The organism is Streptomyces sp. NPDC005706 (genome assembly GCF_040631045.1).
Taxonomy (GTDB): domain Bacteria; phylum Actinomycetota; class Actinomycetes; order Streptomycetales; family Streptomycetaceae; genus Streptomyces.
In genome coordinates this window covers 57,672-112,428 of record NZ_JBEXYS010000019.1, presented here as the reverse complement: position 1 = coordinate 112,428, position 54,757 = coordinate 57,672, and the positions used below count along the sequence as shown (strand labels likewise).

Below are 54,757 nucleotides of genomic sequence, written 5' to 3'. Positions count from 1 at the left end.
GGAGGTAGTAGGCGTGCGAGGAGACGCCGGAACCGGCGTGCACCTCGGTGTAGTACGTGTCCGCCGACCAGTAGTCGATGGTGCCCTCGAGCTTGTCGAGCGAGGGGTGGTCGAGGCGGCGCAGGAACTTCTGGTCCAGGCCCAGCTTCTCGCCGACCAGGTAGTCCGGCGTGTCCTTCGTGTTGTTGGCGTAGAACTCGACGTTGGAGCCGAAGATGTCGGCGAGCGACTCGTTCAGCGAACCGGGCTCGCCGTACTGGTTGCCGCTGCTGTCGACGAAGGTGGGCTGCAGGTCGGCGGTCGCCTCCACCACGCCGTGGGTCAGCTCGTGACCGGTGACGTCGAGGACGACGAGCGGCTTCTTGAAGACCTGGCCGTCACCGTCGCCGTAGAGCATGCAGTTGCAGGTCGGGTCCCAGAAGGCGTTGGCGACCTTGTTTCCCCAGTGGACCATTCCGCGGGCGGCCTTGGAGTTGTTGGCTATGCCCTTGCGGTTGAAGGTCTTCTTGTAGAAGTCCAGCGTCTTGGTGATGCCGTACTGCGCGTCGGCGGCGGCGCTGGCCCGGCTGGAGGTCTTGCCGTTGCCCCACACGTTGGTGGTGTTGGTGAACTTCGAGCCCGCGCCGAAGGACTCGGTCTCGCTGCCCTTGGCGTCCCGGGTCTCGGTGCCGTACCGGTTCGGGTCCTTGAGCTGGTAGTGGCCGCGCGAGGTGGCCGTGGTGGTCAGACCGACGCTGCCCACGAAGAGGGTCTTGCCGGTGCCCTTGGCGGTCGCCGGGTAGTGCGTGACGCCGGAGACGCCCGAGCCGAGCAGGCCGGAACCGGTGGCGGAGCCGGCGCCGGTGGCCGGGTCGGCCGTCTGGCCGCTCCTGCGCAGCGCGGCGAGCAGCTTCGGCGACAGGAACTCGTCGGCGACGGGGGTGTTGCTGCGCACCTTGCCGGTGACGGCGTCGACGACGACGGTGTTGGAGGTGCCGTTGTCGGTCACCGTGACCTGGTAGGCGAGGGCGGCGGAGCCGGCGCGGGCGTCCACCACCAACTCGGCGTCGCCCGCCTCGCCCTTGGCGGCGCGGGCGGCCTTGGCCGCGGCCTGTGCGGCCGTCAGCTCGGGCTTGGCGGCGGCGGGCTTGACGGCGTGTGTGGCCGCGCTGGTGACCCCCGTGTAGGCCAGCCGCCGGTCCAGGTGGACGACGAGGTCGCCGCCGAGCACCGGCATCCCGTCGTGGGTGCGGACGAAACGCACGTGGCGCGCGCCCTCGGGGTCGACGAGCACGTCCTGGGCGTGCAGTTCGTCGCCCTGCGCGACCCCCGTCGCCGCGGTGTGGGCGAAGGCCGCGGCCTGCGCCGCCTTCACCACCGCCGTGGCGGTCGTGGTGGTGGACGCGGCGGAGCGCTCCCCACCGGTGGAGGGACCCGCGAAGGCCGTACCGGCCAGACCCGTGGCAGCGGTCGCCACCGCGACGGCGATCGCCGCGGTGCGTATGTGCGGTCTACGCAATCTGATCAGGGTTCCTTCGTTCGAAGGCGGCAGGTGTCCCAACCGCCCTGAGACGTGGCGGAGTTGAGCGCCACGGGGGCTGGTCGGGCCCCGGAAGCAACCCTTATGGATCAGTCATGTCCACGTAAAGGCGGAATGATCCATTTCGCGCTCTTCTATGGCAATCCTTTGCAAATGCCTGCCACAGGGTGATCGCGAGATGACCAACTGTGTGTCGACTGTGGAGACGTCGCCGCCATCCCCTAGGTTCCAGGCCGGAATGTGACCGATGTCGCATCGTGAACCGCCAGGACGGGAGTGGAACCGGATGGTCTCAGCAAGGGTCGGCAGGGGTGCGGTACTCGGAGCGGCGGTCCTGTCGCTGCTCACGGTCCCGGCGCGGGCCGCGACCCCGGAGGCGGACGCCCGGACGGCGGCGACGGCGCTGCCCGCACCCGATGTCGGCGGCCTGGACGCGGTGCTGCGCTCGGCGGTGGACCAGGGCGCCCCGGGCGCGCTGGCGCGCGTCGACGACGGCGACGACTCGTACCTGGTGACCCGGGGCTTCGCCGACCGGAGCACCCGTCAGGGCATCAGCGTCGCGGACCGGTTCCGCATCGGCAGCGTCACCAAGTCCTTCTCCGCCGTCGTCCTGCTGCAACTGGCCGACGAGCACAAGCTGGACTTGGACGCCCCGGTCAACCGGTACCTGCCGAAGCTGCTGCCGGACGACCGCATCACGGTCCGGCACGTGCTGAGCCACCGCAGCGGCCTGTACGACTACAGCAACGACATGTTCGCCAAGAGCGTGTCCGGCTTCGAAGCGGTCCGCGACAAGGTCTTCGGCTACCGCGACCTGGTCGCCCTGTCCCTGAACAAGCCCCGCACCAACGCGCCCGGCGCCGCCTACTCCTACTCGAACACCAACTACGTCGTCGCCGGTCTCCTCATCGAGAAGCTCACCGGCACGTCCGTGCGCGACGCCTACGAGAAGCGGCTGATCACCCCGCTCGGGCTGCGTGACACGTTCTACGTGCACCCGGACACCAAGATCCCGGGCCGGCACGCCCACGGCTACCTCACCCCGGACACCGCCGGCGCGAAACTCGTCGACGCGACCGACCAGACGGTGTCCTGGGCCCAGAGCGCGGGCGCGCTCATCTCCAGCGCCAGGGACCTGAACACCTTCTACTCCGCGCTGCTGCGCGGCAAGCTGCTCTCCACCGCCCGGCTCGCGGAGATGGAGCGCTTCAACCGGGTCGACGCCACCACGTCGTACGGACTCGGGCTGCGCCGGCGCGACCTGTCCTGCGGCGTCTCGGTGTACGGGCACACGGGTGCCGTCCAGGGCTTCTACACCTACGCGTTCGCCTCGAAGGACGGCGAGCGGGCGCTCACGGCCGCCGTCAACACCTCCAACAACGCCAGGGTGCTCGGCACACTGGCCGGCACGCTGGAGTCGGCGTTCTGCGGCAGGAGCACCGGGAAGGGCACGGGCAAGGCCCTGCGCGTCCCGGCCGCCGGGGAGCGGGATCTGAGGCAGTGACAGGAACCGGGACCGGGACCGGCGAGGGAACCCGGTGGCCGGGCGGTCACGTGCCGTGATCTTGGCGGAACGAGTGCGTCCGGGACACCATGCACCGCATGAAGGGTTCCCTCTTTTCCAGTGAGCACGTGGTGCGGCCGGCCGTCGAGGCCGGCATGACCGTCGAGAACGCCAAGTGCATCAAGTACGCGGTGAACGGCGAGATGCACGCCCGTCAGGGCGCGATGATCGCCCACCGGGGCAGCCTGCAGTTCGAGCGCAAGGGCCAGGGCGTCGGCGGGATGCTCAAGCGCGCCGTCACCGGCGAGGGGCTGCCCCTGATGGCCGTGCGCGGCCAGGGCGAGGTCTGGTTCGCGCACGAGGCGCAGAACTGTTTCATCGTCGAGGTCGAGCCGGGCGACCTGTTCACCGTCAACGGCCGCAACGTGCTGTGCTTCGACGCCTCGCTGTCCTACGAGATCAAGACCGTGAAGGGCTCGGGCATCGCCGGCGGCGGCCTGTTCAACAGCGTGTTCAGCGGACAGGGCCGGCTCGGTTTGGTCTGCGAGGGCAACCCGCTGGTGATACCCGTCTCGGCACAGCAGCCGGTGTACGTCGACACCGACGCGGTGGTCGGCTGGACCGCGCACCTGCAGACCTCGCTGCACCGCTCGCAGTCCCTCGGCTCGATGCTGCGCGGCGGTTCGGGCGAGGCGGTGCAACTGATGCTCCAGGGCGAGGGGTTCGTCGTGGTGCGGCCCAGCGAGGCGACGCCGCAGAAGGCGCAGCAGCACTGACGCCCCGTGAAGTGATCTGCGCCGCACGGGCAACCCCGCCCCGCGTACCGGCGTCTTGACCCACGACAGACCGTGCCCCGGCCTGCGGGCCGGGGCACCTTTTCGGCGTGCTATACACACTGTGTATACACTTCGTGTATAGAAGGGCATGCATGTACGGCAAGGCTTTCGCCCCGGAGTACCAGGGCGCCCTGACCACCCTGTCCGTGAACTCCTCGCTGGTCGACGTACTGGCCGAGGGCACCGAGCGGCTGCGCGAGGCCGAGCGGTCCGGTCTGCCGGGCGAGGCGGCCCGCTGCGGGCTCGCCGTCGCCGAGGCGCACCGGCGGCTCGGCCGGGTGCGGGACGCCGACCGGGCCTGGAAGGCGAGCTACCGCGCCGCCCGGGACGCGGGTGACACGGCCGCGATGGCGTGGGCGCTGTGGAGCGGCGGCACCCTGGCCCGGCAGCGCGGGGCGTTCCCACTGGCGTGGCGGCTGCTGGGGCTCGCCGCCGAACTCGGTGAGCGGGGCGGCGACGTCGTGGTCCGCGGCTACTCGCTGGCGGGTCTCGCGGAGACCGGGCGCATCCAGGGCGACTACGAGGCGGTCGGCCGGCTGCACGAGCAGCTGCTCGCCGAGGCCCGCAGGCGCGGGGAGGCCCGGCACACCGTGTGGGCGCTGGAGGGCATCGCGCAGATGCACCGCAACACCGGCGACCACGACCGGGCGTACACGCTGTTCGAGGAGGCGGCGGAGATAGCCGAGCGGGCCGAAGACCGGCGCGGCCACGCCTGGGCGCTGCGCGGCCTGGCCGACATCGTCTCGGTCCGCGACGGCGACACCGAGCGGGCCCTGGAGCTGCTCTCCCGGGCGGAGACCACCTGCCGGGCGATGAACCTCACCAGCGCGCTCGCCTACAACCACAAGATGCGCGGCAACGTCTTCTACCGCGCCGGCCGTTACGCCGAGGCACGGGAGCTGTACGAGCTGGCCCTGGAGGAGTTCCGGGCGATGAGCGAGCCCCGCGGCGAGGCGCTGTCCCGGCTCGGGCTCGCCAAGTCGCTGGCACGCCTGGGCCGCGACCGCGCCGGGACGGCGGCCGAACTCGCCGACCTGGCCCGGGTGCTGGAGCGCGCCGGGCTGCGGCACGCGCGGGAGATGGTGGCCCGGGCGCAGCGGGAGTTCGGCCTGGACACGGAGGCCGTACGGTGAGCGGCCCCTCTCCGGCGGTGCAGGCACCGCCCTCGGCCGTGGGCACCCTCGACCGCTGCCGGGCGCTGGTGCGCCCGGCCCTGGCGGAGGCGGTGGAGCGGCTGCACCCCTGGGTGGCCGAGATGGCCGCGTACTCCTTCGGCTGGTGCGAGGTGGGCGGCGCGCCCGCCGCCGCGCCCGGCGGCAAGGGGGTGCGCCAGGCGCTCGCGGTGCTCGGAGCCGAGGCGGCGGGTGCCGACGGACGGGCCGGGATCCCGGCGGCGGTCGCGGTGGAGCTGGTGCACGCCTTCTCGCTGCTGCACGACGACATCATGGACGGCGACGCGACCCGGCGGCGCCGCCCCGCGGTGTGGAAGGCGTACGGCACGGGTCCGGCGGTGCTCGCCGGGGACGCCCTGTTCGCGCTGGCCGTGGAGACGCTGGCCGCCGCGCCCGGCGGCCCGGGCGGCGTACGGCTGCTCTCCGCCGCCCTGGCCGACCTGGTGCGCGGGCAGGCCGACGACCTGTTGTTCGCCACGCGGCCCTGCGCCGGCCCCGAGCGGGTGACACCTGGGGAGTACCGGGCGATGGCGGAGCACAAGACGGGCGCGCTGCTCGGCTGCGCCGCCGCGCTGGGCGCCGCGCTCGGCGGGGCCGGGGAGCAGGCCGTCACCGCGCTGGACCGGGCCGGACGGCACCTGGGCGTCGCCTTCCAGCTCGTGGACGACGTACTGGGCATCTGGGGCGACCCGGAGGTCACCGGCAAGCCCGTGGGCGGCGATCTGCGGGAGGGCAAGAAGACCTTCCCCGTGCTGTTCGCCCTCGGCTCCCCCGCCGCCCGTCACCTGCCCGCGCTGCTGGGTCCGGCGGGGCGGGCCGGGGAGGCGGCCGCGCTGATCGAGGAGGCGGGCGGCCGGGCGGCGGCGCTGGCCGAGGCCCGCGCGCACACGGCCGTCGCCCGGGAGCTGGTCCGCGGACTGCCGGCGGCCACGGGCGCCGCCGGGGAGCTGCTCGGCCTGCTGGACCACCTGGTGGACCGCGACCTCTGAGAGTTGACCTCGCGCGTGTCCGCGGGTCAGGGTGCCGACGGCGCGGTTCCCAAGCCCGCGCCGGGAAGGTGAACGACCTTGACCAGCCTGACCGGCCTCCCGGACATCGAAGCCGCCGCACGGCGGATCGCCGGCCACGTCGTACGGACGCCGACCGTGCCGAGCCCCGGACTCACGGACCTGCTCGGCGTCCCGGTCACCGCCAAGCTCGAACTGCTGCAGCGCACCGGCTCGTTCAAGGCGCGTGGCGCGACGGCCAAGCTGCTGTCGCTGAGCGGGGCCGAGCGCGCGGCCGGCGTGGTGGCGGTCAGCGGCGGCAACCACGGGATCGCGGTCGCGGAGATGGCGGCGGCCCTGGACGTGAAGGCGACCGTGGTCATGCCGCGCACCGCACCCGCGCGGTCCATCGGGCTGGTTGAGGCTGCCGGGGCGTCGGTGCGGCTGACCGACGGCATGGACAGCGCCTTCGAGCTGGTGATGGACCTGCGGGACGAGGGGCTGACCCTGGTCCACCCGTTCGACGATCCGGTCGTGATCGCCGGGCAGGGCACGGTGGGACTGGAGCTGGCCGAGGACACCGCCGGCTCCGACGGGCCGACGGACGTCCTGGTCAGCGTGGGCGGCGGCGGTCTGATCGCCGGTGTGGCGGCCGCGCTGCGCGCCCGCTGCCCGGGGGTACGGGTGTGGGGCGTGGAGACGGAGGGCGCCGAGGCCATGTCCGGTGCGCTCCGGGCGGGCGGTCCCCGGCAGGGGCCGGTGTCCTCGCTCGTCACCACGCTGAGCGCGCCCTCCGTGTCGCGGCTGACGTACGACCATGTGTCGGCGCTGGTCGAGGAGGTCCTGGTGGTCCCGGACCGGGATGCGGTGCGGGGCTGCCTGGACCTCGCCGACCGGGCCAAGCTCTGGACCGAACCGGCCGCCGGCTGTCTGCTTCCGGCGGCGCGGCTGGTGCTGGACCGCGTCGGCGACGGAGCCCGGCTCGGGCTCGTGGTGTGCGGGGGCAACGCGGCGCCCGGGGAGCTCTTCGGCTGGGCGGACCGCTTCGGACTGCTCTGAACTCGTCGCCGGCTCGGGGCGGACCCCCCCGCCGCGGCCGGCGAACGCGCTGTACAGCCGGGCGTCTACCGTCGGTAACCCACAGGTCGATGCCCGGCCGCGCGCCGCCTTCGTAAACCGCCCGCCCCTGTCGACGCGTTGAATAAAAGGCAGGAACGGGGCCGGAGTCGCGGTTCCTTTGAACGCACCCCGGCGCACCCCGCGTACCTCTGGGCAAGTCGAGTCAGGGGTCTCAGCGAGGGATGACCATGGTCAAGGCGCACGTCTCCGCACACGGGCTGATCGCCGGCCGGTACCGGCTGCTGGAGGTCTCCGCCCGCGAGACGAACCGGCTGTGGTGGCACGCCGAGGACGTGACGTCCGGCCGGCCCCGGCTGATGGCGCGGACCGAGCTGCCGGACACCGCCGACGCGGACACCGTACGGCGCGCCACGGCCCGGGTGATGCGGACCTCCGAGATCATGCGGCTGCTGTGCCCCGGGCGGGTCGCCCCGGTGGTCGACGCCGTCGTGGAGGCGGGCACCCTGTGGACGGTCACGGACCGGATCGAGGGCACGCCGCTCGGCGAACTCCTCGACCGGGAGGGCCCGTTCCACCCGGTCCGGGCGGCACGGCTCGGCCTGGACATCCTCGACGTCCTCCAGGCGGCGCACGACGAGGGCATCACCCACGGCGAGCTGAGCCCCGGCCAGGTCTTCGTCCGGGACGGCGGACCGGTCCTGGTGGCCGGGTTCGGGCTGGCGGGCACGACACTGGCCCCGCGGCTCACGGCGCCGTCGTACGCCTCGCCGGAACAGGCCCGCGACGAGCGCGTCGGACCGGCCGCCGACCTGTGGGCGCTGGGCGCGATCCTCTACACGACGGTCGAGGGGCGTCCGCCCTTCCGCGACCGCGGCCGGCCCGACGCCACCCTGCGGGCCGTGGACCGGCTGCCGCTGCGCACTCCGCTGCGCACCGGCCCCCTCACCCAGGCCGTCCAGGGCCTGCTGCGCAAGGACTCCCGTGAGCGGCTCATCCGGGGCGTCGTCCGGGACGCCCTGGTCCGGGCCCTCGACGAGGACTCCGACGCGGACCGGTGTCCCGCGCCCGCGCCCCGGCTGCGCGACGCCTACGCGGCCGTACGGCACGCCGCACCGGCTCCGGGCAGGCGGCTGCTGGTGGCCGGGACCGCCCTGGCCGTCGTCACCGTCGCGGCCGCCGTGCTGGCCGTGACCCACCTGCTGCCGGGCACCACCACCGCGTCCGCCCCGGCCCGGACCACCGCCACGGCCGTCCCGCCGCCCGGCCGCACCGGCGACGGCGGCGCCGGCCCCGGTGCGAGCCCGGGCCCGAGCAGCTCCCCCGCCCTGCCGGCCGGCTACCGGCGCTACACCGCTCCGGAAGGCTTCTCCGTGGCTCTGCCGGCGGGCTGGAAGCGCCTGGCCACCTCGCGCGCGGCCGACCACGCCTACCGCGTCACCTTCGGCACCGGCGGCGCCTCCCCCACGCTCGCCGTCACCTACAGCGAGCGGGTCGGCCCGGACCCGGTCGCCGTCTGGCGCGACGAGGTCGAACCGGCGCTGGCACGGCTCCCCGGCTATCACCGGATCGGCACCGTGCGGGCCCTCACCTACCGCACGCACCGGGCGGCGGACCTGGAATGGGTGGCCGGCTCCGGCGCCGCCCGTACGCACACCCTCGGGCGGGGCTTCCTCCTGGGCGGCGGACGCGGCTTCTCGCTGCGGTACACCACACCGGCCGCGGACTGGGGCGACTCCGCCGGCACCATCGCGCTGAAGACCTTCCTGCGGACCTTCCGCGCGCCGGGGGACTGACCGGCGGCACCGGCCGTTTTCGCTCCGGCAGCCCGGGGACTCGCGTCGTATGGTGCAAATCGGATACACGATGATGACCGAGCAGGCCGGCCCCAGGGACCTGGTGGACCACCTGGTGCGGGCCGAGGAGGCCGGCTTCGACTTCTCGGTGACCTCGGACCACTACTTCCCGTGGCTGCGTTCCCAGGGCCACGCCCCGTACGCGTGGAGCGTGCTAGGCGCAGCGGCGCAGGCCACTTCGCGGATCCCGCTGATGACCTACGTGACCTGTCCGCTGATCCGTTACCACCCCGCCGTGGTGGCGCAGAAGGCGGCGACGATGCAGTTGCTGTCCGAGGGCAGGTTCCGGCTCGGGCTGGGCGCGGGCGAGAACCTCAACGAGCACGTGGTGGGCGGCGGCTGGCCCCCGGTGGACGTGCGCCACGAGATGCTGGAGGAGGCGGTGGAGATCATCCGCGCGCTGCTGGAGGGCGGCCACGTCACCCACCACGGCACGCACTACGACGTGGAGTCGGCCCGGCTGTGGGACCTGCCGGACCAGACGCCGCCGATCGGCCTCGCCGTCTCCGGCGAACAGTCCTGCAAGCTCGCCGGGCACCTCGCCGACCTGGTCATCGCCACCGAGCCGAAGAAGGGGCTGCTGGAGGCCTTCGACCGGCACGGCGGCACCGGCAAGCCCCGGGTGGGCCAGTTGCCGGTGTGCTACGACCCCGACCGGGAGGCCGCGGTGAAGCGGGCGCACGCCCAGTTCCGCTGGTTCGGCCTGGGCTGGAAGGTGAACGCCGAGCTGCCGCACCCCGACGCCTTCGAGGCCGCGACCCAGTTCGTGACCACCGACGACGTCTCCTCCGCCATCCCCTGCGGTGACGACCCGGACGCGTTCGTCGAGGCCGTACGGCCGTACGCCGAGGCCGGGTTCGGGGAGGTCGCCCTGGTGCAGATCGGTGGCGACTCGCAGCCGGAGTTCCTGGACTGGTCGGCGAAGACCCTGCTGCCCGCCCTGCGCGAGGAGTTCGGCTGACTCGGGAGGGCGAAAGCGGGAGGGCGAGAACGGAGGCGGTACGGATTGAGCCGTAAGGGTGAGCATTTCAGGCCTGTACGGGGTACTAGAGGTCCCTACGCCGATTGCTTCCGGAGGACCTTGGTGAACCGCTTCGTGCACAAGACCCTGGTGGTGCAGCTCCAGGCGGAGGGCACCGCCCGGTGTCCGGTGCTCGCCCATCTGAGCTATGACGCCGAGGACCCGTTCGCCGTCACCGCCGCGTTCGGCCACGACGGCCGGGTGCTGGCCCGGTGGCGGCTGGACCGGGAGATGCTCTCCGACGGGCTGACCGGCCCGGTCGGCGTCGGCGACGTCCGGCTGCGCCCGGTCTCCGCCGGGCGGTGGCGGGAGCTGCGCATGGAGTTCCTCGGCGACTACCGGCCCGACGGCGGCCGCCACCACGCGGTGGTGTACGCCTGGGCACCGGCGGTCGCCGCGTTCCTGCACGAGACCCGGGAAGTGGTCCCGCCCGGGCAGGAGGAGGTCCAGGTGGACGAGCTGCTGGCGGAGATCCTCTCCACGGGCTGAGCGGCGGCCGGGCCGGGTGGCCGAGCGGGCGGACGGCCGCCGGCTGAGTCATGGGCGGGGCGCCCCTGAGTAGCCGTACTCATGTCCGCGCCGGCGCGCCGGCCGCACGATGGGGCTCCTTCGTCGTCCACGACTCCTCCGGCAAGGAGCCCCGCCATGACCGCAGTGCGCCCCGCCCCGCTTCCCGCCCCGCGCCGTGTGCCGCCCGCCCTGTTCGCGGGCGTGGTGGCCGTGGGCCTCGCCGTGTCGGCGTGGGACGTGCGCGACCGCACCACCTGGTTCCTGGAGACGTTCTGGGCGCTGGCCGGGCTGCCCCTGGTGGTGCTGGCCCGGCGGCGCTTCCCGCTGACCGGGCTGCTGTACGGGCTGCTCACGGCGCACGCGCTGGTGCTCGCCGTCGGCGGCCACTACACGTACGCGCAGGTGCCGCTGGGCGACTGGGTGCGGGACGTCTTCGGCCTCTCCCGCAACCCCTACGACCGTTTCGGGCACCTGATGCAGGGCTTCGTCCCGGCCGTCCTGGTGCGCGAACTGCTCGTACGCACCTCTCCGCTGCGCGGCAGCCGCTGGCTCGCCCCGCTGACCGTGTGCGCCTGTCTCGCCTTCAGCGCCTGCTTCGAGCTGCTGGAGTGGACGGCCGCCGAGATCGGCGGGCACGGCGCGGACGCGTTCCTCGCCACCCAGGGCGATGTCTGGGACACCCAGTGGGACATGTTCTGCGCGCTGATCGGGGCGGTCATGTCGCTGCTGCTGCTCAGCCGGGCGCACGACCGCCAGCTGGCGGCCCTGGCGGCGCGGACCGCCGGTTGACCGGTCAGTCGTCGCTGCGGCCGGTGTGCCGGCGGCGCGCCCACAGGGGCAGCCCGTACCAGCACACCAGGTACCAGACGACCACGGCGGTGACCAGATAGGGGACGTAGCCGTCGTGCGTGGCGACCCGCAGGATCAGCAGCAGCGAGGAGGTCATCGTGGCGAGCAGCAGGACGAGCCCGACGAAGGTCAGCCGGGAGGCGATGCGCACCGCCTGCGGCTTGACCCGCCGCCCGGAGACCAGGCGGTGCAGGGACACCGGGCCGATGAGGGCGCCGGTCGCGCAGGCGCCCAGGACGACGGTCACGATGTAGATGAGCTGATCGGTCCGGGCCAGCGTCGCGTACTTCGGCTGGAAGACGACCGTCAGCAGGAAACCGAACAGGATCTGCACGCCCGTCTGGGCGACGCGGACCTCCTGGATGAGTTCACCCCACATCCGGTCGGCCCGCTCTTCTTCGGTCTCGTCGCGGCCCGTGCGCCGCCCCTCCTGCGTCATGCGATCCGTTTAACCGGGTGAAGGTTCGTTCAAACGGACGGTTTCGCGGTGGCTACCAGCGGTGTTCGACCTGCTCCCGGACACGGCTTTCGTACAGCTCGCGGATCGCCGCGTGCGTCTCGGCGGACAGCGCGGGCAGCTTGGCCGCGGCCGCGTTGGCGCGGGCCTGCTCCGGGTTGCGGGCGCCGGGGATGACCGTGGTCACGCCGGGCTGCTCGATGATCCAGCGCAGGGCGAGCTGGGCCGGGGTGAAGCCCTCGGGAACGAGCGCGGCGAACTCGGCGGCCGCCTCGACGCCGGTGGCGTACTCGACGCCGGAGAAGGTCTCGCCCTGGTCGAAGGCCTCGCCGTGCCGGTTGTAGGTGCGGTGGTCATCGGCGGCGAAGACCGTGTCCTTGGTGTACTTGCCGGACAGCAGGCCGGAGGCGAGCGGCACGCGCGCGATGATGCCGACGCCCGCCTCGCGGGCCGCCGGGAGCACCTCGAGGAGAGGCTTCATGCGGAACGGGTTGAGGATGATCTGCACGCTCGCCACGTTCGGCCGGGCGATCGCGGTCAGCGCCTCGGCGCAGGTCTCCACGCTCACGCCGTACGCCGCGACGCGCTCCTCGGCCACCAGGGTGTCGAGGGCGTCGAACACCTCGCCGGAGGAGTACACGGGGGTCGGCGGGCAGTGGAGCTGCACCAGGTCGATGCGGTCGACGCCGAGGTTGCGGCGGGACCGGTCGTTCCAGGCACGGAAGTTGTCCAGGACGTAGTTCTCCGGCAGCTGCTCGGCCCGGCGGCCCATCTTGGTGGCCACGAGCACGTGCAGGTCGGGCCGGCTGCGCAGGAAGGTGGCGATGGTCTCCTCGCTGCGCCCGTCGCCGTACACGTCGGCCGTGTCGAGGAAGGTGACGCCGGACTCGGCCGCCGCCTCCAGGACGGACAGGGCCTCCTTGTCGTCGACCTCGCCCCAGTCCGCGCCGAGCTGCCAGGTGCCGAGCCCGACGACCGACGCCCACTGTCCCGACCTGTCCATCACGCGTTCGTCCATACCGCCCAGTCTGTCATCCGGCCTCCCGGACCGCCGGACCGGGTGGTTCCGGGGAGGCACGGCGCCGGACACCGGGACCGCGGGGGGTCAGGCCCGGGGCGTCAACTGTGCCTGGACGAGAGGGCCGTAACGGTCGGCGATGACGTCGAGGTCGGTCCCGCGCAGATGCGGACCGCGGGCGACGCCGTACATCACGCCCAGGCCGAGCAGGCCCGCGACGGCGAGCTCGGCACGCAGTCCCCGGTCGGGGCCGGTGAGCCGGGCGGCGAGGCGTTCGGTCACCTGGGCGCGGAAGTTGGCGCGCAGGACCTCGCCGTGGTCACCGTGCAGGGGGGCGAAGGCGATCCGCACCAGGGGGTCGGCGCCACGGTCGCGCTGGCTGGCCAGGACGTGCCGGACCATGTGCCGGCCCAGCGCCTCCACCGGCGCGTCGAGCAGGTCGTCGGCGTCGGTGTCGAAGGACATCACGCGGGCGAAGAGGGCGTCCTTGTTGCCGAAGTACTTCAGGATCAGCGGCGGGCTGACCCCGGCCCGTTCGGCGACCGCCCTGAGGGTGATGTCGGCGTGGGCGTGCCGGGCCAGGAGATACCGGGCGGCCTTGAGGATGGCCGTCCTGGTGGCCTCGGCGTCGCGCCGTGCGGGGGCGGTGTCGTGGGGGGGCGCGGGGGTGGTTCCGCGGGGCGCCGGTGCGGCTGCGCGGCGGCCGGATGGGGTGCTCACGGCACTCATGCTCCCTCCATCGCCTCGTCGCGGGCGCCCCGGGCGGCACCGCGGGCGCGCCGGGTGCCGCCCGAGGGCCCGTCGCCGGGTATGGACAGGGCCGCGGCGCAGGCGACCAGGGCGATGGCGCCGGCCATCGTGAACGCCAGCAGGTAGCCGTGCAGGGTGGGCACCGGGAGACCGCCGACGAGGCTGGTGTGGTGGACGAGGACGGCGGTGACGGCGGCGCTGGAGGTGGCCTGGCCGATGGTGCGCATCAGGACGTTGACGCCGTTGGCGGAGGCCGTCTGGGCGGCCGGCACGGCGCGCAGGATGAGGGTCGGCAGCGCGGAGTAGGCGAGGGTGGTGCCGGTCGCCACCACCGTGGCGCCGAGGATGATCATCCACAGGTCGCGGCTGTCGGCGATGCGCAGCGCGTAGCCGCAGGCGATGACGGCGGCGCCGAGGGCGAGGGTGACGCGCGGGCCGCGGGAGGCGGAGATACGGGCGGACAGCGGCGAGAAGAGCAGCATGGTGACGCCGCCGGGCAGCAGGCACAGACCGGTGGCGACGATCGACAGGCCGAGGCCGTACCCGGTGGCCTTAGGCGCCTGCACGAGCTGGGCGGTCACCAGCGAGTTGGCGTAGAAGGCGAATCCGGTCAGCATGGCCGCCACATGGGACAGGCCCACCCGGGGGCGGGTGACCAGGCGCAGGTCCACCAGGGGCCGCTCGGTGCGCAGCTGGTGCCACCACCACAGGGCGAGGATCACGGCGGCGGCGAGGAACAGCGCGAGGACGCGTGGGCTGCCCCAGCCCCACTGGCCGCCCTGCGACACGCCGAGCAGCAGGCTCACGAGGGCGGCGGCCAGACCGACCGCGCCCAGGACGTCGAAGCGGCCGGGCTCGCGCACCGGCGACTCCCTGACCGCCCACCAGGTCGCCGTCACACCGAGCGCGCCGAGGAGGCTGGTGAGCCAGAACATGGTGTGCCAGTCGGCGTACTGCACCACCAGCGAGGCCAGTGGCAGGCCGAGGGCGGCGCCGATGCCGACGGTGGAGCTCATCAGCGCCACCGCCGAGCCGCGGCGCTCCGGCGGCAGTTCGTCACGCAGGATGCTGATGGACAGCGGGACGACCGAGGCGGCGGCGCCCTGGAGGGCGCGGGCCGCGATGAGCACGCGGATGTCGGAGGACAGGGCGCACATCACGGAGCCGGCGGTCATCAGGGCGAGCGCGCCGATGAGCACCCGCCGCTTGCCGTACATGTCGCCGGCCCGGCCGAGCACGGGGGTGAGCACCGCTCCGGAGAGCAGCGTCGCGGTGACCGTCCAGGAGACGGTGGCCGCCGACGCCCCGGTGAGCCGCGGCAGGTCCGGCAGCAGGGGGACGACGACCGTCTGCATGACGGCCATGAGGATGCCGCCCGAGGCCAGCACGGGAATGGTGAGCCGGTCCCGCAGGCGGGGCGGCGTGACGTCGGTGCCGGGCTGGGACGTCGGTGCCGGCTGGTCCATCGGCGCTCCTGCGGGCGACGTGAGAACGTTGGTGAATAACAATTCACCCTATCGGGTGAATGGCCATTCACCAATGTCTTTCCGCTCAGCGCCGGCCGGCCGCCGACCGGGCGTGCAGGGCGCGGGCGGCACGGGGGCCCAGCCAGCGCTTGAGCCTGCGCAGTACCTCCAGTTGGCCGGCCGCCTTGTCGATGCCGTAGTAGAGCTGCGGCGGGACGTGGGGCAGCAGCGGGGAGTGGCGCTGGCCGAGCAGGGCGAACATCCGGTGCGGGGGCAGTTCGGCGTAGCGCGGCAGGTTCTCGTACCACTGGGCGCTGTAGCGGGCGGCGCTCTGCGCGGAGAGCAGTTCGGACCTGCGCTGCAGTTCGTAGGCGGTCAGGGCCTCCGGCAGGGAGGCGTGCCGGCGCAGGGAGCCGGCGAGGCACATGGCGTCCTCCAGGGCGAGGGTGGTGCCCGCGCCGATGGAGTAGTGGGTGGTGTGGGCGGCGTCGCCGAGCAGCACGAGGTTGCCGTGGTGCCAGGTGCGGTTGGTCAGGGTGCGGAAGGCCGGCCACGGCGCGCCGCCGCCCGCCGGTGAGCGGTCGATGAGGGGGTGCCCGTCGAGCACGCCGGCGAAGAGCTTCTCCAGCAGCGCGAGTCCCTCGCCGCGGTCCGCCCGGTCCAGGCCGAGACCGGCGAGGGTGTCCGGGGCGCACTCCACGACGCAGGTGCTGTGGTCGTCGCCGTACTTGTAGCCGTAGGCCCAGATCCAGCCGTGCGCGGTCTCCACGAAGGCGAAGGTGAAGGCGTCGAAGACCTTGGTGGTGCCGAGCCAGGCATAGCGGTTGCGGCCCTCTTCGAGCCGGGTGCCGAAGTGGCCGGCGTGCCGGGCGCGCAGCGCGCTGTGGACGCCGTCGGCCGCCACGACCAGGTCGGCCTGCGGCAGGGCGGTGGCCGCGATCTCACTGGCGAACTCCAGCCGTACGCCGAGGGAGCGGGCGCGCCCGGCGAGGATCTCGAGCAGGCGGTGGCGCCCGATGCCGTGCCCCTCGTCGCCGGGCTGCCGGGCCACCTGGCCGCGGATGTGCGCGACGCCCTGGTTCCAGCGCACCGAGCTCTCCTCGATCGCCCGCGCGGACTCGGGGTCGTGGGCGTGCAGCCGGTCGAGCAGTCCGCGCCAGTACGTGACGCCCCAGCCGTAGGTCGAGCCCTCGGGGTCGCGTTCATGGACGGTGACGTCGTGGGACGGGTGCTGCCGCTTGAGCAGGATGGCGAGGTACAGGCCCGCGGGCCCGCCTCCGACACAGACGACCTTCACACGCACACCCCTGACGATTACTCAACGTGCTCGAACGACACCGCAGGGTAGCAGGGAGTCCGGCGTGGGGGCGGGTTTGCGGATCGCGTCAGCCTGGCGCGGTGACCCGCGCCACTCGAAGGGGCCGCCGACGGGAAGGATCACCGCGATCCCGTCCGCACCGGCAAGGAATTCCCCGTTCCGGGACGGCGCGGGCCACCGCCACAGCAAGATCATCTTGGTTCAACCTTGCACGACATGTATCCAATTGTCCTGATCACGGCCAACCACTTCCGGATGATTTCTCCCCCTCCCGGAGTACCCGGTAGGCATGCGGAGTCACCACTCGCTCCCCGCAGGAGGACCCGCATGCCCGCACTCACCCGGCGCCGCGCGCTCACCACGGCGGCCGCTCTCGCCGCCACGGCCTCGGCCGTCACACTCCTCGCGCCCGCCGCGCCGGCCGCCGAACACCACCACGGCGCACCGGACTCCTTCGACGAGGTCTACAAGGGACGCCGGATACAGGGCCGTCCGTCGGACGGCGGCGGCCACCACCACGAACACGGCGGCGGTTACTCCGTGTTCATAGACGGCGTGGAGCTGCACCTGATGCGCAACGCCGACGGAACCTGGATCAGCGTGGTCAGCCACTACGACCCGGTGCCCACCCCGCGCGCCGCCGCCCGTGCCGCGGTGGACGAGCTGCAGGGCGCTCCGCTGCTGCCGTTCCCCGCCAACTGACCGCCCCCGCAAGGAACTTCCGGAGCACCACGCAGATGACCGTACGCAAGAACCAGGCCGACCTGACCGCCGACGAGAAGCGCCGGTTCACCGGCGCCGTCCTCGAACTCAAGCGCAGCGGACGCTACGACGAGTTCGTCCGCACGCACAACGGCTTCATCATGTCCGACACCGACACGGGTGAACGGACCGGCCACCGGTCCCCGTCCTTCCTGCCCTGGCACCGCAGATTCCTGCTGGACTTCGAACGGGCGCTGCAGTCGGTCGACCCCACGGTGGCGCTGCCCTACTGGGACTGGAGCACCGACCGCACGGTGCGCGCCTCGCTGTGGGCGCCGGACTTCCTGGGCGGCACCGGGCGCGCCTCGGACGGCCGGGTGATGGACGGTCCGTTCGCCGCGGCCACCGGCGACTGGCCGGTCAGCGTCCGGGTGGACGGCCGTTCCTTCCTGCGCCGCTCGCTCGGCACCGGTGTGCGCGAGCTGCCGACGCCCCGGGAGGTCGAATCGGTGCTGGCGATGCAGGCGTACGACATGGCGCCGTACAACAGCGCCTCGGACGGCTTCCGCAACCACCTGGAGGGCTGGCGCGGGGTGAACCTGCACAACCGGGTGCATGTGTGGGTCGGCGGCCAGATGGCCACCGGCGTCTCCCCCAACGACCCGGTGTTCTGGCTGCACCACGCCTACATCGACAAGCTGTGGGCCCAGTGGCAGCACCGGCACCCGGACTCGGGATACGTGCCGGCGGGCGGGACGCCGGACGTCGTCGATCTGAACGAGACGATGAAGCCCTGGAACGACGTGCGTCCGGCGGACCTGCTGGACCACACGCGGTTCTACACGTTCGACCGCTGACGCCCGGCGCGGCCCACGGGCCCGCCGGTCAGGCGTCCGCGGTGCGGCACTCCGGGTGGCCCCAGCCCTGCGCGTTCTTGGCGATGGACTCGCCGGCCGCGTAGGAGCGGCCGCACAGGCAGCGCCCGGGGAACTTCGCCTTGATGGTGCGGGAGGAGGAGCGGGCCGCCGCACCGCCGCCGGTGCGGCGGGGCGCCTTCTTCCGTGCCGCACCGGCCGCCGGGGTGTCGGGCGAGGGCGGGGGCTCCGGCGAGCCGAGCGCGCTGCCGGCCGCCTCCTGGACGGTGGCGGCCTGGCTGGCGGCGCGGTCGGCGAAGTCGTTCAGCGGGTCGCCGTCCACCTGGTGGGCGGGGACGTAGCGGAACTCCACCGACCGGCCGTCGAGCAGCGCGTCGATGCGCACCACGAGGTCCTGGTTGGCGACCGGCTTGCCGGCCGAGGTCTTCCAGCCGTTGCGCTTCCAGCCGGGCAGCCAGGTGGTGACGGCCTTCATCGCGTACTGGGAGTCCATCCGGACCTCCAGCGGCACGTCCGGGTCGACGGAGGCGAGCAGCCGCTCCAGAGCGGTCAGCTCGGCGACGTTGTTGGTGGCCCGGCCGAGCGGGCCGGACTCCCAGCGGGCCGCGGTCCGCTCGTCGTCGGAGACCACCCACGCCCATCCGGCCGGTCCCGGGTTTCCCTTCGAAGCCCCGTCGCACGCGGCCACCACACGTTCACGCATACGGCCGATCATGCCACGGCCGCGGCGGTCGCCGGATCCGGTCCCGCCCGGCCGCGGGTCAGTCCTCCGCGATCTGCGGCATCTCGCCCTCGGCGGTCTTGACATCGATCACCGAGAAGTTGGCGCCCTGCGGGTCGCTGAGCGCCGCGAACCGGCCGAAGGGGCTGGTCATGGGCCCGAAGTGCAGGACGGCACCGAGCTTGGTCGCCCGGGCCACGGCCGCGTCGCAGTCGTCGACGGTCCAGTAGACGTTGACGTACGACGGCACCTCGGGCGGGAAGTCGTCGGTCATCAGCATCCGGCCGAGGACGGTTTCCTCACCGATGTCGAACATGCGGAAGTCGATCGCGTCGTCCGCGATCCGCTTCGCCCGGTACGGGAAGACGGCGGTCAGGAAGGCGTCCGTGCGTTCGGGGTCGCGGGTGAAGACCTCCGCCCAGCAGTAGGCGCCGGGCACCGCCGTGGCGTCGAAGCCCTCGTGGCTGCCCGCCTGCCACACGCCGAACACGGCGCCGCTGGGCTCGCGGGCCAGGCACATGGTGCCGAACTCGCCGACCTGCATCGGCTCCATCAGCACCTCTCCGCCGTTGTCCCGGATCCGCTCCGCGGTGGCGGCGGCGTCCGGCGAGGCGAAGTACAGGCACCACTGCGACTGGCCCTCCTGGCCGGGCATGGGCGGCACCACGGCGGCCACCGCCTGGTCGTCGGCGTAGGCCTGGGTGTAGTTGCCGTACTCGGGCGACGACTCGCCGAAGCTCCAGCCGAGGACCTCGCCGTAGAAGTTCTTGGCGCCCTCGAGGTCGCCGAACATCGCGTCGGCCCAGCATGGCGTTCCCTCAGGTTGCACGGCCATGGTCGTGGCCCTCTCCGCTCGGCTGATCGCGTCGTCCGCCCCTGGACAGAACGCTAGTCATCCCGCGCCCGGCGCGCGCGCCGGGCGCGGGGCACCGGCGGCGCTACTCCCCCGCGTACGCCCTGTCCAGCGCGGCGGCGTCCAGTTTGCCCATGCTCATCATGGCGCGGGTGACCCGCTCCGCCTTCTCCTTGTCCGGTACGCAGATCATGTCGGTCAGCCGGTCGTAGACGACCTGCCAGGAGACGCCGTAGCGGTCCTTGAGCCAGCCACAGGGCCCGCCCTCGCCGCCGTTCTCGGTGAGCCGGCTCCAGTAGTGGTCGATCTCCTGCTGGTCGGAGCAGTGGAGCTGGAACGAGATCGCCTCGTTGAACTTGAACTGGGGGCCGCCGTTCAGGGCGACGAACTTCTGCCCGTTGGCCGTGAACTCCACGCTCATCACCGATCCGGCCTGACCGGGGCTGCCCTCGGGGTAGCGGCTGACCCGGCCGACGCTGGAGTTCTTGAAGACCGAGACGTAGAACTCCGCCGCCTCCTCGGCCTGGCCGTCGAACCAGAGACACGTGGTGAATCCGTCGGTGTTCATGAGTACCTCCTGGAGCGTGGAACGCGGTCGCCTGTACAGACGGCTGCTCCGCCCGAAACTCATCGGTGGGGCCGCCGGACAATCCGCATGGGTGAACGGAACGGCACATAGCATCACAACCATGACCTCTTCGCCCGCCGAGAGCATCCAGCCCTTCCGCCTGTCGGTCCCGCAGAGCGACCTCGACGACCTGCACGACCGCCTCGACCGCACCCGCTGGCCCGCGGAACTGCCGGGCGCGGGCTGGGAGTACGGCGTTCCGGCCGGCTATCTGCGGGAGCTGGCCCACTACTGGCGGCACGATTACGACTGGCGGGCCGCCGAGGCGCGGCTGAACGAGTGGCCGCAGTTCACCACCACCGTCGACGGCGCCCGGATCCACTTCGCGCATCTGCGCTCCCCGGAACCCGACGCCATCCCGCTGGTCCTGACCCACGGCTGGCCGGGCTCGGTCGTGGAGTTCCTGGACGTGGCCGGGCCGCTCGCCGACCCGGTGGCCCACGGCGGTGACGCGGCCGACGCGTTCCACGTGGTCGTACCCAGCCTGCCCGGCTTCGGGCTGTCCGGGCCCACCACGGAACCGGGCTGGGAGGCGGGGCGGGTGGCGGACGCCTGGGCGGAGCTGATGCGGCGGCTCGGATACGAGCGGTTCGGCGCGCAGGGCGGTGACTGGGGCGCGGCCGTCACCCGCGAGCTGGGCCGCGCCCATCCGGACCGGGTGACCGGCGTCCACCTCAATCTGCTGCCCGGCGCCCAGGCGGCCACCCGGCCCACCGAGGAGGAGCTCGGCGCGCTGGCGCCGCGGGAACAGGAGAACACGCTCAGGTCGTGGAGCCGGTGGGAGGAGTGGTCACGGGAGGGCACGGGGTACGCCGTGCTCCAGTCGACCCGCCCGCACACCGTCGCCTACGGGCTGACGGACTCCCCGGTGGGCCAGCTGGCCTGGATCGTGGAGAAGTTCCGGGAATGGAGCGATTCCAAGGAGCTGCCGGAGGAGGCGGTCGACCGGGACCGGCTGCTGACCAACGTGATGCTGTACTGGCTGACCGGTACGGCCGGCTCGTCCGCCCGTATCTACTACGAGCGCGCGCACGCCGCCGGCCGTGCCGCCCGGCCCGCCGAGCCGTCCCCGGTGCCGACCGCCCTGGCCCTGTTCCCGGCCGAACCCCAGATCCCGCTGCGCCACAAGGCGGACCGGACCGAGAACATCGTGCGGTGGACGGAGTTCGACCGGGGCGGGCACTTCGCGGCCATGGAGGAACCGGACCTGATCGTCGGCGACGTCCGGGCCTTCTTCCGGCAACTGCGTGAGAGCGGGCGACCGCGTCGGAGCACGGCCGGCTGACCGCCCGGCCAGGGCCCGGCCGGGTGCGGTCAGGCCGCCAGGCAGAGCCCGTTGTACGGCGCCCGGTGCCCGGTGCGGGGGCTCGTGCTCGTCCGGCGGGTCAGTTCGGACCCGGTGCGGGACAGGAGGTCGCCGAGTCCCAGCCCGAGGGCGCGGGCGGCGGCCGCGAGGACCTCGGAGGAGGCCTCCTTGCGGCCGCGTTCGATCTCGGACAGGTAGGGCAGGGAGATCCGGGCAGCGTCGGCGACATCCCGCAGCGTGCGCTCCTGGGCCTGCCGCTCGCGGCGCAGCACGTCCCCGACCAGATCGCGCCACAGGGGCTCGGCGGGCGCCGGCCGCGGCGCGCCGGGCCGGGCGGGCTGCGGGCCGCCGGCGTCCGGGCGGCGGGGTTCGCGGCGCAGGGGGATCACACGGGCTTCGTTGCTCACCTGGTCGGTCACCCTCTCAGCCTAGGGTCGCGGCGGCCGTCACCGCCGGGCCGCGCGCCGATTCCTCCGGGCGCGAAATCGGCTGGACGCGGGCAGGCATGCATCGGTCAACCGGGGGTACCCGCCGCGTGAGCACCACCGTGAGCAGGCATGCGTGCCCGGATTCCGGGTACGCGGGGGACACGCGACATGCACAGGGATCGGACCACAGTCCGATGCGGCAGGCTCGAACCGTGACTGACGTGGGGAGAGGTAATGAAAACCGCCGGGATCCGGTCGGAGGCAGAGGTCGTCGAGAGGACCGAGCAGGGGAGGGCACAGGAGGAGGCACTGCCCGGCATCGCGGACCCGGCCTCCGTCGCGCCGCGTGACGCCCGGGAGCTGTCCCGCCAGTTCTTCCGCCGGCTGACGGAGCTGGAGGAGGGCACGCACGAGTACCAGTACGCGCGCAACACCCTCATCGAGATGAACATGTCGCTGGTGCGGTTCGCGGCGGGCCGCTTCCGCAACCGCGGTGACGACATGGAGGACATCGTCCAGACCGGCATGATCGGCCTGATCAAGGCCATCGACCGGTTCGAGCTGGCGCGCGAGGTCGAGTTCACCTCCTTCGCGCTGCCGTACATCGTGGGCGAGATCAAGCGGTTCTTCCGCGACACCACCTGGGCGGTGCACGTGCCGCGGCGGCTCCAGGAGATGCGCGTGGAACTGGCGCGGGCCCGCGAGGAGCTGTCGAGCCGGCTGGACCGGGACCCGACGGTCGCCGAGCTGGCCACCCTGATGAACATCACCGAGAGCCAGGTGGTCGAAGCCCAGCTCGCCTCCAACGGCTACAACTCCGCCTCCCTGGACGCCGCGCTCACCGGGGACGGCCCCGAGGACGGCGAGGCGGTCCTCGCCGACTTCATCGGCGTGGAGGAGGAGGGCCTGCGACTCGTCGAGGACTTCCACGCGCTGGCCCCGCTCATGAACGAGCTCAGCGACCGCGACCGGCAGATCATCCACATGAGGTTCGTCGAGGAGGCGACCCAGGCGGAGATCGGGGAACGGCTGGGGTGCTCCCAGATGCACGTGTCCCGACTGATCAAGCGGATCATCACCCGACTGCGCCAGGGCATGCTGGGCGAACTCGGCTGCGCCTGACACGACACACCACGACGTGAGCCCGGGCGCTCGGCGCCCGGGCTCACGTCTGCCTGCCGCGGAACCGGACCGGGACCGCCGGAGAGTTCACCGCTTCAGTTCGACCCGCGCGCACACGCGCTTGCCGACCGGCACGCGCTCCACGGTGACCTGGGCCGCCACCGCGTGCACGATCTCCAGACCGTGCCGGCCGACGCGCTCGGGGTTCTTCGGATAGCGCCGGGGCAGCGTGGCGCTGCTGTCGTAGACCGCGACGGTGACCGAAGCGTCCGTGCCCTCCAGCTCCAGGATGTACGGGCCGCTGCTGTGCCGGTCGGCGTTGGTGACCAGTTCGCTCACGACGAGGAGCAGCTCGCCGTCCGTCCGGCCGTCGATGCCGGCGCACCACTCGTGCCTGAGCTGCTCCATGAACTGGGCCGCGAAGGCCCGGGCCTCGGCGATGCATCCGGGTTCGCCGGTGTAGTGCGCCGCGCGTCTCAGCGGCTCCACGGGTACGTCGAAACCAGTCGGTATCACTGCCCCGCCCAGGTGCTCGGTCATGCGTGTCTCTCTCGGAAGGCCCGGTCCGGCCGGTCGCTGTTGCACCTGTCCTCGTACCCAGAGCCGGGCGCGGCAGTCCCCCGGTGCGTTCGCCCACCGCGCACAGACTGTCATGCCCGCCGGTCACGCCGCCGGCCGGGTCCCCGCGGGCGTCCCCGAGGACGCGCTCCGGGCCGGTTCGGATCCGGGCGCGGAGGGCGCGGACGAAGGGCTCCCCGGCGGGGGCGCGGAGGGCGGCGCCTCGGTCGGGGGCGCCTCGGTCGAGGGCGCCGAGGACGGTGTCCCGGTCGGGGGCGGCTCGGACGACGGCGCCTGCGAGGTGGGCTCGGACGACGGCGGGCGCGAACCCGAGCCGGACGGAGCCGGGGAGGACGAGGGCGACCCGGACGTATTGCTCAGGCTCGGCGTCGGCGGACAGGACCGGCCCGAGGCGCCGGTCGCCCCGGGTGACACACAGCCGGCCGGCGGGATCCAGGGGTGCGTGTCCTTCGGTGGTGCGGTGGGCTCGTCCCGGCGGCCGGTGCCGTCGCCGGGCTCCCGGCGGAACCAGCCGTCGCCCTGGGGGTCGTAGATCACGAAGATCTTGACGGCCGCCCGGGCGGGCGTCACCACGACGACGTCCGACGACCTGTAGGAGGGCCAGCGGGCGCCGGTCAGCCGCACGGTGCCGCGCTGCGCGACCGGCGGGGTGAGGGGGTTGCCGCAGGCGCAGCGGGCGCGGGGTACGCCGTGTCCGTCGACCAGGACGGCGGTGCCGGCCTGGAGGACCGCCTGGAAGCCGGTGGCGCGGCCGTCGCGGTAGCCGTGGCTGGTGACGCGGGTGTCCGCGCGCAGCGTGACCGGGGTGAGCGACCGCAGGTGGGCGGGGACGTCGGACGGCCGGACGCCGGCCGCGGCGGCGTAGGCGCGATTCCTCGCCGGGTCGGCCCGCAGGGCCCTGATCTGCTTCTCCACGTCACAGCTCGGACGGTTCCTGACCCCGCTGTAGAGCCCCGGGGCGCCTCCGTCCACCCCGCGCACCGCGTTCGCGGGCGCGGAGGGCGCCGTCGGGGTGCCGGGTGAGGGTGTCCTCGGTGTGGAGGTCGGCGCGCCCGGCTTCCGCACGGTCGACTCCGTGAAGGGGTCCGGACCGGTCTGGCTCGCGGGCTGCAGGAAGACCTCGCCGCCCCTGGCGGAGGAGCCGGTGCCGGGCCGGGTGAGGACCACCGCCAGGACGGCCACCGCGACCACGGCCGCGGTGAGCGCGGCCACGCGCGGAGCGGACTTCCACCACGGCCGGTGCGGCTCCCCTCCCCCGCCCCGGGGCCCGGAGCCGCCCGGCGGTGGCGCGGGTGGTCCCGTGGGTGGCTGGGAGGGTCCCGACAGCGGGCCGGAGGGTGGCCCCGTCGGACGTCCCGAGGACGGAGGTTCGACGCTCACGAGCACTTCTTCCCGTCGCGATCGCGGCTCATAGCAGATTGTGTGCCCCGCTCCCCCGGCGCTCGCAAGCCGACGCCGGACGGCTCGTCCGGCGAGCGGGGCGCCCCGGCCCTGCCTAGCCTGACAAGGGTGAACCCTGTGCCCGCCGCCGCACGGCCCGCCGCCCGCCACGGCTGGGTGCGGGCCGTGGTGACGGTGCTGTCCGGGCTGGCGGCGATGTTCGTCCTCGCGGCACTCGGGCTGTGGGCGGCCGGCGCCGCGGGGCTGCCCGACGGCGCGTTCGGGCCGGTCGTGACCGCGACCGTGGTGACGGCGGTCGGCGGCACGCTCGAACTCACCGGAGACGCGGGTCCGCTGGCGCGGACCGGGGCCGGACTCACCGTCATGCCGCTCTCCGTGACCCTGGCCGGGGCCCTGGTGATCGGCGCGGGCTTCCTGCGGCCGCTTCGGCACCGGGCGGTCGCCTCGGCCGGGGAGCTGGCCGGCTGGGCAGCCCGGATCGCGCTGCTCTGGCTGCTCGCGCTGATCGGCCTCGGCCTCACCGCCCGCCGGACCTTCGCCGTGGACGTGGGTGACGGCACACTCAGCGATCTCACCGATCTGTTCGGCGGGGCGCCGACGGTCGGGTTCACCGCCGATGTGCCGCTGACCGTGCTGTTCGGGCTGCTGTGGCTGGCCGGGGTGCTGCTGCTCGCCCTGCTGGTGGCACCCGGCGCGCCGCTGCCCGGGCGGCTGCTGCGGCTGCGCGAGCCGGTGCGCCCGGCCGCGCACGCCATGGTCCTGCTGCTGCTCGGCTACGTCGCCGTCGGCCTCGTCGTGGCGCTGGTGTCGGTGGCGGCACGCGGGCACCCCGCCGAGACGTTCGCGGTGATCCTGCTAGGGCTGCCCAACCTGGCCTGGCTCGCGCTCACCCTCGGCCAGGGCGCCACCTGGAACGGCCGGGTGGACGGTCCCTTCGGGCTGCCGATGCCCGAGGCGCTGGACCACGTCCTGCGCGGGCCGGGCATCGCCACGCTGAACCTGCGCACGCTCACCGAGCGGGACAGCGGGATGTGGTGGCTGCTGGTCGCCCAGGTGGTGCTGACGTCGGCGGTGGCCTTCCTGATGGCGGCACGGTGCCCGGCCGGGGTCCGGGCGTGGCAGCACGCGGTGCGCCTGGCCGTCGCCCTGGCCCTGACGGTACTGATGGTCTGCCTGCTCTGCCGGATCTCGGCGCACTACGGGCTGTCGCTGCTCGGCATCGGTGATCTGGGCGGCGGACTGTCCGGGGAGCTGTTCCTCAGACCCCGGCTGTGGCAGGCGGTGAGCCTGGGCGCGCTGTGGGGGCTGGCCACCGGCTTCCTGGGCGCCCTGCTGGCCCGGCCGGTGCTTCGGCGGGGCCGGGTCGACGTCCCCGAGGGCCCGGCCTGACCGGGCCCTGCGGTCAGCGACTGTCCGGCTCGACCGGCCCTAGGGTCCGGGGCGGCGGAAGACCGGTTCGGCCCATCGCGGTGGCGGCTGGGGTTCGACCGGCGCAGGGTGGTCCGGTGCCGTGGGGGCGGGGGCGGCACGCAGGGCGGCGACGAAGTCGAGGCAGGTGCCGTAGCGGGCGTCCGGGCTCTTGGCGAGCGCCCGGGCGAAGACCGAGTCGACCCCTCGGGGCAGGCCGGGGCGGACGGCGCTGGGCGGGTCTGGGTCGGCGTACTGGTGGGCCCACAGCAGGGCCATGTCGTCCTCGCGCCGGAAGGGCGGGCGTCCGGTCAGGGTCTCCTGGACGACGCAGGCCAGGCCGTAGACGTCGCAGCGGCCGTCGACGGGCCGGCCGGAGATCTGTTCCGGGGCCACGTAGTCGAGGGTGCCGACGAACTGGCCGACGCTGGTGAACCCGGTCAGGGACAGCGATTTCTTGGTCAGCCCGAAGTCGGTGAGGTAGACGTGCTCGGGGTGGTCGCTGTCGGTGCCGCGGGCGATCAGGACGTTCCCGGGTTTCACGTCCCGGTGGACCAGGCCGTGCTCGTGGGCGGCGTCCAGCGCGGAGGCCACCTGGGCGGCGATGCGCACGGCGTCGACGAAGGGCAGCGGTCCGCGCTCGTCGAGCAGATGGCGCAGGTCGCTGCCGGGGACGTAGCGCATGGCGATGTAGAGCACGCCGTCCGTCTCGCCGGCCTCGAAGACGGGCACGATGTGCGGGTGGTCGATGGCGGCGGCCACCCGGGACTCGTGGGTGAAACGCCTGCGGAAGGTGTCGTTGCGGGCGAGTTCCGGGGCGAGCAGCTTGAGCGCGACGGTGCGGTCCAGGCGCAGGTCTCGGGCGCGGTAGACGACGGCCATGCCGCCGCGGCCGATCACGCTCTCGAGCAGGTAGTCCGCCACCCGGTGCCCGGTCAGTTCCGGGGGCCGCCCCGGGGACAGGTCCGTCCGGCCGGCCATCAGGGCTCACCCCTGGGGGCGGCGTACCGGGTGGGGGCGTGATCGGGCGTGCCGCCGGAGGCCGGGCGCTCGGTGGCGTAGGTGTGCAGCCGGCGTCCGTCGCCGTACATCCAGCGGCCCTCGTCGGGGTCGTAGACCCACATCGACTCGCCGTCGACCACGATCCCGATGCGCAGCGCGCGGGTGCGGTCCTCGAAGGCCCGGCCGTCCAGCCCGCCGTCCGCGAGCTCGCGGACGGCCGCCCGGTAGCCGGCCAGGGCCCGTTCGGCGCGGGCCAGCAGGGGGAGCGGGTCCGCGGTGGCGGCGGGCGGCTTTCCGGCGGCGGGCGGGTCCCGGGGTACGGCGACCAGGTGGCGGCCGTCGACCCAGGCGGCCCAGCCGTTGGCGCAGCGGATGTGTGCCCATTCGCCGAGCCGTTCGACCAGTTCGACGGGCAGCAGCGGGTCGAGGGACACCGTGGGGCGGGCCGGGTCGGGGGCCTCCCAGGCCGGCATGCCGTCGGGCGGCACGACGTGGGTCGGCCGGAACACGCAGGGGTGCTGTCCGCTCATCGGGCCGCCCGTTTCCGCATCACGGCGGGTTCGTGCCGGCGCAGCAGCGGGACGACCAGCAGGCCGTAGACGGCGGAGAGCACCAGCAGCATGCCCAGATCCAGCAGCCAGACCCCGGCCGAGTGCCGGAACAGCGGGTCGGCGGTGACGGTGCCCGGCACGATCCGGGCGAGCCCGATCGTGCCGGCCATGGCGCCGAGCGCCCAGCGGGCGGGCACCAGCCAGGACAGCTGTTCCAGGCCGGGCACGCCGTGCAGCGGGAGCAGCGCGCCGCAGAAGACGACCTGGACGATGGCGAGGAGCACCAGCAGCGGCATCGTCACCTCCTCCTTGCGCACCAGCGCGGAGACCAGCAGACCGAGCATCATCGCCGTGAAGGCCAGCAGCGCGACGGCGAGGGTGATCTCGGCGAGCGGTGGCAGCAGGACGCCCCGGCCGCCGGGGGCGTTCAGGTCCACGCCGAGCAGGGCGACCTGGGTGAGGACGACGGCCTGGACGACCGTGACCGTGCCGAGCACCACCACCTTGGACATCAGATACGCCGATCTGGGCAGGCCGACGGCGCGTTCACGCCGGTAGACCGCGCGTTCCTTGACGAGTTCGCGGACCGCGTTGGCGGCCCCGGTGAGCACGGCGCCGACGCACAGGATGAGCAGCGCGTTCATCGCGGTGTCCCGGGTGAGCCGGCTGCCGGCCAGGGCCCGGGCCATGGCGCCCATGACGAACGGCAGCGCGATCATCACGGCGAGGAAGGTGCGGTCGGCGGCGAGGACGGCGGTGTAGCGGCGCACGAGGGTGCGGAGCTGGGCGCCCCAGCCGCGGGGGCGGAGCGGTGGCACGGGTACGTCCGCCGCGGCGGACGGCAGGCGGGGCTGGGAGCCGGCCTCGGTGACGTAGTACCGGTGGAACGGGGAGTCGCGGTACTCCTCCGCCCAGTCGCGGTCCTGGTCGCGGTCGAAGGCCTCGAAGGCCTCCGGCCACTGCTCGAAGCCGAAGAAGGCGAGGGCGTCCTCGGGCCGGCCGTAGTAGGCGATCCGGCCGCCGGGGGCGAGCACCAGCAGGCGGTCGCAGACGTCGAGGCTGAGCACGCTGTGCGTGACGACGATGACGGTGCGGCCGTCGTCGGCGAGGCCGCGCAGCATGTGCATCACCGACCGGTCCATACCTGGGTCGAGTCCCGAGGTCGGCTCGTCGAGGAAGAGCAGGGACGGTTTGGTCAGCAGCTCCAGGGCCACGCTGACCCGCTTGCGCTGGCCGCCGGAGAGGCTGTGCACGCTCTGGTCGGCCCGTGCCTCCAGGCCCAGCTCCCGGATCACCTCGTCCACCCGGGCCCGCCGTTCGGCCCGCGCGGTGTCGCCGGGAAAGCGCAGCTCGGCGGCGTAGGACAGGGCGGCGCCCACGGTGAGCTGGGGGTGCAGGATGTCGTCCTGGGGGACCAGGCCGATGCGCCGGCACAGTTCCGCGTAGTCGTGGTAGAGGTCGCGGCCGTCGTACAGGACGGTGCCGTGATCGGCGGGGCGCTGTCCGGTGAGGGCGCCGAGCAGCGTGGACTTTCCGGAGCCGCTCGGCCCGACGACCGCGAGCAGGCACTTCTCCCCCACCGGGAAGGAGACGTGGTCGAGGATGACCTTGCCGCCGTCGTCGACGGTGACCGTGAGGTCCTGCACGTCGAGCGAGACCTCGCCGGTGTCGACGTACTCCTGCAGTTCGTCGTCGACCAGGCAGTAGGTGATGTGACCGATGCCGACGAGGTCGCCCGGGCCGACCGGCGCCTGGGTGACGGGGGCGCCGTTGAGATAGGTGCCGTTGTGGCTGCCGAGGTCGGCGATCTCGTAGCTGCCGTCGGCGTGGGCGCGCAGTTCGGCGTGGTGGCGGGAGACGGTCAGGTCGTCGACGACGAGGTCGTTGTCCTCGGCCCGTCCGATGCGGATGGTGCGGACGGGCAGCGGCCGGACGCTGCTCGGGGCCCGGTAGGTACCGGTCAGCTCCGGGTGCGAGACGACCGAGGGACCGTGCGCGGCGGGCTCGGCCGGGCCCACGGGGACGGCACGGGGGCCGTCGGAGGGGTTGCCGAAGCGTATGACGCTGCCGGGGCGGACGTCCCACTCGTCGATGCGCAGGCCGTCGGCGTAGGTGCCGTTGGTGCTCTGCGCGTCCCGCAGCGTCCAGCGGTCGTGGTCGCAGCGGAGCACCGCGTGGTGCCACGAGACCCGGTCGTCGTCGAACACGATGTCGCTCAGCGGATCGCGCCCGACGTGATAGTCGTGGCCCGGGTTCATCACCGTGGAGCCCGCGTCGGTCTCGAGCACGAGTTCGGGTGCCGCCGGGGCGATTGGCCGCTCCGCCATGCCCAGAATTGTACCGATTCGACCATTCGTGCGCCCGGGCGCCGAGACGACGGGCGGCGCCCGGCGGGCACCGTGGCACGTGTCAGGCGACGGGCACGACGAGCGCCGGGAGGGTGCGCTGCATGCGCAGGGCGTCCACCGACTCGGCGAGCAGCTCGTACTCGGTGGTGTCGTCGCTGGCCGCGATCCGCACCAGTCGTCCGCCCGCCAGTTCGTCCGCGATCAGCTCCTGCCGGGCGCCGTCGGCGCACCAGGCGCGCAGCAGGGCCGGGACGTCGGCCACCGTGTCCGCCACCGGGACCAGCGCCGCGGCCGGGAAGGCGGCGTCCTGTGGGCTCGGGTCCAGCCGCTCGGCTATCCAGGACGCCCGGTCGCGCAGCCACCACAGGGCCAGCGCCAGCGTGGGCGCGCGATAGGTACCGAGCGGAACGCCGATACGCCGCCCGCCGCACGTGCCGTACGCGGTGACATGGCACAGGAATTCGTCGTGCACGATCACTCCCCCGTCGCCTCGCTGGTGTGCCGGCCGGCCCTCGCTCTCCGTGCGGCTCCTGTGCGGTGAAGTGCCCCTGCTATTCGAGTATCGCCACTCCCGAAACACTGTCACCATGACTTTCCGGCCAGTCTCCTGGCATATTCACCGCACTATCTGGCCGAAATCCCCCGGGTATACGGAGACGCGTCATTACCCGGGAGGTAATCGACCGGCCCCGGGCCGCTCGGGCATGGTGGTCACACCGGATCGGCGAATCCCGGATCCGGTTCCTGACCAGCGGTTACGACCTCGATGGAGGCTGATTCACCATGTCCGTGAACTATGAGAGCACCGTCGCCCGTTACTTCGAGGCCTGGAACGCCGTCGAGCCGGAGGCGCTGCGGAAGGCGGTCGCCGAGGCATGGACGGAGGACGGCGGCTACACCGACCCGCTGGCCGAGGTGCGCGGCCACGAGGGCATCGCGGCCGTGATCGCGGCGGTCCACGAGCAGTTCCCCGGCTTCGTGTTCCGCCCCCACGGCGCGGTGGACGGGCACCACGACATCGCGCGCTTCGGCTGGGAACTGGTGAACGAGGCGGACGGGTCGGCCCCGGTGGCCGGGTTCGACGTGGTCACCCTGGACGGCGAGGGCCGCATCCGGCAGGTGCTGGGTTTCCTGGACCGGGTTCCGCCGGCGGCCTGAGGCCGGGACCGGCGACGACACCGAACGGAATTCCGGATTCGCAATTCGGGAACGCACCACGGTGCCGCACGGAAATCGCGGCCCGTGGTGCCCGTGGCGGCACGAACGGCGGCCGGACACCGATGGTCCGGCCGCCGTTCCCGCTGTTCTCAGCCCTTTACGGAGGCCGTGTTCTCAGGCTTCGCGGAGGCCGTGTTCTCAGCCCTTCACGACGGCGTCGATACGCGCCAGTTCCTCGTCGTCGAAGTCGAGATTGCGCACCGCGCCGACGCTGTCCTCGAGCTGCCGCGGGCTGCTCGCTCCGACCAGCGCGGAGGTGACCCGGCCCCCGCGCAGCACCCAGGCCAGGGCGAGCTGGGCCAGGGTCTGCCCGCGGGACTCCGCGATCTCGTTCAGGGCGCGCAGCCGGCCGACCAGGTCCTCGGTGACGGCGTCCGAGTTCAGGAACGGGCTGTCGCTCGCGGCCCGGGAGTCCTCCGGGATGCCGTCGAGATAACGCCCGGTGAGCAGGCCCTGCTCCAGCGGGGAGTAGACGACGGAGCCGGCCTGGATCTCGTCCAGGGCGTCCAGCACGCCCTCGTCCTCGGGGCGCCGGTCGAGCATCGAGTAGCGCGGCTGGTGGACGAGGAGCGGGGTGCCGAGATCCGCGAGGATCCGGGCGGCCTCACGGGTCTGCTCGGCGGAGTAGTTGGAGACGCCGACGTACAGCGCCTTGCCCTGCCGCACCGCCGTGTGCAGGGCCCCCATCGTCTCCTCCAGCGGAGTGTCCGGGTCGAAGCGGTGCGAGTAGAAGATGTCGACGTAGTCCAGGCCCATGCGCTTCAGGCTCTGGTCGAGCGAGGACAGCAGGTACTTGCGCGAGCCCCATTCGCCGTACGGGCCGGGCCACATCAGGTAGCCGGCCTTGGTGGAGATCACCAGCTCGTCGCGGTAGGGCGTGAAGTCGGCCTTCAGTGCCTCGCCGAGGGCGGACTCGGCGGCACCGGGCGGCGGGCCGTAGTTGTTGGCCAGGTCGAAGTGGGTGACGCCGAGGTCGAAGGCGCGGCGCAGGATGGCGCGCTGGGTCTCGGCGGGCCGGTCGGGCCCGAAGTTGTGCCACAGGCCGAGCGACAGCGCGGGGAGCTTCAGGCCGCTGCGTCCGGTGCGCCGGTAGGGCATGTCGGTGTAGCGGTCGGGACGTGCGGTGTACAACGCGACTCCAGAGGGGTTGGCACAAGATCTACCAGTTCCACTCTTCACCGAACGCCGGGCAGCGGTCCAACAGAAGAATCCGATGGAATTCAGCGGATAGGCTTCTCAATCATGGAACTGCGCCATCTCCAGCACTTCGTCGCGGTCGCCGAGGACCAGCACTTCACCCGGGCCGCCGAGCGCCTCATGGTGTCCCAGTCCGGCCTGTCGGCCTCGATCCGGGCGCTGGAGCGGGAGTTGCGGGCGCCGCTGTTCGTGCGGACCACCCGCCGGGTGACGCTCACCGAGGCGGGGCGGGCGCTGCTGGTGGAGGCCGAGCGGATCCTGGCGCAGGTGCGCTCGGCGCACGAGGCGGTGGCCGCGGTGCAGGGCGTGCTGCGCGGCACGCTGGCGCTGGGCACCGAGCAGTGCATCGCCGGGGTGCATGTGGCGGGGCTGCTGGCGGCCTTCCGGCGCCGCCACCCGGACGTGGAGATCCGGCTGCGGCAGGCCGGCTCGGGGGCACTGGCCGAGGAGGTGGCCGCCGGGCGGCTGGACCTGGCCTTCGCCTACCGCACCCAGGCGGACACCGACCAGCTCCGCTCGGTGTCGCTGACCAGCGAGCCGATGACGGTGCTGTGCCATCCGAGCCACCGGCTCGCCGGGGCCGGCTCGGTGCTCGCGCCGGACGACCTGGCCGGCGAGGTGTTCGTGGACTTCCACCCGGACTGGGGCCCGCGCCGCACCACCGACGCCGCCTTCACCGCGGCCGGTGTCCGGCGCACGGTCGCGCTGGAGGTCAACGACGTGCACAGCCTGCTGGACCTGGTCGACGAGAACCTCGGCATCGCCGTGGTGCCGCGGCACTTCCGGCACAAGCGCCCCTCGCTGACGGCGCTGCCGGTGAAGGGGGCGGTCGAGGCGGAGTACGAGACCGTCGCCCTGCTGCCCCCGGAGCGCGCCACCAGCCCCGCGGCCCGCGCCCTGGTCACGCTTCTGGAGACGGACGGCGTGGCTCCCTGACGGGAACCGCCCGGCGGGCCGGGTGGCAGGCCCGGCGACGGCTCGGCCGGACGGGCGGTTGCGGACGCGTGGGCGGGCGCGATGCGCGATGGTGGACGTCATGCATGCCAAGGACATCCTCATCGACGGCTACGGCCGCATCCAGGAAGAAGTCCACGCCGCCCTGAAGGGCATGGGACCCGACGAGCTGCACTTCCGTCCGGCGCCCGGCGCCAACTCCGCCGCCTGGCTCGTCTGGCACCTCACCCGGGTGCAGGACGACCACGTCGCCGACGCCTTCGGCCTCGACCAGGTCTGGCTCTCCCAGGGCTGGGAGAAGCGCCTCGGCCTGGACCTGCCCCGCCACGACACCGGTTACGGGCACGGCCCGGAGAAGGTCGCCAAGGTGCGCGTCGAGTCGGCGGAGCTGCTCACCGGGTACCACGACGCCGTGCACGAGCAGACCCTGGGCGCCCTGCGCGGCCTCGCCGCCAAGGACCTGGAACGGATCGTGGACGAGCGCTGGGACCCGCCGGTCACGCTGGGCGCGCGCCTGGTGAGCGTCCTGTCCGACGATCTCCAGCACGTCGGACAGGCCGCCTACCTGCGGGGGCTCGCTCAGAGCGCGGCCGCGTAACCCGGCAGGACCACGTCCTCGAGGAGCGCCCTGCGCTCGTCGAACGGGATGAACGCGCTCTTGACGGCGTTCACGGTGACCGTGCGCAGGTCCTCCACCGTCCAGCCGGCCTCCTCGACCAGCAGGGACATCTCCCGGGTCATCGTCGTGCCCGACACCAGACGGTTGTCGGTGTTGAGGGTGACCCGGAAGCCGAGGTCCTTCAGCGCGGTGATGGGGTGCCCTGCGATCGAGTCTGCGCAGCCGGTCTGGAGGTTGGAGGTCGGGCACATCTCCAGCGGGACGCGGCGGTCGCGCACCCAGCCGGCCAGCCGGCCGAGCTTGCCGTCCACGATGTCCTCGGTGATGCGCACACCGTGGCCGATGCGCTGGGCGCCGCACACCTGCAGGGCCTGGTGGATGCTGGGCAGGCCGTGCGCCTCACCGGCGTGGATGGTGAACGGCACGTTCTCGCGGCGCAGGTGCTCGAAGGCGGCCAGGTGGTCGGCGGGCGGGAAGCCGTCCTCGGCGCCGGCGATGTCGAAGCCGACGACGCCCGCGTCGCGGTAGGCGACGGCCAGGTCGGCGGCCTCGCGGACGCGGTCGAACATCCGCATGCCGCAGAGCAGGGTGCCGACGCGCACCGGGGTACCGGCGGCGGCCGCCTTGGCCATGCCGGCGGCGAGGCCCTCCTGGACCGTCTCCACGACCTCGCGCATCGACAGCCCGCCCCTGGTGTTCAGCTCGGGGGCGTAGCGCACCTCGGCGTAGACGACCCCGTCGGCGGCGAGGTCGAGGACGTACTCCTCGGCGACCCGCAGCAGGCCCTCGCGGTTCTGCATGACGGCAAGGGTGTGCTCGAAGGTGGCTATGTAGCGGACCAGGTCGCCGGAGTTGGCGGCCTCGAAGTACCAGGCGGCCAGCTCGTCGGGGTCGGTGGTGGGCAGGGTGTGGCCGACCGCGGCGGCGAGGTCCACGACGGTGGCGGGGCGCAGGCCGCCGTCGAGGTGGTCATGCAGGACGGCCTTGGGCAGGCGGCGGACGACGTCGGTGTCTACGCGCGTAGCGGTCATGGCGTTCTTTCCTTGGGCGGGTGGTTCGGGTTGGCGGGAGGAGGGGTGTCAGCCGGCGGGCTGGAGCAGGTCCCAGCGGTTGCCGTACAGGTCCTGGAAGACGGCGACCGTGCCGTACGGCTCCTGCCGCGGCTCCTCCAGGAAGGTCACGCCGGCGGCGGCCATCCGGGCGCGGTCGCGGGCGAAGTCGTCGGTGTGCAGGAAGAACCCGACGCGGCCGCCGGTCTGGTCCCCCACCCGGGTGCGCTGCTCCTCGTCCTTGGCCCGGGCGAGCAGCAGTCCGGTGCCGTGGCCCGCCGCGGCCCCACCCCGCGCGTCCGGTTCCACGACGACCCAGCGGGAGCCGTCCGGCCGGGGCTCGTCCTCGGCCAGCCGGAACCCCAGGGGACCGGTGTAGAAGCGGATGGCCTCGTCGTAGTCGTCCACGACGAGGGTGACAAGGGCGACGTGACGCATCGGGGCCTTCCGGTGGGGGTGGACTGGCGGGTGAGGTTATACGTAAAACCCCGCGAGCGCCAGTCACCGTCGCGAAGGTGACGCACAGGTGGGTGGACGCGGGCTCGTGGTCCGGCGGTCCGGTTACGGGCTCTGATCGCCCTGGGCGATCTCGACCCGGTGGTGGACGTCGGCCAGGCCGGCCGCCGAGGCCACGCAGGAGACGGCGGCGCAGACGAGGAGCAGTGCGGCGATCGGGCGGCCGGCCCGGCGGGGAGCGCGGGCGCCGGCCAGCAGGGCGCGGACCCGGTGCGGGACCGGGCCGTCCGTCGCGGCGGCGGCGAAGGCGGGCCGTCCGGAGTGGTCGGCCTGGGCCGCGAGGGCGGCGCGGGCGATGGCACGGGCGGTCAGGCGGCGGTCCCCGACCCGGGCGGCGGCGGCCTCGTCGGCGGCGCGCTCGGCGGCGAGCCGGATGCTGTCGCGGACCGGGCGGAGGGCGGGGTGGCAGTGCGCCGCGAGTTCGGCGGCGGCGAGGAAGTAGTGGTGGCCGCCCTCGTTGTGCGCCCGCTCGTGCGCGAACAGCGCCTCACGCTCGGGGGCGTCGAGACAGCGCAGCATGGCGGTGGTGACGACGATCCGGTGCGGTCGGCCGGGCAGGGCGTAGGCGTCCGGGCGGACGGAGTCCACCACGCACAGGTCGCCCGCGGCGGGCCCGCGCCCGGCCTCCGTGCGGGCGGTCCGCAAGGCACGGGCCTGGCGCAGGACGGAGCGGGCCAGAGTCGCGACGCACACCGCGAGGGCTCCGACGGAGACCGCGGCGGCGGGCAGGACCACGAGGTCCGAGGCGGTGCGCAGGGGATGGATCAGCTCACCGAGCGCGGCGAACAGCGGCAGCTTGAGCAGGCCCGTCAGCAGGAAGACGCCGAGCGCGCCCAGCGAGCAGCCCGCCAGGACGACCGCGCACGCGGTGACCGCCCACAGCGCGACGGCCGGGGCCAGCCGGTCGAGCGCCCGGCGGGCCAGGGCCGGCAGGGCGAACGGCAGCAGCAGCGGCAGCAGGAGCAGGGCGGTCATTGGTCGCCGGGCTCCAGCAGGTCCCGCAGGATGCGTTCGTCGCCGGGGCTGAGCTGGGCGACGAAGCGGGCGAGGACGGTCTCGCGGTCGGTGTCCCGGTCGAGCTCGGTGTGCATCCGGCGGGCGGTCAGGCCCTGGGCGTCCTGGACCGGGAAGTAGGCGTAGCCGCGGCCCTGGCGCCGCCGGCCGACGATGCCCTTGTCGTGCAGCCGGGTCAGGATCGTCGTGACCGTCGTACGGGCGAGGCCGCCGCCGAGGCCGAGCTGGACCTCGCCGGGTGTCCGGGGCGTGCCGGCGGCCCAGAGGGCGGCCATCACGCTCGCTTCGAGTTCACCGGCCGGCCTGCGCGCGTCCCTGGCGTCGGTCATCGGATCGTTCCTCACCCCGTCCTTGTCCACGGCCCACCGGACCGGCTACGCCAGTGTAGTCGGCCGGGCGCCGTGCCCACCCGTGCGGCTGCCGTGGTCATGTGCTCCGCCCCGGTCGCGCCGCCGGCGCGGGCGTGGGGGCGTGCGGTCAGCGGGTCCGGGAGCGGGCCGCACCGAGCCGGGCGAGCTCCTCACCGGTGAGGCGCAGCGCGCCGGCGGCGACGTTCTGCACGAGGTGGGCGGGATCGCCGGTACCGGGGATGGCGAGGACGTGCGGGCCCTGGTGCAGGGTCCAGGCGATGCGGATCTGGGCGGCGCTCACGCCGTGCGCCCGGGCGGCGGAGAGGACGGCCTCGTCGTGGGCGGAGGTCGCGCCGTGCTCCCCCGCCTCACCGGCGACGGCGTAGAAGGGGACGAAGGCGATGCCGTGCTCGCCGCACAGGCGCAGCATCTCGTCGCCGACCGGGCCGGGGCGGTCCACCGCGTACCGGTTCTGCACGCACACGACCGGCGCGATCTTCAGGGCCTCGGCGAGGTGCCGCGGTTCGACACCGGAGACGCCGAGGTGCCGGATCAGCCCGGCCTCCCGCAGCTCGGCGAGGGCGCCGAAGTGCTCGGCTATCGAATCCTGGCTCTGGCGGCGGTAGTTGACGACGTCCAGGTGGTCACGGCCGAGCTGGCGCAGGTTCTCCTCCACGTGCCCGCGCAGCTCGTCGGGGCGGGCCGCGGCGCTCCACTCGCCCTGCTCGTCGCGGTGGGGGCCGACCTTGGTGACGATGACCAGGTCGTCGGGGTACGGGGAGAGCGCGGTGTTGATCAGTTCGTTGGCGGAGCGCAGGGACGAGAAGTAGAAGGCCGCCGTGTCGATGTGGTTCACACCGAGTTCGACGGCTCCGCGCAGTACGGCGAGGGAGCGCTCCCGGTCGCTCGGGGTGCCGAGGTGGAAGGCGGCGCTGCCCGTCAGCCGCATGGCACCGAGGCCGATGCGGTGGACGGTCAGGTCGCCGAGACGGACGGTGCCGGAGGCGGCTGCGGTGATCGTTTCGTGGGTCATCGGCGGAGTCTCGCACGCGGTGTCCCGCTGGGCACCGGGTTGTGGAGCGCGGGGGCACGCTCAGCCGCCGTGGGTCACGAGTCGCCGGGCCAGGACGTGGGTGCCGGTCGCGGCGGCCGCGGCGAAGGCCAGGCCCCGCACGGCGTCGAGCGGCCGGGCGGGGCGCAGGACCCCGGACCGGCGCAGACGGCCACGGGCCCACAGGGTGAAGGGAAGGACCACCAGCGGCGTGGTGACCGAGCCCGGCGTGTAACCCCGGACCACGGCCGCCTGGGCCAGGTGCACCAGGCCGTGCAAGCCGAAGGCGTCGAGCGCCGTCTGATAGAAGGCGGAGCGGCCGCCGGTGCGACGGCCCTCGGCGGCGGCCGCCGCCACCACCACGGCCATCGCGGCGACGGCCGTCGAGAACTCGCGGCCGTCCACCGCCCCGAGACACCGCCACACCGTGTCCGGCACGCCCGGGAAGCGCTCGCGCAGCTCCGGGAGCCGCGTCCGCCCCCAGCGCGGCACCATGACCACTTCCTCGGCGTCGTGCACGGCCCAGGCGGCCAGCAGCCCCAGGGTGACTGAGGCACCCACATCCCGCGGTTCTCGTGTCATGAACCCGCAGTCTGTCAAACGGAGTTGACGGCCTCTCGCCCGGCACCCGCCGGGACGGCCGTGTCGTCCGGCGGGGCGGTCAGTCCTCGTCCTGTCCCGGCACCACGACGAGGAAGGCGTCCGACTTCAGGTCCATCACCACGGTGGCGGCCTCGCCCTGGGCGCGGCGCGCGGCCGCGTACTCCTCCGCGGGCCACGATCCGCGCGGGGACCCCGCGGGGAATCGCTCCAGCACCTGTGCGCTCATGGCGGCTCACACCTCCTGCGTCGTCACCGGCCCGGACCGTTCACGGCCCGTAGTCTCCGCCTGCCCGGGACGGCCGCGGTCATGTCCCGCATCCGTACGGCGGGCGCGTCGGACATGTCCCGCATCCGCACGGCGCGCGCGCGTCGAAGAGGTGCGCAGGGGAACTCGGCAGGACCCCGGTCAGCGGCACGAAGGGCGGAGACGGATGGACGGCGACGACGTGAAGCGCTGCCTGGTGACGGGCGGCACGGGGTACATCGGCGGCCGGCTCGTCCCGGAGCTCCTCGCCGCCGGCCACCGGGTCCGCTGCCTCGCCCGCTCCCCCGGCAAGCTGCGCGACCACCCCTGGGCCGGCGACATCGAGGTGGCGCGCGGGGACGTCACGGACGCGGAGTCCGTCGCGGAGGCCATGCGGGACGTCGACGTGGCCTACTACCTGGTCCACGCCCTCGGCACCGGTGACGGCTTCGAGAAGACCGACCGCGAGGCGGCCCGGATCTTCGGCGAGCGGGCCCGGGCGGCAGGCGTGCGACGCATCGTCTACCTGGGCGGGCTCATCCCCGAGGACGTGCCCGAGCACGAGCTCTCCCCGCACCTGCGGTCCCGCGCCGAGGTCGGCCGCATCCTGATGGACTCCGGTGTGCCCACCGCGGTGCTGCGCGCGGCCGTGATCATCGGCTCCGGCTCGGCCTCCTTCGAGATGCTGCGCTATCTCACCGAGCGGCTGCCCATCATGGTCACCCCGAGCTGGGTGCACACCCGCATCCAGCCCATAGCCGTACGGGACGTGCTGCGCCTCCTGGTCGGCAGCGCGGATCTGCCCGCGGACGTGAACCGCACCTTCGACATCGGCGGCCCCGAGGTGCTCACGTACCGGGAGATGATGGTCCGCTACGCGGCGGTGGCGGGACTCCCGCGCCGGGTCATCGTGCCTGTGCCCGTCCTCACCCCGACGCTGTCCAGCCACTGGGTCGGTCTGGTCACACCGGTGCCCGCGTCCATCGCCCGGCCGCTCGCGGAGTCGCTGCGCCACGAAGTGGTCTGCCACGAGCGCGACATCGAGAGGTACCTGCCGTACCCGCCCGGGCGCCCGCTGCCCTTCGACGAGGCGGTACGGCTGGCCCTGCAGCGGGTCCGCGACGCCCAGGTGGTCACCCGCTGGACGTCCGCCGCGGTACCCGGAGCGCCGAGCGACCCGCTGCCCACCGACCCCGACTGGGCGGGCGGCAGCCTGTACACGGACGTCCGGGAGACCGCGGTGGACGCTCCGCCCGAGGCGCTGTGGCGGGTCGTCGAGGGGGTGGGCGGGGAGAACGGCTGGTACTCCTTCCCGCTCGCCTGGGCGCTGCGCGGCTGGCTGGACCGGATGGCGGGCGGGGTCGGGCTGCGCCGCGGCCGCCGGGACGCCCAGCGGCTGCGCGTCGGGGACTCGCTGGACTTCTGGCGGGTGGAGGAGATCGAGCCCGGGCGTCTGCTGCGGCTGCGGGCGGAGATGCGGCTGCCGGGGCTGGCGTGGCTGGAGATGTACGTGGAACCCGACGGCGCCGGACGCTGCCGGTACCGGCAGCGCGCGCTGTTCCATCCGCACGGGCTGCTCGGCCAGGCCTACTGGTGGGGCGTCTCCCCGTTCCACGCCGTGGTCTTCGGCGGCATGGCCCGCAACATCGCCCGCGCGGCCGCCACCACCACGTCGCTCCCACGCCGGAGGGAGCGGGCGGCAGCGCGCTGACGCCCCGCATCCGCCGGGCGCCGTGGACCGGAAGCAACCACCGTCCAGCGCCAGCTGTCCCGACCGACGCCCCGGAGCCGCACCATGAACGTCTCGGTCGTCCTGTTCACCGCCGACCTGCGCCTGCACGACCATCCGCCGCTGCGGGCGGCGCTGGACGGCACCCGGAACGTGGTGCCGCTCTTCGTGCGCGACCGGGGAGTGGACCGGGCCGGATACGCGGCGCCCAACCGGCTGGCGTTCCTCGCCGACTGCCTGCGCGATCTGGACGCGGGTCTGCGCGAGCGGGGCGGCCGGCTGGTGCTCCGCTCCGGCGACCTGGTCGAGGAGGTGTGCAAGGTGGTCACCGAGGCCGACGCCGACGAGGTGCACATGGCCGCCGACGTCAGCGCCTACGCGCACCGCCGGGAGGAGCGGCTGCGCCGGGCCCTGGAGGCCGACGGGCGCCGGCTGCACGTCCACGACACGGTGACCACGGCGCTGACGCCCGGCGCGGTGACGCCCGCCTCCTCGGACCACTTCGCGGTGTTCACCCCGTACTTCCGGCAGTGGTCGCAGGCGCGGTTGCGCGACGCGCTCGGCCCACCGCGCACGATCCGGGTGCCGGAGGGCGTCGGTTCCGAGGAGCTTCCCTCGCGCGCGGGGCTGACGGGCGTGTCCGAGGGGCTGGCCGAGGGCGGGGAGGTGCTCGGCCGCAAGCTGGTCAGCGCCTGGCTGCGCCGTGGTGTGGCGCGGTACGAGGACCGGCACGACGATCTGGCCGGTGACGCGACCAGCCGGCTCTCCCCGCACCTGCACTTCGGCACGCTTTCCCCCGTGGAACTGGTGCACCGCGCCCGCAGAGCGGGCGGACCGGGCGCCGAGGCGTTCGTACGGCAGCTCGCCTGGCGCGACTTCCACCGGCAGGTGCTGGCGGCCCGGCCGGCCGCCTCGGGCGCCGACTACCGCACCAAGCACGACCGCTGGCGCACCGAGCGGACGGCCCGGGAGGACATCGAGGCGTGGCGGGAGGGGCGTACCGGCTATCCGATCGTCGACGCCGCGATGCGTCAGCTCAGGTACGAGGGCTGGATGCACAACCGCGGCCGGCTGCTGGCCGCGAGCTTCCTGGCCAAGACGCTCTACGTGGACTGGCGGGTGGGCGCCCGGCACTTTCTCGGTCTGCTGGTCGACGGGGACGTGGCCAACAACCAGCTCAACTGGCAGTGGATGGCGGGTACCGGCACGGACACCCGTCCCAACCGCGTGCTCAACCCGGTCACCCAGGGCAAGCGGTACGACCCCGACGGCGCCTACGTCCACCACTGGGTACCCGAACTGGAAGCGCTGCGCGCCCCGTTGGTACATGAGCCGTGGAAGCTGGCGGAACCGGACCGGGCCGCGCTCGACTACCCGGACCCGATCGTCGGCCTGTCCGAGGGCCTGACCCGGTTCAGGCGGGCCCGCGGCCGCGAGGACTGAGGCTCGGCCACCGCCGGGCTCCGCGCATTCAGGCCCTACACATAAGGGGGAAAGAAGAGCAGAATGCGAAGAAGCGGCGCTTACCGCACGCCCGGTCCGGGCGCGGTCGGCCTGCGACTCACGAAGGAGGCGGGACATGGCCGACGTCTCGCACAGGGGTGACATGGCGACCCACCCCGACATATCCGAGATGCGGACGCGGTACGCCCACATGCTCGGTGGCCGCGACGTGGCGCTCGTGGACGGGCCGGTCTTCCTGCTCGGCCTGTACTGCGCGGCGTCCCCGTGGATCCTGCACTACACGGCGAGCCAGCCGGCGCTCGCGACGCACAACCTGATCATGGGCATCGCGATCGGGCTGCTGGCCCTGGGCTTCACCACGGCTCCGGCACGGATGTACGGCCTGAGCTGGGCCATGTGCGCCATGGGTGTCTGGATGATCATCGCTCCGTGGATCGTGGGCAGCGGCCCGGACGCAGGCGTGATCGTGAACAACATCGTCATCGGCGCGCTGGCCGTGGTCCTCGGCCTGATGTGCGCCGGCACGGCGCAGAAGAGCGCCCCACGAACGTAGAGAGGCCGGCCACCGAGAGACCGGCCGTTGGGAGAAGGGCTCCTGAGTACGGACGCGCGGAAGGAGGACCAGGCGAAGAAAGTGAAGGACACGAAGAATGCGGGGCCGGTCCGCCCGGGCGGACCGGCCTCCCCGTGCCCTGCGGGGCGTCACGGCCGACCAGGGCTCAGCCCGCTTCGAGGACCGGCTGTCCCTCCGTGCGCTCCTGCGGGGTCTCCTTCGGCCCGAAGGGCCACGCCCGCTCCAGCCGCGCCCAGATCAGAAAGGCGACGCAGCCGAGGGCCAGCCAGGCCAGGGACCACTCGATGGGGTGGCGGCCCGGGGAGTTCTCGTCGGCGTACCCGTAGATCACGCACCAGCCGGTGAAGGCGACGGCGGCGGGCAGCGGGTACAGCCACATCCGGTAGGGCCGGCGCAGGGTGGGCCGGCGTCTCCGCAGGACGGTGAGGGCCACGATCTGGGCCAGCGCCTGGACGATCACCATGACCGTGGTGAGCAGCTGGATGAGTGTCGCGAGGTCGGTGTGCCGGCCGATCAGGAAGCCGATCGCGGTGATCACGCCCATGGTCGCGAGCCCCAGGGCCGGGAACCGGTGTTCGGGGTGCAGCCTCTCGTACGGCCGGAAGAACACCCCGTCCCGGGCGGCGTCGCACGGCACCCGGGAGCCGCCGAGCAGGCCGGTGAAGACCGAGGCGAAGGCCGTGACCAGGATCAGCACGGTGACGGTTACCGCGGCCCCCCTGCCCCAGGTCCGCTCCAGCACGGCGGAGGCCACGGAGGTGGAGGCGATGTCGTGCGGGTCGGTCATGCGGTGCCAGTCGACGACGCCCAGGGTGCCGATCTGCAGCAGCAGGTAGATCGTCATGATGCCGAGGACCGAGAAGACGATGGAGCGCGGCAGGGTCCGGCCGGGGTTTTTGATCTCGGCGCCCAGGTAGGCGGTGGTGTTGTAGCCGAGGTAGTCGTAGATGCCGATGGTCAGGCCCGCGGCGAAGCCGGGCCAGAAGTGGCCTGAGGTGACGTCGAGGGCGTGCGCCGGGTAGGTGAAGGCCAGGTGCGGACTGAAGGCGGTGGCCGCGGCGGCGATCACCAGGAGAACCGAGGCGATCATCACGGTCCACATCACGGCGGTGATGCGGGCGATGTGCTCGATGCCGCGCCGGAGCAGGAGCACGACCAGGGCGATGACGCCGAGGCCGACGAGGTCGCCGGCGGTCCTGCCGAGGCCTGGGGCGAGGTAGCCGAGATACTGGACGAAGCCCACCACGCCGGTGGACATGATCAGCGGGATGAAGAGCATCGCCGTCCACACGAACAGGAACGGCATCAGACGGCCGGTGCGGTGCCGGAAGGCCTCGCGGAGGTAGACGTAGCTGCCACCCGAACCGGGCATGGCGGCGCCCAGCTCGGCCCAGACCAGCCCGTCGCACAGCGCCAGCACGGCGCCCGCGACGAAGCCGACGACCGCCTGGGGGCCGCCGAACGCGCTCACCATCAGCGGGATGGTCACGAACGGGCCGATGCCGCACATCTGGCTCATGTTGATGGCCGTGGCCTGGAAAGGACCGACACGGCGGACGAAGCCACCCGTGGGTGGCGGACTACCGGACATGGGGGGACTCCTGACGCGACGGGCGTGCGGACCGCGTGCGCGGCCGCGGTCCGCCCGGCCGGGCCGGCCGGCGGATGAAGTTGTGCGGCCCTACGGCGCCGGACGGGCGACAGCCGAGCGGTTCGTGCCGCTTGTCAAGGCGGGCGGGGCCTACGGTCGTTGACGCGGCCCGCGCCGCGCCCTTCCTCGAGTCAGGTTAGTAAAGTTTCCTGACTTCATTGGGCTCCTACGTCACGAGGCTGGAGACCGCCGTGTTCGCTCGCCCCGCCCCCGGACGCCGGCCGGCCACGGCAGTCGTATTCCTGAGCCTGCTGGCCGCGCTGTCCACCAGCGCCCGGGCCGCGACGCAGGACGGCGACGCGGCGCCGCACGAGCGGCGGCCCGCGGTGACCCGCGTGCCCTCCGCGGCCGGCTCCGCCACCCCGCTCGCCGGGTACGCCGTCCAGTCGACGTCGAAGGTGGGCGACCCGGCGGCGGCCGTCTCCTCCCCCGGCTATCCGGCCGTCGGCTGGCATCCGGCGGGCCCCCGGTCGACGGTCCTGGCCGCCCTGCTCGCCGACGGCGTGTACGCCGACCCCTTCCACTCCACCAACCTGGCGAAGATCCCGCGGAAGGACTTCGACGTCCCCTGGTGGTACCGGTCCGACTTCACCGTCGAGGACACCGGCCGGCGCACCCACCTGGACTTCAGCGGGGTCGTCTCGGCTGCCGACGTCTACGTCAACGGCCACGCGGTGGCCGCGGCCGCGGACGTGACCGGCGCCTATACCCGGCACGAGCTGGACATCACCTCGCTGGTGCGGTCCGGCACCAACACGGTCGCGTTCCGGGTCCGGCCCAACAACCCGGACGCCGACCTCACCATGGGCTGGCTCGACTGGCTCCAGCCGCCGCCCGACCGGAACATGGGCATCGTCCGTGACGTCCTGGTGCGCCGGGGCGGCCCGGTGGCGCTGCGCGACGCGCACGTGGTGACCCGGCTGGCCGTGCCGTCCCTCGCCACCGCCGAACTGACCGTGAAGGCGCAGACCCGCAACGACTCCGACGAGGCGGTCACCGCCGAGGTGACCGGCCGGGTCGCCGGGGCGGCCTTCACCCGCGACGTACCGCTCGCCCCGCACGAGACGAAGACCGTCACCTTCTCCCCCGCCGACGTCCCCGGTCTGCACCTCGCCTCCCCCCACGTGTGGTGGCCGGCCGGCATGGGCGAGCAGCCCCTGTACGACCTGGACCTCACCGCGTCGGTGGCGGGCACGGCCTCGGACACCGCCCACGAGACCTTCGGCGTCCGTGACGTCCAGGCCCCCCTCGACGCCGACGGCGCCCGCCAGTACCGGATCAACGGCCGCAAGCTGCTGATCAAGGGCGGCGGCTGGTCCCCGGACGAGTTCCTGCGCTGGGACCGCACCTATGTGGCGGACCGGCTCGAGTACGCGCTCGACCTCGGGCTGAACACCCTCCGGCTGGAGGGCCACATCGAACCGGACGAGTTCTTCGACCTCGCCGACCGCTACGGACTGCTCGCCCTGCCCGGCTGGGAGTGCTGCGACAAGTGGGAGGGGAACGTCAACGAGGACGGCTCCGGCGAGAAGTGGACCGACGCGGACCACCGGGTCGCCAAGGCCTCCATGGCCGCCGAGGCCGCCCGGCTGCGCGGCCACCCGAGCGTGATCTCGTTCCTGATCGGCAGCGACGCGGCCCCCGACGCGACGATCGAGCGGAACTACCTGGACGCCCTGAAGGCCGCCGACTGGCCCGACCCGGTGATCCCGGCCGCCTCCGAGAAGTCCTCGCCGCAGCTCGGCCGTTCGGGGATGAAGATGACCGGGCCGTACGACTGGGTCCCGCCCGGCTACTGGTACGCCAAGCGCGAGGGCGGGGCCACCGGCTTCAACTCCGAGACCAGCGCGGGCCCCGACATCCCGACCCTGGACACCCTGCGCCGGATGATGACCCCGGCCGAGCTCGACACCCTCTGGAAGGATCCGGGCGCCCGGCAGTACCACCGCTCCCCCTCGTCCGTCTTCGGCACGCTGAAGATCTACGACGCCGCCCTCACCGGCCGCTACGGCGCCCCGAAGGACCTGTCCGACTACGTCCGCAAGGCGCAGCTCGCCCAGTACGAGAACGTCCGCGCCCAGTACGAGGCCTACGCGCGCAACGCCACGGACGCGGAGAAGCCCGCCACCGGGGTGGTCTACTGGATGTTCAACAGCGGCTGGACGTCCCTGCACTGGCAGCTGACGGACCGCTACCTGGACCAGGGCGGCGCCTACTTCGGCGCGAAGAAGGCGAACGAGCCGCTGCACATCCAGTACTCCTACGACGACCGTTCGGTCGTGGTCGTGAACGGCCGGCACGGTCCGGCGGGCCGGCTCACCGCACGGGCCACCCTGTTCGACCCCGACGGCACGCAGCGGTACGACAGGGCCGTCGGCGAGCTGTCCGTGGACGGCGACGGCGCGCGCCGCACCGCCCTCACCCTGCCCGCGTCGGTGACCGGCCTGCCCTCCACGTATCTGCTCCGGCTGACCCTGACCGGCGAGGACGGCCGGGAGGTGAGCCGCAACGTCTACTGGCTGTCCACGGCGCAGGACACGCTCGACTGGGCGCACACCGACTGGTACTACACGCCGACCAGCCGCTACGCCGACCTCAAGGGGCTCGCCGCGATGGCCCAGGTGCCGGTGGACGCGACGGCGACGACGACGTCGTCCGGGGGCACGTCCACGACGACGGTGACCCTGCGGCACGCCGGGGGCGGGCGGACGCCGTCCCTGTTCACCGACGTGCATCTGGTCGACGACCGGGGCCGGCCGGTGCTGCCGGTGCGATGGTCGGACAACGAGGCCGGTCTCTGGCCGGGCGAGTCGGTGACGCTGACCGCCACCTACCGGACCGCCGATCTGCACGGCTCGGCGCCGCACGTGCGGGTGTCGGGATGGAACACCCCGGAGCGGACCCTGCCGGCCGGCTGACGCGGTCCCGGACAGGGCGCCTGGTCACGGATCGGCCAGGAGCGGGCCGAGCGGACCCAGGTCGAGGTTGAGGTCGGCCCGGCTCAGACCGTGCTGGGCGCACAGCTCGTCCATCCGCCGGTCCAGCAGCATCAGCGCGGTCCCCAGGCGGTCCTCCTGCTCGGCGCTCAGCGTCCCCTCGTCGAAACGGCGCACGGCCTGGCGTTCCATCAGCTGGCGCAGCAGCTCCACCACGGCCAGGACCAGCGCGGCCAGGTCGTTCGCCACCGCCTCGGGGTCCAGGTCCAGGGCGCGGGCGCGCGACGCGGTCACAGCGGCCCGCTGTCCGGCCAGGGCGCCGGCACCCGGTCGCTGACCGACGCGAGGAGGGCGTGCAGGGAGATCCGGACCAGGGGCACGTCCGCGACCGCGAGGACCAGGTCGCCACTGATCACGACCCCGGTCGCCAGCACGCGGTCCAGCAGGTCGACCAGGGGCACCCCGATCGGCGCGTACGGTTCGGATGTTTCCCAGGGCACGGCCGCGGGGGCCGGTTCGCGGTTCGCCGGTACGGTCATGGGCGGCTCTCGTGGTCCGGGGCGGCCCCGTCCGGGTCCGCCGTGACGCCCCACTCCTGGTCCAGCCGCGCGAAGGAGTACGGGATCCAGGGCCCCGACGCGGTGATCTCGATCCCCGGGTGGGCCCGGTCGGCGGTGAGCCGGGCCAGCGCCCCGGCGAAGCGCGCGCGTCCCGCGTCGTCGACGAGGTAGGCGGCGTTCAGCAGCTGCGGGGTGTTCCGGCCGGTCAGTTGCTCGCTCTGCGGCCGGTGCCGGGTCGCGGCGACGGCGTACCGTCGCAGCTCCCGGTCGACCTCGTGGGCCGCGGCCAGGGCTCGCTCCTGCGCCTCGGACCGGGTGTGCTGTCGCGCGCTGACCCGGCTGAGGTAGGCCCGCCCGCCGGCCGGGGCCTCATCGGCGGCGACGGAATCCGCCGCACAGGAAGCGGACGCCTCGGCGGCGTGCGCCTTGACCGCCCATTCCGTGCGGCCGCGCAGCCGGTCGAGCAGCACGCACAGCTCCGCCTCACGATCGGACACGGCGCGCGCCGCGTTGAGGTCACCGAGGTACAGGGTCGCCATCGGCAGGGGCACCACGGGGCCCGGCCGGGCGGCCGCCGCCACGCCCCGGTGATGGGCGCGGGCGCAGCGCTCCAGTTCCTCCGGCCGGTTCAACCGCTCCCCGAGCGAGGAGGCGTCGAAGGAGGCCGCGGGCACGTCCTGGGCCACGAGCCAGAGGGGCCCGGCGGCCACCAGGCGCAGGGGGCCGCCCTCGTCGTGGCCCCTGGTCGCGGTCAGCACGTCGGAGGGCGGCGGAGTGCGGGTCACGGCGAACGCCCAGGTGAGGGTGTCCCGCGTGCTCTGCCGGCCGGCGGGGACGGCGGCCGGCGCCGGAGGACGGTTCACCGCGGCTCCTCCCCGCAGGCGCTGAGCGCCTCGGTCTCGGCACCTTCCAGGGCGTCAAGTCGCGCACGCAGTCGCTCGTTCTCCTCCACCAGCACGTCGTGGGCGGCCCGCGAGGACAGTGCCGGATCGGTCTCCCACCAGTCGATGCCCGCCCGTCGGGCGGTGTCGACCGAGGCGATGAACAGCCGCAGACGGATGGTGAGCAGCTCGATGTCGAGGAGGTCGATCTTGATGTCGCCGGCGATCACGATGCCCTTGTCGAGGATCCGTTCGAGCAGATCCGCCAGGTTGGTGGTCGCGGGCACGCCGTCCTGCGGCGCCGGATCGGTGTGCCAGGTGGAGACGTCGGTCACGAAAGCTCCAGGGATGTCGGCGGTGCCGGGCGACTTTGGGTCAGGGATGGTCCTGTCGGTGCGGAGCCGCGTCGGCGCGGGTCGGCCGGCGGCCGGCCGGCGCCGCGCCGTCGCTCACCCGTGCCGCCCCGCGGGGAGCCGGCGGGCCCCGGCCCTCGGCCCATCGGACGCGCTGGATCGACGAGGAGGGCGAGCAGCCGCTCCTCCTCCTTCTCGAAGGCCGCCTCGTCGACGACGCCGTCGTCGAGATCCCGGTTGAGCTGGGCCAGCCGTGCCTGCACCGCCCGCGGGTCGTGGGTCTGGCGCCGGGCTTCGTGCAGCAGGTGGTCGGCGATCCACGCCGTGCCGCGCACCGGAGCCAGGGGCAGCAGCAGGAGTCCGCTCACGATGCCCATCGCCTCACCGCCCGGTCGGCGCGGGACGCGTCTCGACGAAGCTGTAGCACGGCAGGGGGCCGGTCACACTCAGCGCCAGCCGGTCCCCGAAGCCGCGCGCCTGTTCGGCCACGGCCTCCCGGAACGTCTCCTCGTCGGCGGAGCGCAGCAGGAAGGAGGCGCTCAGCACCAGTTCGCCGTCGAGCTGTCCCTGGGCCGTCCGCACCGCCAGCGGCGCCAGCCGGGCCAGGACCTCGTGCGCCGCGCGCCGCGCCTCGCGCCGGACACCGCGGGCCAGGGCCTCGCCCAGCCGCACGTTGGCCTCGTAGTCGGGTCTGCGCCGCGTCCGGCGGGCCAGGTCACGCAGCTTTTCGTCCCGGCGCACCAGATCGGCGAAGAAGCCGGAGACGACCGAGCCCTTGACGTTCATCTCCACACAGCCCCGCACCGCGTCGAGTTGTGCCGACAGACGGCCCGGGTCGGCGCGCAGCTGCGCCCGCAGGGCGGCGGGATCGGGGCTGACGACCGCGAACCGCATGGGCAGGACGGGTCCCTGCGCGGTGAGTTCGCCGAGCACCGACTGGTGGGCCGTCAGGTCGCGGCGGCGCGCTCGGATGTGTTCGGGCGGGTCGGAGACCGCGGCGCACAGACCGGACTCGGTGAGCAGCCGTACCCGCGCCCCGCCCACGCCCGGCGTGCGCGGGACCCGCACACCGGCGTGCGCGATGCCGTACACGTAGAGCGTCCTCCGGATGGTGGCGGTGTCCGTCACGTTCAGTCCTCTCTGGCGGGGCGGCGGGAGCGCGGACGGGGCCGCTCGTCGTCCTCGTCGCCGCGGCGGCTGCCCGTACTACCGCGGTCCGCCTCCGGCGGCCGGCGCACCGGCCGCTTGCGCTCCGGCTCGCGGGCGACGCGGGCCCTGCGGGGCTCCTCCTCCGGCTCCTCCGGCTCCTCCGCTTCCTCCGCTTCCTCCGTTTCCTCCGGGGTGAGGAAGTCCCGCACCTTCGAGGTCAGCGAGCGGGCGGTGCGCCTGGCGCCCGCCTTGGCCACGGTCTTGGCGGCCCCTCCGCCGAACAGCTCAGGCACGGTCTTGCTCCGCACGTCGTGCTCCAGGTCGAGGCGGTTGCACGCCTCGGCGAAGCGCAGATAGGTGTCCACGCTGGCGATGACGATCCGGGCGTCCACTTTGAGGATCTCTATCCCGACCAGGGAGACGCGCACGAAGACGTCGATCACCATGCCGCGGTCGAGGATGAGTTCGAGGACGTCGTAGAGGGTTCCGGCGCGGGGCGCGCAGACTATCTCGTCGTCGTAGGTGATCATGCGGTGGTCCTTCCGGAGGCGGGCCCGGCGGGCTGGTCACTGGTCCTGGGCGCCGCGCCGGTAGCGCGCGATCCGGCGGTACTGCAGCAGCTCGCCCGCCGGGTCCAGCTCGACCTCGTAGGTGGCGAGCAGACTGGTCGTGTCGGGGATCCGGGCCAGCTCCAGCACGTCGACGTTGACGATCCAGCCACCTTCCTCGCTGCGGCACACCGCGGAGACGCCCTCCAGACGGTGGCGGATCAGCTCGGTCAGCTCGTCGGCGGCGATCCGCGCGGCCTCCTGGGCGCCGCGGCGTTCGCGCCTGCGCGCAGCGGTCGCGGCCGTGCCGCCACTCCGTCGCCCAGCGGGTTCTGTCATGCTGCCCACTCTGACCGCGAGGGCCCTTGGGCGCTTGCGGGGCTGGGCCATCCGGTAGACAGCACGATGGGCCCGGCACCAGGTGCCGGGCCCATGGTGTCGCCGAAGGCGTCAGCTCACGTTGAGCGCGGTGTCGTCGATGACGAACGACGTCTGCAGGGTGGAGCCCTCGGTGCCGGTGAACTTGATCGTGACCGTCTGACCCGCGTAGCCCGCGAGGCTGAAGCCGCGCCGGGTGTAGCCGTTCGCCGCGTTCAGGTTCGAGTACGTGGCGAGGGTCGAGAGCACCGTGCCACCGCTGTTGACGACCTGCGCCTTCAGGGTGTCGTAGGCCGTGGAGGTGGTGGTCTCGGCGGTGTCGACGTGCAGGTAGAAGCTCAGGTTGGCGCTCGTGCACCCGGCGGGGATGGTCACCGTCTGCGCGAGGGTGTCGGTGTGGGCGGCGCCGTAGCCGTTCAGCCAGGCCTTGTAGGAGCCGGTGCGGGCGGCCTCGCCGGAGTCGTTGCCGATGGCGCCGCTGGTGGTGGTCCAGGTGGTGGCGCCGGACTCGAAGCCGTTGTTGCCGAGCAGTTGGGCGGCGGTGCAGGTGCCGGTGCCGCCACCGCCTCCCGTGGTGCCGGAACCGGCCAGCCAGGCCGTGGCGTTGAGGGCGAGGGCCGCGTTGGTGGCGCCGGTGTCGTTCCAGCCGTCGTACAGGGTGTTCCCGGACTGGCCGGTGCCGTCGTCGATGGGCGAGCTGTCACCCCAGAAGGCGACCCGGCCGCTGCCGAAGGTGCTGGTCAGGAAGAAGGCGCCGGTGTTGCCTGAGTAACCGGTGCGGTAGAGCAGGCCCTTGACGCCCGAGTTGTCGGCGGGCTTGAGCGTGGCCGTCGTGCCGCTGGCGATCAGGCTCTTGCCGACCGTGCCGAACGAGCCGTGCAGGACCGGGTCGGTGCTGTCGCTGATCGCCGACGGGTAGTCCGAACCGATGCTCAGCGAGTCGATGGAGAAGCCGAACGGGTCGGTGGAGTCCACGCTGTTGTTCGTCATCAGGTCGTTGAGGATCTCGACCGCGTCCTGGCCGTCGTTGTTGCGGTCGGCGCCGGTGTGGTCGGAGATCATGAACAGGCCGCCGCCGTTCTTCACGAAGTTCATGATCGCCGTCTTCTCGGCGGTGGTGAACAGCGTGTTGGGCTCGGGCAGCACCAGGGTGTCGAAGTCGGACAGGTCGGTGGCCGACGAGCCGCCGTAGCTCAGGCTGGAGCCGGACGGCAGGGTCTTCAGGCTGTAGCCGCCGGCCTTCTGCAGGGAGACGCCCCAGGAGGACAGGGCGCCGGTCCAGTCGGTCTCCGCGGACGGGGTGGAGTCCTGGCCGAGCGGGTCGGGCTGGCTGGTGGAGATGATCCAGTCCGCGTTGCCCGCCGTCTCGGCGTGGGCGTTGTCGAACAGGATCCGGTGCGTCGTGGCCGCGTGGGCGGGGGCGGTGGCAGGGCCGAACTGCAGGGCCGCGGCCGTGACGAGCAGTCCGATCACGGCCGGCGCGGTGGTGAGCGAGCGGGGGGATCTCCTCGATCCGAACATCCGGGCGAACCTCCGTGGGAGTGGGGAGAGGCGGTGGGGGCGCCTGGTCTGCGCGCGTAGAGCACGCACGAGGGTTCTACACGCGTCGATTGCTTGAAAGGTACATGGCATAACGGCCGGGTGAACAGAAAGTTCCGGCAATGACAGCGTCGGCGTGCATCCGGCGGCAGCGGGCAGACGGCACATCGGCGGGGGCGAGAACCGGAGGGGTCGAGATGGAGATTTCGGGCATCATCAGTGCCATCGTCATCGGCATCGTCATCGGTGTGCTGGGCCGGCTCGTCGTACCCGGGCGCCAGCACATCGGCATCCTGTGGACCCTCGTGGTCGGCATCGTGGCCGCGCTGTTGGGCTCGGCGATCGCCGCCGGCATCGGGGTCGCGGACACCAAGGGGCCCGACTGGATCGAGTGGCTGATCCAGATCGCCCTGGCGGCCGTGGGCGTCGCCGCGCTGGACCGGGCCACGGCCCGCCGCTGAGCGGGGCGGTCAGCCTCCGTACAGGTAGGGCGTCGTGGTGCTGAGCGCGTGGAAGCCGAGGCGTTCCAGGATCGGGCGGCTCATCGGTGAGGCATCGACCTGGAGGTAGCGGCAGCCGCGGGCGGCGGCGACGCGGGCCCGGTGGGCGACCAGGGCGCGGTAGACGCCCCGGCCCCGCCAGGCCTCGACGGTGCCGCCGCCCCACAGGCCCGCGAAGCGGGCGCCGGGCACCAGTTCCATGCGGGCCGAGGCGACCGGCTCGTCCCCGGCGAGCGCCACCACGGCGACGACCGTCCCGGGGTCGGCGGCCAGCCGGGCCAGCAGGCGGTGGCGCAACCGGGTGCCGTCGGTGCCGAAGGCCGACTCGTGCACCTTGACGACGAGTTCGACGCCGGCCGCGTCGGTGGCCGCGACGATCCGGATCCCGTCGGGTGTTCCGGGGTCCAGGGCCAGTCGGCCGGTCTCACCGACCAGCAGTGTCTCCTCGGGCTCGGCCCGGAAGCCGGCCGCGGTGAGACGGGCGCCGAGGTCCGCCGGCCGGTCGTGGGCGTACAGCTTCCACTCGAAGTCCAGGCCGAGCCCGGTGAAGTGGGCGATCTGTTCGCCGATCACCCGGTCCGCCGTCGCCTCGTCCAGGCGGGACCAGAGAACCCCGTTCCAGCCGTGGGCGTCGGCGGTCTGGCGCACCACGGCACCGGCCCGCTCGATACGGGCCCCGGGCCCGTCGGGGCGGGCGCCCGCACGCATGTCCCGGTCGTACAGGGCGAGCACCGTGGCGTGATCCAGATCCATGCCCCCACTCCAGCACCGGCTCCACCTCCCGGGCAACGGGGTTTTCCGGTCGCCGGGAGCCGACGGGGCCCGTAGCGTGCGACGCCGGGGGCCGTCGGGTGAGGAGGTCCAAAGGACATGGTGAAGGACAGCGAGCTGCGCCATCTGCGCCGCTGTGTGGAACTCGCGCGCGAGGCGCTTCAGTGCGGTGACGAGCCGTTCGGGTCGGTGCTCGTCGCGGCGGACGGCACGGTGCTCGCGGAGGACCACAACCGGGTGGCCTCCGGGGACCGCACCCGGCATCCGGAGTTCGAACTGGCCCGCTGGTCGGCCGCCCACCTGTCCCCCGGGGAACGGGCGGCCGCGACCGTCTACACCTCGGGCGAGCACTGCCCCATGTGCGCGGCCGCGCACGCCTGGGTGGGGCTCGGCCGCATCGTGTACGTCGCCTCGTCCGAGCAGCTCGGCTCCTGGCTGACCGAACTGGGCGTGCCCGCGCCCCCGGTGAGGCCACTGCCGGTCCACGAGGTCGCCCCGGGGGTGGCGGTCGAGGGGCCGGTATCCGAACTGTCCGACGAGGTACGCGAACTCCACCGCCGCTTCCACGCCGGGCGAGGCTGAGCGGCGCGGGGCCGGTGTGCCTCGGGCGGTGTCGCGCGGGAAGGTGTGCCGCGCAGGGGTGTCCC

The 54,757-nt window shown here is 73.3% G+C and carries 57 protein-coding genes and 1 pseudogene (1 of these 58 running past the window's edge); 23 read left to right on the top strand and 35 right to left on the bottom strand.

Annotated features, from left to right (window positions below):
• Positions 1–1,498, bottom strand: the 5' portion of a protein-coding gene (locus ABZ478_RS26520; protein ID WP_359553151.1) for a M4 family metallopeptidase. It extends 290 nt beyond the left edge of the window; 1,498 of the gene's 1,788 nt are visible here — the first part of the coding sequence; its start codon is at positions 1,496–1,498; the stop codon falls past the left edge of the window.
• Between the two features lie 307 nt (positions 1,499–1,805).
• On the opposite strand from ABZ478_RS26520, the gene ABZ478_RS26515 reads away from it, so the two are divergent.
• From ABZ478_RS26515 to ABZ478_RS26475, 9 genes are all read left to right on the top strand, one after another.
• Positions 1,806–3,023: a serine hydrolase domain-containing protein gene (locus tag ABZ478_RS26515; protein WP_359553150.1), complete on the top strand. Its 1,218-nt coding sequence runs from the start codon at positions 1,806–1,808 to the stop codon at positions 3,021–3,023.
• Between the two features lie 98 nt (positions 3,024–3,121).
• Positions 3,122–3,799, top strand: coding sequence for an AIM24 family protein (locus ABZ478_RS26510; RefSeq protein ID WP_359553149.1), 678 nt, complete (start codon positions 3,122–3,124; stop codon positions 3,797–3,799).
• 152 nt (positions 3,800–3,951) lie between these two features.
• The gene (locus ABZ478_RS26505; protein ID WP_359553148.1) at positions 3,952–4,992 is read left to right on the top strand and encodes a tetratricopeptide repeat protein; all 1,041 of its coding nucleotides are present in this window, start codon (positions 3,952–3,954) and stop codon (positions 4,990–4,992) included.
• Complete coding sequence (locus ABZ478_RS26500) at positions 4,989–6,020, top strand: polyprenyl synthetase family protein (protein ID WP_359553147.1); 1,032 nt, start codon at positions 4,989–4,991, stop codon at positions 6,018–6,020. Before ABZ478_RS26505 ends, ABZ478_RS26500 begins: the two co-directional genes overlap by 4 nt.
• Positions 6,021–6,107: 87 nt before the next feature.
• Entirely contained in the window at positions 6,108–7,076 is a 969-nt protein-coding gene (locus tag ABZ478_RS26495) for a threonine/serine dehydratase (RefSeq protein ID WP_359553183.1), read from the top strand.
• Positions 7,077–7,318: 242 nt separating this feature from the next.
• Positions 7,319–8,890 (top strand): serine/threonine-protein kinase, encoded by a 1,572-nt coding sequence (locus ABZ478_RS26490; protein WP_359553146.1) that lies wholly within the window; start codon positions 7,319–7,321, stop codon positions 8,888–8,890.
• Positions 8,891–8,939: 49 nt separating this feature from the next.
• On the top strand, positions 8,940–9,911 hold the full coding sequence (locus ABZ478_RS26485; protein WP_359553145.1) for an LLM class F420-dependent oxidoreductase: 972 nt from the start codon (positions 8,940–8,942) through the stop codon (positions 9,909–9,911).
• Between the two features lie 123 nt (positions 9,912–10,034).
• Positions 10,035–10,460 (top strand): SsgA family sporulation/cell division regulator, encoded by a 426-nt coding sequence (locus ABZ478_RS26480; protein WP_359553144.1) that lies wholly within the window; start codon positions 10,035–10,037, stop codon positions 10,458–10,460.
• Positions 10,461–10,616: 156 nt separating this feature from the next.
• On the top strand, positions 10,617–11,270 hold the full coding sequence (locus ABZ478_RS26475; RefSeq protein WP_359553143.1) for a DUF2238 domain-containing protein: 654 nt from the start codon (positions 10,617–10,619) through the stop codon (positions 11,268–11,270).
• Positions 11,271–11,274: 4 nt separating this feature from the next.
• Here ABZ478_RS26475 and ABZ478_RS26470 read toward each other — a convergent pair whose 3' ends face one another.
• The 5 genes from ABZ478_RS26470 to ABZ478_RS26450 all read right to left on the bottom strand — a co-directional run bounded on the left by ABZ478_RS26470 (position 11,275) and on the right by ABZ478_RS26450 (position 16,324).
• A complete protein-coding gene (locus ABZ478_RS26470; RefSeq protein WP_359553142.1) occupies positions 11,275–11,769 on the bottom strand; it encodes a DUF6328 family protein in 495 nt (164 codons plus the stop codon).
• A gap of 52 nt (positions 11,770–11,821) precedes the next feature.
• A complete protein-coding gene (locus ABZ478_RS26465; RefSeq protein WP_359553141.1) occupies positions 11,822–12,805 on the bottom strand; it encodes an aldo/keto reductase in 984 nt (327 codons plus the stop codon).
• An 87-nt stretch (positions 12,806–12,892) separates the two neighbouring features.
• On the bottom strand, positions 12,893–13,534 hold the full coding sequence (locus ABZ478_RS26460) for a TetR family transcriptional regulator (protein ID WP_359553140.1): 642 nt from the start codon (positions 13,532–13,534) through the stop codon (positions 12,893–12,895).
• Positions 13,531–15,021 carry an MFS transporter gene (locus tag ABZ478_RS26455; RefSeq protein WP_359553139.1) on the bottom strand — a complete coding sequence of 497 codons (1,491 nt, stop codon included), beginning with the start codon at positions 15,019–15,021 and terminating at the stop codon, positions 13,531–13,533. The genes ABZ478_RS26460 and ABZ478_RS26455 overlap by 4 nt, the downstream gene beginning before the upstream one ends.
• 85 nt (positions 15,022–15,106) lie before the next feature.
• On the bottom strand, positions 15,107–16,324 hold the full coding sequence (locus ABZ478_RS26450) for an FAD-dependent monooxygenase (RefSeq protein ID WP_359553138.1): 1,218 nt from the start codon (positions 16,322–16,324) through the stop codon (positions 15,107–15,109).
• 342 nt (positions 16,325–16,666) lie between these two features.
• Between ABZ478_RS26450 and ABZ478_RS26445 the strand changes: the two genes are divergently transcribed.
• Both ABZ478_RS26445 and ABZ478_RS26440 read left to right on the top strand, forming a co-directional pair.
• On the top strand, positions 16,667–17,041 hold the full coding sequence (locus tag ABZ478_RS26445) for a tyrosinase cofactor (RefSeq protein WP_359553137.1): 375 nt from the start codon (positions 16,667–16,669) through the stop codon (positions 17,039–17,041).
• A 35-nt stretch (positions 17,042–17,076) separates the two neighbouring features.
• Positions 17,077–17,898 carry a tyrosinase family protein gene (locus tag ABZ478_RS26440; protein WP_359553136.1) on the top strand — a complete coding sequence of 274 codons (822 nt, stop codon included), beginning with the start codon at positions 17,077–17,079 and terminating at the stop codon, positions 17,896–17,898.
• 28 nt (positions 17,899–17,926) lie between these two features.
• Here the strand turns inward: ABZ478_RS26440 and ABZ478_RS26435 are convergent, their stop codons facing one another.
• The 3 genes from ABZ478_RS26435 to ABZ478_RS26425 all read right to left on the bottom strand — a co-directional run bounded on the left by ABZ478_RS26435 (position 17,927) and on the right by ABZ478_RS26425 (position 20,058).
• Positions 17,927–18,631 (bottom strand): ribonuclease H, encoded by a 705-nt coding sequence (locus ABZ478_RS26435; RefSeq protein WP_358934380.1) that lies wholly within the window; start codon positions 18,629–18,631, stop codon positions 17,927–17,929.
• A 46-nt stretch (positions 18,632–18,677) separates the two neighbouring features.
• Positions 18,678–19,472 carry a VOC family protein gene (locus ABZ478_RS26430; RefSeq protein WP_359553135.1) on the bottom strand — a complete coding sequence of 265 codons (795 nt, stop codon included), beginning with the start codon at positions 19,470–19,472 and terminating at the stop codon, positions 18,678–18,680.
• Positions 19,473–19,575: 103 nt separating this feature from the next.
• Entirely contained in the window at positions 19,576–20,058 is a 483-nt protein-coding gene (locus ABZ478_RS26425) for a VOC family protein (protein WP_359553134.1), read from the bottom strand.
• A 121-nt stretch (positions 20,059–20,179) separates the two neighbouring features.
• Here ABZ478_RS26425 and ABZ478_RS26420 point away from each other — a divergent pair, with 121 nt between their 5' ends.
• A complete protein-coding gene (locus tag ABZ478_RS26420) occupies positions 20,180–21,403 on the top strand; it encodes an epoxide hydrolase family protein (RefSeq protein WP_359553133.1) in 1,224 nt (407 codons plus the stop codon).
• Positions 21,404–21,432: 29 nt separating this feature from the next.
• On the opposite strand, the gene ABZ478_RS26415 is transcribed toward ABZ478_RS26420, so the two are convergent.
• Positions 21,433–21,843: a helix-turn-helix transcriptional regulator gene (locus ABZ478_RS26415; protein WP_359553132.1), complete on the bottom strand. Its 411-nt coding sequence runs from the start codon at positions 21,841–21,843 to the stop codon at positions 21,433–21,435.
• Positions 21,844–22,086: 243 nt separating this feature from the next.
• Between ABZ478_RS26415 and ABZ478_RS26410 the strand changes: the two genes are divergently transcribed.
• A complete protein-coding gene (locus ABZ478_RS26410) occupies positions 22,087–22,974 on the top strand; it encodes an RNA polymerase sigma factor SigF (RefSeq protein ID WP_359553131.1) in 888 nt (295 codons plus the stop codon).
• An 87-nt stretch (positions 22,975–23,061) separates the two neighbouring features.
• Here the strand turns inward: ABZ478_RS26410 and ABZ478_RS26405 are convergent, their stop codons facing one another.
• Positions 23,062–23,514 (bottom strand): ATP-binding protein, encoded by a 453-nt coding sequence (locus tag ABZ478_RS26405; RefSeq protein ID WP_359553130.1) that lies wholly within the window; start codon positions 23,512–23,514, stop codon positions 23,062–23,064.
• Between the two features lie 123 nt (positions 23,515–23,637).
• Entirely contained in the window at positions 23,638–24,933 is a 1,296-nt protein-coding gene (locus ABZ478_RS26400; RefSeq protein ID WP_359553129.1) for a DUF6777 domain-containing protein, read from the bottom strand.
• A gap of 129 nt (positions 24,934–25,062) precedes the next feature.
• On the opposite strand from ABZ478_RS26400, the gene ABZ478_RS26395 reads away from it, so the two are divergent.
• Positions 25,063–26,343 carry a streptophobe family protein gene (locus ABZ478_RS26395; RefSeq protein ID WP_359553128.1) on the top strand — a complete coding sequence of 427 codons (1,281 nt, stop codon included), beginning with the start codon at positions 25,063–25,065 and terminating at the stop codon, positions 26,341–26,343.
• A gap of 39 nt (positions 26,344–26,382) precedes the next feature.
• Here the strand turns inward: ABZ478_RS26395 and ABZ478_RS26390 are convergent, their stop codons facing one another.
• The 4 genes from ABZ478_RS26390 to ABZ478_RS26375 form a co-directional block, all read right to left on the bottom strand.
• Positions 26,383–27,342, bottom strand: a complete 960-nt coding sequence (locus ABZ478_RS26390; RefSeq protein WP_359553127.1) for a serine/threonine-protein kinase — start codon at positions 27,340–27,342, stop codon at positions 26,383–26,385.
• A complete protein-coding gene (locus tag ABZ478_RS26385; protein WP_359553126.1) occupies positions 27,342–27,893 on the bottom strand; it encodes a hypothetical protein in 552 nt (183 codons plus the stop codon). Before ABZ478_RS26385 ends, ABZ478_RS26390 begins: the two co-directional genes overlap by 1 nt.
• Positions 27,890–30,241, bottom strand: a complete 2,352-nt coding sequence (locus ABZ478_RS26380) for an FHA domain-containing protein (protein WP_359553125.1) — start codon at positions 30,239–30,241, stop codon at positions 27,890–27,892. Before ABZ478_RS26380 ends, ABZ478_RS26385 begins: the two co-directional genes overlap by 4 nt.
• An 82-nt stretch (positions 30,242–30,323) precedes the next feature.
• Positions 30,324–30,734: a hypothetical protein gene (locus ABZ478_RS26375; protein ID WP_359553124.1), complete on the bottom strand. Its 411-nt coding sequence runs from the start codon at positions 30,732–30,734 to the stop codon at positions 30,324–30,326.
• A gap of 311 nt (positions 30,735–31,045) precedes the next feature.
• Between ABZ478_RS26375 and ABZ478_RS26370 the strand changes: the two genes are divergently transcribed.
• A complete protein-coding gene (locus ABZ478_RS26370) occupies positions 31,046–31,420 on the top strand; it encodes a nuclear transport factor 2 family protein (protein ID WP_359553123.1) in 375 nt (124 codons plus the stop codon).
• Positions 31,421–31,618: 198 nt separating this feature from the next.
• Here the strand turns inward: ABZ478_RS26370 and mgrA are convergent, their stop codons facing one another.
• Complete coding sequence (gene mgrA / locus ABZ478_RS26365) at positions 31,619–32,611, bottom strand: L-glyceraldehyde 3-phosphate reductase (RefSeq protein WP_359553122.1); 993 nt, start codon at positions 32,609–32,611, stop codon at positions 31,619–31,621.
• A 111-nt stretch (positions 32,612–32,722) separates the two neighbouring features.
• Between mgrA and ABZ478_RS26360 the strand changes: the two genes are divergently transcribed.
• Both ABZ478_RS26360 and ABZ478_RS26355 read left to right on the top strand, forming a co-directional pair.
• On the top strand, positions 32,723–33,613 hold the full coding sequence (locus ABZ478_RS26360; protein WP_359553121.1) for a LysR substrate-binding domain-containing protein: 891 nt from the start codon (positions 32,723–32,725) through the stop codon (positions 33,611–33,613).
• Positions 33,614–33,713: 100 nt separating this feature from the next.
• Positions 33,714–34,229 (top strand): DinB family protein, encoded by a 516-nt coding sequence (locus tag ABZ478_RS26355; RefSeq protein WP_359553120.1) that lies wholly within the window; start codon positions 33,714–33,716, stop codon positions 34,227–34,229.
• Here ABZ478_RS26355 and ABZ478_RS26350 read toward each other — a convergent pair.
• From ABZ478_RS26350 to ABZ478_RS26320, 7 genes are all read right to left on the bottom strand, one after another.
• Positions 34,211–35,281, bottom strand: a complete 1,071-nt coding sequence (locus ABZ478_RS26350; RefSeq protein ID WP_358934344.1) for an adenosine deaminase — start codon at positions 35,279–35,281, stop codon at positions 34,211–34,213. The two genes, ABZ478_RS26355 and ABZ478_RS26350, sit on opposite strands and share 19 nt — an antisense overlap.
• A 48-nt stretch (positions 35,282–35,329) precedes the next feature.
• The gene (locus tag ABZ478_RS26345) at positions 35,330–35,737 is read right to left on the bottom strand and encodes a VOC family protein (protein ID WP_359553119.1); all 408 of its coding nucleotides are present in this window, start codon (positions 35,735–35,737) and stop codon (positions 35,330–35,332) included.
• Positions 35,738–35,860: 123 nt separating this feature from the next.
• Positions 35,861–36,790, bottom strand: coding sequence for a M48 family metalloprotease (locus ABZ478_RS26340; RefSeq protein ID WP_359553118.1), 930 nt, complete (start codon positions 36,788–36,790; stop codon positions 35,861–35,863).
• On the bottom strand, positions 36,787–37,158 hold the full coding sequence (locus tag ABZ478_RS26335) for a BlaI/MecI/CopY family transcriptional regulator (protein ID WP_359553117.1): 372 nt from the start codon (positions 37,156–37,158) through the stop codon (positions 36,787–36,789). The genes ABZ478_RS26340 and ABZ478_RS26335 overlap by 4 nt, the downstream gene beginning before the upstream one ends.
• Before the next feature lie 148 nt (positions 37,159–37,306).
• A complete protein-coding gene (locus tag ABZ478_RS26330; protein ID WP_359553116.1) occupies positions 37,307–38,212 on the bottom strand; it encodes an aldo/keto reductase in 906 nt (301 codons plus the stop codon).
• A gap of 60 nt (positions 38,213–38,272) precedes the next feature.
• On the bottom strand, positions 38,273–38,812 hold the full coding sequence (locus ABZ478_RS26325) for an HXXEE domain-containing protein (RefSeq protein ID WP_359553115.1): 540 nt from the start codon (positions 38,810–38,812) through the stop codon (positions 38,273–38,275).
• A gap of 79 nt (positions 38,813–38,891) precedes the next feature.
• Entirely contained in the window at positions 38,892–39,059 is a 168-nt protein-coding gene (locus ABZ478_RS26320; protein WP_174266149.1) for a hypothetical protein, read from the bottom strand.
• A 205-nt stretch (positions 39,060–39,264) separates the two neighbouring features.
• Here ABZ478_RS26320 and ABZ478_RS26315 point away from each other — a divergent pair, with 205 nt between their 5' ends.
• The 3 genes from ABZ478_RS26315 (at position 39,265) to ABZ478_RS26305 (ending at position 42,823) form a co-directional block, all read left to right on the top strand.
• Positions 39,265–40,788, top strand: a complete 1,524-nt coding sequence (locus ABZ478_RS26315; protein ID WP_359553114.1) for an SDR family oxidoreductase — start codon at positions 39,265–39,267, stop codon at positions 40,786–40,788.
• Between the two features lie 84 nt (positions 40,789–40,872).
• Positions 40,873–42,249 carry a deoxyribodipyrimidine photo-lyase gene (locus ABZ478_RS26310; protein WP_359553113.1) on the top strand — a complete coding sequence of 459 codons (1,377 nt, stop codon included), beginning with the start codon at positions 40,873–40,875 and terminating at the stop codon, positions 42,247–42,249.
• A gap of 136 nt (positions 42,250–42,385) precedes the next feature.
• Positions 42,386–42,823: an SPW repeat protein gene (locus tag ABZ478_RS26305; RefSeq protein WP_358934327.1), complete on the top strand. Its 438-nt coding sequence runs from the start codon at positions 42,386–42,388 to the stop codon at positions 42,821–42,823.
• Positions 42,824–42,989: 166 nt separating this feature from the next.
• On the opposite strand, the gene ABZ478_RS26300 is transcribed toward ABZ478_RS26305, so the two are convergent.
• Complete coding sequence (locus ABZ478_RS26300) at positions 42,990–44,435, bottom strand: APC family permease (protein WP_359553112.1); 1,446 nt, start codon at positions 44,433–44,435, stop codon at positions 42,990–42,992.
• 251 nt (positions 44,436–44,686) lie between these two features.
• Here ABZ478_RS26300 and ABZ478_RS26295 point away from each other — a divergent pair, with 251 nt between their 5' ends.
• A complete protein-coding gene (locus ABZ478_RS26295) occupies positions 44,687–47,413 on the top strand; it encodes a sugar-binding domain-containing protein (RefSeq protein WP_359553111.1) in 2,727 nt (908 codons plus the stop codon).
• A 24-nt stretch (positions 47,414–47,437) separates the two neighbouring features.
• Here ABZ478_RS26295 and ABZ478_RS26290 read toward each other — a convergent pair whose 3' ends face one another.
• The 9 genes and pseudogenes from ABZ478_RS26290 to ABZ478_RS26250 all read right to left on the bottom strand — a co-directional run bounded on the left by ABZ478_RS26290 (position 47,438) and on the right by ABZ478_RS26250 (position 52,821).
• Positions 47,438–47,725 carry a gas vesicle protein K gene (locus tag ABZ478_RS26290; protein WP_359553110.1) on the bottom strand — a complete coding sequence of 96 codons (288 nt, stop codon included), beginning with the start codon at positions 47,723–47,725 and terminating at the stop codon, positions 47,438–47,440.
• Positions 47,722–47,970 carry a gas vesicle protein gene (locus ABZ478_RS26285; protein WP_359553109.1) on the bottom strand — a complete coding sequence of 83 codons (249 nt, stop codon included), beginning with the start codon at positions 47,968–47,970 and terminating at the stop codon, positions 47,722–47,724. Before ABZ478_RS26285 ends, ABZ478_RS26290 begins: the two co-directional genes overlap by 4 nt.
• Entirely contained in the window at positions 47,967–48,854 is an 888-nt protein-coding gene (locus tag ABZ478_RS26280; RefSeq protein WP_359553108.1) for a GvpL/GvpF family gas vesicle protein, read from the bottom strand. The genes ABZ478_RS26285 and ABZ478_RS26280 overlap by 4 nt, the downstream gene beginning before the upstream one ends.
• Complete coding sequence (locus ABZ478_RS26275; RefSeq protein WP_359553182.1) at positions 48,851–49,159, bottom strand: gas vesicle protein; 309 nt, start codon at positions 49,157–49,159, stop codon at positions 48,851–48,853. Before ABZ478_RS26275 ends, ABZ478_RS26280 begins: the two co-directional genes overlap by 4 nt.
• A 218-nt stretch (positions 49,160–49,377) precedes the next feature.
• A pseudogene (locus ABZ478_RS26270) lies at positions 49,378–49,602 on the bottom strand (gas vesicle protein GvpG); the annotation flags it as partial.
• Between the two features lie 4 nt (positions 49,603–49,606).
• Entirely contained in the window at positions 49,607–50,353 is a 747-nt protein-coding gene (locus tag ABZ478_RS26265) for a GvpL/GvpF family gas vesicle protein (protein ID WP_359553107.1), read from the bottom strand.
• Between the two features lie 2 nt (positions 50,354–50,355).
• The gene (gene gvpJ / locus ABZ478_RS26260; RefSeq protein WP_359553106.1) at positions 50,356–50,904 is read right to left on the bottom strand and encodes a gas vesicle protein GvpJ; all 549 of its coding nucleotides are present in this window, start codon (positions 50,902–50,904) and stop codon (positions 50,356–50,358) included.
• Between the two features lie 36 nt (positions 50,905–50,940).
• Positions 50,941–51,261, bottom strand: coding sequence for a gas vesicle protein (locus ABZ478_RS26255; RefSeq protein WP_359553105.1), 321 nt, complete (start codon positions 51,259–51,261; stop codon positions 50,941–50,943).
• 111 nt (positions 51,262–51,372) lie between these two features.
• Entirely contained in the window at positions 51,373–52,821 is a 1,449-nt protein-coding gene (locus tag ABZ478_RS26250; RefSeq protein ID WP_359553104.1) for a hydrolase, read from the bottom strand.
• A 215-nt stretch (positions 52,822–53,036) separates the two neighbouring features.
• Between ABZ478_RS26250 and ABZ478_RS26245 the strand changes: the two genes are divergently transcribed.
• A complete protein-coding gene (locus tag ABZ478_RS26245) occupies positions 53,037–53,300 on the top strand; it encodes a GlsB/YeaQ/YmgE family stress response membrane protein (protein ID WP_359553103.1) in 264 nt (87 codons plus the stop codon).
• Between the two features lie 9 nt (positions 53,301–53,309).
• Here ABZ478_RS26245 and ABZ478_RS26240 read toward each other — a convergent pair whose 3' ends face one another.
• Positions 53,310–54,086, bottom strand: coding sequence for a GNAT family N-acetyltransferase (locus ABZ478_RS26240; protein ID WP_359553181.1), 777 nt, complete (start codon positions 54,084–54,086; stop codon positions 53,310–53,312).
• 123 nt (positions 54,087–54,209) lie between these two features.
• On the opposite strand from ABZ478_RS26240, the gene ABZ478_RS26235 reads away from it, so the two are divergent.
• Complete coding sequence (locus ABZ478_RS26235) at positions 54,210–54,692, top strand: nucleoside deaminase (protein ID WP_359553102.1); 483 nt, start codon at positions 54,210–54,212, stop codon at positions 54,690–54,692.
• Positions 54,693–54,757: the final 65 nt, after the last annotated feature.

Excerpts from the sequence above, each read along its gene's own strand:
- ABZ478_RS26515 (WP_359553150.1), top strand. The coding sequence starts at position 1,806 with ATGGTCTCAGCAAGGGTCGGCAGGGGTGCGGTACTCGGAGCGGCGGTC.
- ABZ478_RS26510 (WP_359553149.1), top strand. The coding sequence starts at position 3,122 with ATGAAGGGTTCCCTCTTTTCCAGTGAGCACGTGGTGCGGCCGGCCGTC.
- ABZ478_RS26505 (WP_359553148.1), top strand. The coding sequence starts at position 3,952 with ATGTACGGCAAGGCTTTCGCCCCGGAGTACCAGGGCGCCCTGACCACC.
- ABZ478_RS26490 (WP_359553146.1), top strand. The coding sequence starts at position 7,319 with ATGACCATGGTCAAGGCGCACGTCTCCGCACACGGGCTGATCGCCGGC.
- ABZ478_RS26485 (WP_359553145.1), top strand. The coding sequence starts at position 8,940 with ATGGTGCAAATCGGATACACGATGATGACCGAGCAGGCCGGCCCCAGG.
- ABZ478_RS26475 (WP_359553143.1), top strand. The coding sequence starts at position 10,617 with ATGACCGCAGTGCGCCCCGCCCCGCTTCCCGCCCCGCGCCGTGTGCCG.
- ABZ478_RS26470 (WP_359553142.1), bottom strand. The coding sequence starts at position 11,769 with ATGACGCAGGAGGGGCGGCGCACGGGCCGCGACGAGACCGAAGAAGAG.
- ABZ478_RS26465 (WP_359553141.1), bottom strand. The coding sequence starts at position 12,805 with ATGGACGAACGCGTGATGGACAGGTCGGGACAGTGGGCGTCGGTCGTC.
- ABZ478_RS26460 (WP_359553140.1), bottom strand. The coding sequence starts at position 13,534 with ATGAGTGCCGTGAGCACCCCATCCGGCCGCCGCGCAGCCGCACCGGCG.
- ABZ478_RS26455 (WP_359553139.1), bottom strand. The coding sequence starts at position 15,021 with ATGGACCAGCCGGCACCGACGTCCCAGCCCGGCACCGACGTCACGCCG.
- ABZ478_RS26445 (WP_359553137.1), top strand. The coding sequence starts at position 16,667 with ATGCCCGCACTCACCCGGCGCCGCGCGCTCACCACGGCGGCCGCTCTC.
- ABZ478_RS26440 (WP_359553136.1), top strand. The coding sequence starts at position 17,077 with ATGACCGTACGCAAGAACCAGGCCGACCTGACCGCCGACGAGAAGCGC.
- ABZ478_RS26435 (WP_358934380.1), bottom strand. The coding sequence starts at position 18,631 with ATGATCGGCCGTATGCGTGAACGTGTGGTGGCCGCGTGCGACGGGGCT.
- ABZ478_RS26430 (WP_359553135.1), bottom strand. The coding sequence starts at position 19,472 with ATGGCCGTGCAACCTGAGGGAACGCCATGCTGGGCCGACGCGATGTTC.
- ABZ478_RS26425 (WP_359553134.1), bottom strand. The coding sequence starts at position 20,058 with ATGAACACCGACGGATTCACCACGTGTCTCTGGTTCGACGGCCAGGCC.
- ABZ478_RS26420 (WP_359553133.1), top strand. The coding sequence starts at position 20,180 with ATGACCTCTTCGCCCGCCGAGAGCATCCAGCCCTTCCGCCTGTCGGTC.
- ABZ478_RS26410 (WP_359553131.1), top strand. The coding sequence starts at position 22,087 with ATGAAAACCGCCGGGATCCGGTCGGAGGCAGAGGTCGTCGAGAGGACC.
- ABZ478_RS26405 (WP_359553130.1), bottom strand. The coding sequence starts at position 23,514 with ATGACCGAGCACCTGGGCGGGGCAGTGATACCGACTGGTTTCGACGTA.
- ABZ478_RS26390 (WP_359553127.1), bottom strand. The coding sequence starts at position 27,342 with ATGGCCGGCCGGACGGACCTGTCCCCGGGGCGGCCCCCGGAACTGACC.
- ABZ478_RS26385 (WP_359553126.1), bottom strand. The coding sequence starts at position 27,893 with ATGAGCGGACAGCACCCCTGCGTGTTCCGGCCGACCCACGTCGTGCCG.
- ABZ478_RS26380 (WP_359553125.1), bottom strand. The coding sequence starts at position 30,241 with ATGGCGGAGCGGCCAATCGCCCCGGCGGCACCCGAACTCGTGCTCGAG.
- ABZ478_RS26370 (WP_359553123.1), top strand. The coding sequence starts at position 31,046 with ATGTCCGTGAACTATGAGAGCACCGTCGCCCGTTACTTCGAGGCCTGG.
- ABZ478_RS26360 (WP_359553121.1), top strand. The coding sequence starts at position 32,723 with ATGGAACTGCGCCATCTCCAGCACTTCGTCGCGGTCGCCGAGGACCAG.
- ABZ478_RS26355 (WP_359553120.1), top strand. The coding sequence starts at position 33,714 with ATGCATGCCAAGGACATCCTCATCGACGGCTACGGCCGCATCCAGGAA.
- ABZ478_RS26350 (WP_358934344.1), bottom strand. The coding sequence starts at position 35,281 with ATGACCGCTACGCGCGTAGACACCGACGTCGTCCGCCGCCTGCCCAAG.
- ABZ478_RS26345 (WP_359553119.1), bottom strand. The coding sequence starts at position 35,737 with ATGCGTCACGTCGCCCTTGTCACCCTCGTCGTGGACGACTACGACGAG.
- ABZ478_RS26340 (WP_359553118.1), bottom strand. The coding sequence starts at position 36,790 with ATGACCGCCCTGCTCCTGCTGCCGCTGCTGCTGCCGTTCGCCCTGCCG.
- ABZ478_RS26335 (WP_359553117.1), bottom strand. The coding sequence starts at position 37,158 with ATGACCGACGCCAGGGACGCGCGCAGGCCGGCCGGTGAACTCGAAGCG.
- ABZ478_RS26330 (WP_359553116.1), bottom strand. The coding sequence starts at position 38,212 with ATGACCCACGAAACGATCACCGCAGCCGCCTCCGGCACCGTCCGTCTC.
- ABZ478_RS26325 (WP_359553115.1), bottom strand. The coding sequence starts at position 38,812 with ATGACACGAGAACCGCGGGATGTGGGTGCCTCAGTCACCCTGGGGCTG.
- ABZ478_RS26320 (WP_174266149.1), bottom strand. The coding sequence starts at position 39,059 with ATGAGCGCACAGGTGCTGGAGCGATTCCCCGCGGGGTCCCCGCGCGGA.
- ABZ478_RS26315 (WP_359553114.1), top strand. The coding sequence starts at position 39,265 with ATGGACGGCGACGACGTGAAGCGCTGCCTGGTGACGGGCGGCACGGGG.
- ABZ478_RS26310 (WP_359553113.1), top strand. The coding sequence starts at position 40,873 with ATGAACGTCTCGGTCGTCCTGTTCACCGCCGACCTGCGCCTGCACGAC.
- ABZ478_RS26305 (WP_358934327.1), top strand. The coding sequence starts at position 42,386 with ATGGCCGACGTCTCGCACAGGGGTGACATGGCGACCCACCCCGACATA.
- ABZ478_RS26300 (WP_359553112.1), bottom strand. The coding sequence starts at position 44,435 with ATGTCCGGTAGTCCGCCACCCACGGGTGGCTTCGTCCGCCGTGTCGGT.
- ABZ478_RS26285 (WP_359553109.1), bottom strand. The coding sequence starts at position 47,970 with ATGACCGTACCGGCGAACCGCGAACCGGCCCCCGCGGCCGTGCCCTGG.
- gvpJ (WP_359553106.1), bottom strand. The coding sequence starts at position 50,904 with ATGATCACCTACGACGACGAGATAGTCTGCGCGCCCCGCGCCGGAACC.
- ABZ478_RS26255 (WP_359553105.1), bottom strand. The coding sequence starts at position 51,261 with ATGACAGAACCCGCTGGGCGACGGAGTGGCGGCACGGCCGCGACCGCT.
- ABZ478_RS26250 (WP_359553104.1), bottom strand. The coding sequence starts at position 52,821 with ATGTTCGGATCGAGGAGATCCCCCCGCTCGCTCACCACCGCGCCGGCC.
- ABZ478_RS26245 (WP_359553103.1), top strand. The coding sequence starts at position 53,037 with ATGGAGATTTCGGGCATCATCAGTGCCATCGTCATCGGCATCGTCATC.
- ABZ478_RS26235 (WP_359553102.1), top strand. The coding sequence starts at position 54,210 with ATGGTGAAGGACAGCGAGCTGCGCCATCTGCGCCGCTGTGTGGAACTC.